The sequence below is a fragment of the Arthrobacter sp. PM3 genome, from assembly GCF_003352915.1.
In the GTDB taxonomy this organism is placed as follows: Bacteria; Actinomycetota; Actinomycetes; order Actinomycetales; family Micrococcaceae; genus Arthrobacter.
In genome coordinates, this window is sequence record NZ_CP022314.1 from 3,676,677 (window position 1) to 3,733,171 (window position 56,495).

Below are 56,495 nucleotides of genomic sequence, written 5' to 3' on the forward strand. Positions count from 1 at the left end.
GGGGCGTCGGCGTCGAACAGGCCCCGCATCCGGCGCTGGGAATACGCGAACCCGACCGCCGAGGCCAGGCCCTGGCCCAGCGGGCCGGTGGTGATCTCCACCCCGGCCGTGTGCTTGTACTCCGGGTGCCCCGGGGTCAGCGACCCCCAGGTCCGCAAAGCCTCCAGGTCCTCCAACTCCAGGCCGTACCCGGCCAGGAACAACTGGATGTACAGGGTCAGGGACGTGTGGCCCGGAGACAGGATGAACCGGTCCCGGCCCAGCCAGTCCGGGTTCTTCGGATCGTGCCGCATCAGCTTCTGGAAGAGAAGGTACGCCGCCGGGGCCAGGCTCATCGCCGTCCCCGGGTGCCCGTTACCGACCTTCTCCACCGCGTCAGCAGCCAGCACCCGGACCGTGTCAACAGCCTTCCGGTCCAGATCGGTCCATGACAGTTCTTGCTCTTCCAAATGTGGCACGAAAACCGAGCCCCTCTCTGTGCTGACGGCCGCCGGTACGCTCGGTCCTGCCTCGGGCACAGTTCGGTGCCCGCTGCGGTTCGTACCAGCCGTTCACCATCGAAACGTTGATCTATCATTCAGACGCAGGTGCAGAGCGGCCTGGTCGGCAATTGCCTACATGCGCGGCTCGTGTGCGCTGATCTACTGACAGCCTAGTCCCATTCCACTGGGTGGTCAGCGTATATCTCACCAATTGGACCTGATTTCGCTTATATGAATCACCGCCGCCAATTGCGGCTGTGAGCCGGCGTTAACGCGCCGGAATCATGAGGGGCGCCGGGCGGCCCGGGCGCGGGCGGCGTCACGGTATGATGGGTGGTGGCCTCCGGCTGGGGCGGGGACGCGGGCGCGCGCTGTGCGCGGCGCCCGATCCGAAGCTTGAAAAGCGTTGCGACATCCACCCCGGGCTGCCCCGCCAGACAGAACTGCCAAGCCAGACAGAACAGAGTGACTGCCACTGTGAGCACAACAAATACGCCGCTGAACGCGTCCCGGGCTTCGGGAAGAATGGGCTTCGGCCGCAAAGCCAAGGCCTACCTGGCGCTCACGAAGCCGCGCGTCATCGAGCTCCTGCTCGTCAGCACCCTGCCCACCATGATCTATGCCGAACGTGGATTCCCCTCTGTCGCACTGATCATGGCGACGCTGGTGGGCGGTGCATTCGCTGCCGGTTCCGCAGGGGCGTTTAACTGCTACATCGACCGTGACATCGACAAGCTCATGCACCGCACGGAGAACCGGCCGCTGGTCACGGGCGAGGTGACCCCCCGCGAAGCCCTCGTCTTCTCCTGGCTGCTCGGCGCTGCCGCGATCGCCATCCTCTGGTTTGGAGCCAACCCGCTCTCCGCGTGGCTGGGCCTGGGCGCCATCGTCTTCTACGTGGTGATCTACACCATGATCCTCAAGCGGCGCACGGCCCAGAACATTGTGTGGGGCGGTGCCGCGGGGTGCTTCCCCGTGCTGATCGCCTGGGCCGCCGTCACCAACACTGTGGAGTGGCCCGCCGTCGTGCTCTTCATGGTGATCTTCCTCTGGACCCCGCCGCACTACTGGCCGCTGTCCATGCGGTACGGCGAGGACTACCGCAACGCCAACGTGCCGATGCTTGGCGCCATTGCCGGCGCCAAGGTGGTCTCCGTGCAGGTTGTTCTCTACGCGTGGGCCATGGTGGCCTGCTCGCTGCTGATGATCCCCGCCGGCGGCGCGGGCTGGGTCTACACGGTGACGGCCGTCGCGGCCGGTGCCTGGTTCCTCTACGAGTCGCACGCCCTCTACAACCGCGCCCAGGCGGGGGATGTGTCCAACAAGGGCGCCATGAAGGTCTTCCACGGTTCCATCAGCTACCTGACCCTGCTCTTCATTGCCCTCGCGGTGGACCCGTTCGTCGGGTCGGCCGTTATGGCCGGCTAAACGCCCCGGGTACAACAGCACAGGCAGACGGCAGACGCCCCCTCACCCATGGGTGAAGGGGCGTCTGCCGTCTGCTGCCGTCCTGGCCCGTGGTTACGGGCTTGTGGCCCGCCGGCGCGCATAGTAGGCATCGAAGCGGATCCGTGCGATGCGTCCCAGCCTTTCAACCGTGTGCCAACTGATGACCGCAATAAGCAGCGTCGCCGCAATGGCGGACACCGCCACGAGCGGCGGCAGATCCGCCGTCGAGCCTCCGTTCAGCCAAAGAATGACGACGTAGTTCCACAGGTAGGCGGCGTAGGAAATGGTGCCCAGCAGCTGGAGCGGCCGCGTCCACGCGGGCATCGGGCGGGTGCGGGAGGCCGCCAGCGCCACCAGGACGGCCGCGGCGGCCATGGCCAGCGGGCCGCCGGCGAAGAAGAAGGCCGGCGTCTCGTTGGCTTTCGGGAAGAAAGCGAGTGCGGCCAGGACGGCGGCTGATCCGAGCAAGGCCACCAGCCGCACGTACCGGCCGGCGAGCCAGCCGAAGACATGGATCCGGTACAGGCGCAGCGCCGATCCGATAATCAGGCCCAGGCCCCAGGTCGTCGGCAGCGCGTAGACCAGCGAGTGCAACTGCGGGGCGAAGACCAGCATGGCCAGCACGCTGACCGCCATGAGGAATACCGCGACGGCAGCTGACCAGCCAATCAGCCGCCCCTGCCGGTTGCGCCGGAGGGCAAGCACGAGCAGGGCCGGCCAGATCAGGTAGAACTGTTCCTCCACCGCCAGCGTCCAGAGCGGTCCGATCGCCATGCTGACGTCGAACGGCAGCGGCAGGTCCTTGAGGTAGGCGAGGCCGGCGAGGACAGTGTAGCCGACGATTCCCTTCGAACGGTCCCCGAGGACGTCCGTGGATAGCTCGACGATGGCATAGACGCCCAGGAAGGAAACCAGCGCAGGCACCAGACGGAACGCCCGGTGTGCGTAGAAACGGCCGTAACGGATCCTTCGGTGCTGTTCGATATCCCGGAGCAGCACGTTGGTGATCAGGTAGCCGCTCAGCACGAAGAAGGCAATGACGCCGATGATTCCGGCACCCTGGAAGACGCCCGGCCAGGAATGTCCCAGCAGGACGGCCCCCACGGCAGCGCCGCGCAGCACGTCCAGGCCGTCCAGCCGCGGGCGCGCAACGCTCCGCGGACCTGCGGCTTGGGGGCCGGTGTTCTTCGCAACTGTGGTTGTCGGGTAGGTGGTTGTCCGGTCTGAAGTTTCCTGGGCGGCCGTCGCGGCCGTTTCACCCGCTAGTAACGCCACATAACCTCCGGGGCCTCTGTCCGGCCGGTCTTGATCTCCGCTGAACTAAGGCAAAACCGGGCCGTTCCTCTTCGTGTGAATGTGCTGGCGGCGTAAGTACGCCTGCTTCCTATTATCCCCGAAGAGGCTGAGTGAAACCTGACTCCGGGCTCCGGGCCCGGAGGCCGCGCCTGTCAGAGGTTGTGGGCGAGCAGTTCCAGGCCGATCACCAGGAGGCTCAGGACCACTTCGGCGAACATGATGGCGGCTTTGTGGTGCAGCGGGATCGGGAGGTTCCGGATCGCCAGGAAGCCCACGACGCCGAGCGAGACAACGAGGACGGCGATCGCCCACCCCAGCGCCGTGGCCGTGGACAGCAGCCCCAGGCCGGCGGCGGCGAGGAGGATCAGCGGCGTCACGAGGACGCCGAGGCCCTCGGCACTGACCGCCATCATGCGGCGGAGTTCTGCGCCGGTGGGCAGCGTGGAATGGACGGTCAGGTGGCTGAGGAGGTCGGCAACGAAGATGCCCAGGAGCGAACCGATCACCACGATGCTGAGGGTGGCCGCCGCGGCGGCCGGTGTGGTCTCGTCCGCGTGGCTCCGAAGCGCCAGGACGACGGCCAGGCTCGTGAAGATTATGTAGACGCGTTCCTTGAGGCTCGCGGCGCGGTGAAGGGCAGACGGGGTGGGCGGCGCGGACGGTTCAAGGGCATCCATGTGAGAAGGCCTTCCGGTAAGCGTCACAGGAGTGAACGAACCCATGCTCACGACCGCAACGATCCAAATGCATGCCATCCCATAGTGCCCCGGGGAATCCCGCCGGGGCCAGAGCGCGGCGGGATCCAGCCCCATAAATGAAGCAACGCGGGGTCATTTGTGGCCCATCCGGGACGCCCGGACGGACCACAAATGACCCCGCGTTGCTTGCGGGCGGAGCTATGTGGCTACGGCTGGCCGGTCGGACTGTAACGCGCCAGGTCTGCGGCGTTGGTGGCCGCGCACATCAGTAGGGCGGCCGCCAGCATGTGGGCACCCACCAGCAGCGCCGGGATGCCGTTGTAGTACTGCGCGAAGCCGATGACGGCCTGCAGCACCGTGACGCCCAGGAGCATGAACACCGCGGAGCGGAACGGCCCGGGGATCCGCCCGCGAAGCACGAGGAACACACCGAACAGCGTGCCGGCGGTCACCAGGTAGGCCGGTACCGCGTGGATGTGCGCGAACAGGTCCCAGTCGAGGTCATTGCGCGGGGCGTTGGCGTCGCCGGCGTGCGGCCCGGCACCGGTGACCACGACGCCCAGGCAGACGGCCAGGGCGGAGAAGAGCGCGACGGCGGTCATCACCGGACGGGCGACACCCGGCAGGGCCGGCAGTTGCACGGTCCGGGCCTTGCCGGTGCGGCCGTAGGCGCGGTTGACCAGCAGGGTTGCCAGGACCACCAGGGCCATGGAGACCAGGAAGTGCAGGCCCACCACCCAGGGGTTGAGCCCGGTCAGCACCGTGATCCCGCCGATCACGGCCTGTGCCGGGATGCTGGCGAGCAGGCCCAGGGCCAACAGGAAGAGGTCACGGCGTTCCTTGCGGAGGTTCCACAGGTAGACCAGCATCATGACGGCGACGGCGGCCAGTGCGAACGTCAGGAGCCGGTTGCCGAATTCGATGATCCCGTGGAAGCCCATTTCCGGCGTGGTCACCAGGGACTCGTCCGTGCAGCGCGGCCAGGTGGGGCAGCCGAGGCCCGAGGCCGTCAGGCGCACGGCGCCGCCGGTGACCACCAGGACGATCTGCCCGACGAGGGACAGCACGGCCAGCCGCCGGATCGTCTTGTCGACCTTGACGGGCAGCCGGGAGGTGAATCCGGACACGATCCGGGGTGTGCGTGACGCCGTGCTCACAGTTTTCTCAATTCCATTTGAACCAACGGATTGCCGCGCCGCCGGCGATCGCCGTCCAGAGCAGCAGGACAAAGACGCCGGCCGCGTTGACGCTGCCGTACAGGAAAGCATCCCTCAGCGCCTGGCCCAGCGCGCCGGAGGGGAGGAAGTGCACCACGGCCTGGGCCAGGGCGGGCAGCCGCTCGGCCGGGATCACGATCCCGCCGAGGGCGCCGAGCAGGATCCAGAGCAGGTTGGTGATGGCCAGGGTGGCCTCGGGCCGGACGGTCCCGGCGACCAGCAGCCCCAGCGCCGTGAAGGCGGCGGCCCCGAGGACCAGGATCGCCAGGCCGGACAGCCAGCCGGCAGGGTCGGGCTGCCAGCCCAGGACCAGCGCCACCGCGGTGACGATCAGCACCTGCACCGCCAGGACGGCCAGGACAGCCAGGATCTTTCCGGCGATCAGGCCCGTGCGGCCGAGGGGAGTGGTGGAGAGGAAGCGCAGGACGCCGTAGCGGCGGTCGAACCCGGTGGCGATGCCCTGGCCGGTGAAGGCGGTGGACATGGCGCACAGGGCCAGGATGCCGGGGACGGCCACGTTGATGCGGCTCGACCCGACACCATCCAGCAGCGGGGTTACGGTCAGCCCGATCATGGCCAGCAGCGGCAGCACGATCGCCAGGATCAGCTGCTCACCGTTGCGCAGCATGGTGATGGTTTCGTACTGTCCCTGCAGCAGGATCCGGCGCAGCAGCGGGGCGGGTGCGCCGCCACGGGCCGTGCGGTGCTCGCTGCCCGTGGGGGCACTGCCCAGCGGGGCGCCGCCGGATACGCGATTCATCGGATCTCCCTTCCGGAGATGTCCAGGAAGACGTCCTCGAGGCTGCGTGCCTGCAGGCTCAGCGAGCCGGGCATGATGCCGCGCGCAGCCCACCAGGCCGTGATTGCGGCGAGATCGGCGGGGGTCAGGGCGCCGGTTACGGCATAGCTGCCGGCCCGCGCCTCGGTGACGTCGACGCCGGCGGGCAGCACGCCGGTGAAGTCCAGTCCGGGTTCGGCCTCGAACAGTAGCGTGCGGATGTGCTGTCCGGCGTCGGGAAGCTCGTGGCGCAGGAGCTGCGCGACGGTGCCTTCGGCGACGTTCCGGCCGGCGTCGATGATGTAGACGTAGTCGGCCAGTCGCTGGGCGTCGTCCATCAGGTGCGTGGTCAAGACAATGCCCATGCCGCTGTTGCGCAGCTCGGCGATGAGATCGAAGACCACCTGGCGGGACTGCGGGTCCAGGCCGGCGCTTGGTTCGTCGAGGAACAGGACTTCGGGGTTGCCGACCAGCGCCGCGGCCAGCGCGAGCCGCTGTTTCTGTCCGCCGGACAGGCGTCGCACCGAGGTCCGGCTGAACGAGTCGATGCCCAGCCGGGCGATGAGTTCGTCCACCGGCCACGGGTTCTGGTACATGCCTGCAATATGCCGGAGCAGCGGGATGGGACGGGCAGACGGCGGCAGTCCGCCATCCTGGAGCATGACCCCGACCCGTGCACGCAGGCCTGCCCCGGCCGCGTCCGGATCCTCGCCGAGGAGGCTGACGGTGCCGGCGGTCCGCCGCTGCAGCCCCTGGGCGCATTCGATGGTGGTTGTTTTGCCGGCACCGTTGGCCCCCAGGAGGGCCGTGACCTGGCCGCGTTCGGCCATGAGGGACAGGCCGCTGACCACGCGCAGCATCTTGCCGTCCAGGGTGGGCAGTGGACCAACATCCTTGACGAGCCCGTCGATAGTCAGGACGGGGGATTCGGGAGATCGCACCAGAACATTCTACGGGATGTAGTACGGCTGTTTCCCGGCGCGCATGTCTGCCTGCCGCTGCTTGCCGGGTGCGGAGGCAAGCCATGCCTTACTGGAATGCCGGAGTAAATTACGACATGATTGTGTTGTGTATTCCGTGAGTTCCCCCGCATCTGAGGCCCTGCCCTCGCGCGGCTCCGCGCGCGACGGCGCCGGCCGCCCGCACGTGGCAGTCGTTCCGGACGTGCCCGCGGCTGCTCCTGCCGTCGGCGGGAGCCACACCCACAGCCACTCCCACGATGCCGAAGAGCGCACCCGCGACCGTGTCCTGAACGCCGTCCTGGAGCACGGGCCCATCAGCGCGGCCGAACTCGGCGACCTCCTGGGCTTCACCCCCGCCGCCGTCCGCCGCCACCTGGACCACCTCTCGCGCAGCGGCGTGATCGAGGTCAAGCGGGTTGCCCGCGCCGGTGCCGGCGCCGGACGGCCCGCCCGCCGGTACGTGCTCAGCTCCCAGGGCCAGTCCACTCTCGGCAACGACTATCTCGACATCGCCACCGTTGCCCTGCGCCGCCTGGGCGAGGCGGCCGGGCCCGGGGCAGTGCGGCAGTTCGCCGTCGAGCGGTTCGCCGACATGGAACGCCGCTACGCGCCCGAAATCGAACAGGCCGGGCCGGACATCACGGCCCGCGCCCAGGCCCTCTCCGAAGCGCTGAGCCGCGACGGATTCGTCGCCTCAGCGCAGTCGATTGAAGCCAAAGCACCGCTCCCGGCGGCCCTCTCCAGCGTGCAGCTCTGCCAGGGGCACTGCCCCATCCAGCACCTGGCGGCCCAGTTCCCCGTGTTCTGCGATGTGGAGACCGAAGTGTTCTCCCGCCTGGTCGGCGTCGACGTGCGCCGGCTGTCCACCCTGGCACGCGGCGGGCACGTCTGCACCACCCACATACCTACGGGCCGTCCGGCCGCCGGGGCGTCCAGTCCCGCAGCCCCGGGCAACCCGGACGAAGTATCCAACCATCTGCAAGAAAGGCCGTGATGACGGACCAACTATCAGAGAAGAAGGTTGCTGACTCTACTGTGATTTCGGAGATTCTCGAGAAGAATCCCGAGCTCCACGGAATCGGCACCTATGAGTACGGCTGGGCCGACAAGACCGACGTCGGCGCCAACGCCCGCCGCGGCATCGACGAGGAAGTTGTCCGGGACATTTCGGCCAAGAAGAGCGAGCCGGAATGGATGCTGGACCTCCGCCTCAAGGGCCTGAAGTACTTCGACCGCAAGCCCATGCCCACCTGGGGCGCGGACCTGTCCGGCATCGACTTCGACAACATCAAGTACTTCGTGCGTTCCACCGAGAAGCAGGCCGCCACCTGGGAGGATCTGCCCGAGGACATCCGGAACACCTACGAGAAGCTGGGCATTCCGGAAGCCGAGCGCAGCCGCCTCGTCTCCGGTGTCGCCGCCCAGTACGAATCCGAGGTCGTCTACCACCAGATCCGCGAGGACCTCGAAGCCCAGGGCGTCATCTTCCTGGACACAGATACCGCCCTGCGCGAGCACCCGGAGATCTTCCAGGAGTACTTCGGGACGATCATCCCGGTCGGCGACAACAAATTCGCGTCCCTCAACACGGCCGTCTGGTCCGGCGGCTCCTTCGTGTACGTCCCCAAGGGCGTCCACGTGGACATTCCGCTGCAGGCATACTTCCGCATCAACACGGAAAACATGGGCCAGTTCGAGCGCACCCTGATCATCGCCGACGAGGACTCCTACGTCCACTACATCGAAGGTTGCACCGCGCCGATCTACACCTCGGACTCGCTGCACTCCGCTGTCGTCGAAATCGTGGTCAAGAAGGGCGCCCGCGTCCGCTACACGACCATCCAGAACTGGTCCAACAACGTCTACAACCTGGTCACCAAGCGCGCCATCTGCGAAGAGGGCGCCACCATGGAATGGATCGACGGCAACATCGGCTCCAAAGTGACCATGAAGTACCCGGCCGTCTACCTCGTCGGTGAAGGCGCCAAGGGCGAGACCCTGTCCATCGCGTTCGCCGGCGAAGGCCAGCACCAGGACACCGGCTCCAAGATGGTCCACATCGCGCCGAACACGAAGAGCTCGATCATCTCCAAGTCGGTGGCCCGGGGCGGCGGCCGCGCCGCCTACCGCGGCCTGGTCCAGGTCCGCGAAGGCGCCAAGCACTCGGCCAACACGGTCCGCTGCGACGCGCTGCTGGTGGACACCATCAGCCGTTCGGACACCTACCCGTACATCGACATCCGCGAGGACGACGTCGTGATGGGCCACGAGGCGACAGTCTCGCGCGTCAGCGAAGAGCAGCTGTTCTACCTGATGTCCCGCGGCATGCGTGAGGACGAGGCCATGGCGATGATCGTCCGCGGCTTCATCGAGCCGATCGCCCGTGAACTGCCGATGGAATACGCCCTCGAGCTGAACCGCCTGATTGAACTGCAGATGGAAGGATCGGTCGGTTAATGACTGACATCACTACTGAAAAGGCCCGCATCGGCGCGCCCTCATCCCAGCCGTTCATCGACGGCTTCACCGAGGAAGGCGAAAGCCTGTCCCCGCTGAACGCTGCGGAGTCCAAGTCCCCGCTGGCCGGCGAGGCCGTCAAGGCGCACTCGCACGGCGGCGGCGTCGGCATCCCGGACAGCTCACGCGCCGGTCGCCTGACCTCCTACAAGCTGGCCGACTTCAAGCCGCTCACCGGCATGGAAGAGGACTGGCGCTTCACCCCGCTCAAGCGCCTCCGCGGCCTGCACACCGCCGTCCTCAACGGCGCGGCCCCGTCCGTCGCCGTCACCGCCCCGGACAGCGTCCGGGTCGAGAGGGTCGGCCGCGACGACGCCCGGATCGGCTCCGCCGGCATCCCGGAGGACCGGGTGTCCGCCAACGCCTGGGAAAACTTCACCGAAGCCACCGTCATCACGGTTCCGGCCGAGGTCCAGGCCGAGTCCGAGATCAGCGCCGTGCTGACCGGTCAGGGCACCGAGGCGTCCGCGCAGCACGTTGTCATCGTGGCCGAGAAGTTCGCCAAGGCTGTCGTTGTCCTGGACCACCAGGGCACGGCCGTCGTGTCCGAAAACGTCGAGATCGTCGTCGGGGACGGCGCGGACCTGACCGTCATCTCGCTCCAGGAATGGAACGACGACACCGTGCACGCCTCCTCCCAGCAGGCGAAGATCGGCCGCGACGCGAAATTCAAGCACATCGTCGTCAGCCTCGGCGGCGACCTCGTGCGCGTCACGCCGTCGGCCCGCTTCGCCGCCCCGGGCGCCGAAGCGGAACTGCTCGGGCTCTACTTCGCCGACGCCGGCCAGCACCTGGAGCAGCGCCTGTTCGTTGATCACGGCGTGCCCAACTGCAAGTCGAACGTCCTGTACAAGGGCGCCCTGCAGGGCCGCAACGCGCACACCGTGTGGGTGGGCGACGTCCTGATCCGCAAGGAAGCCGAAGGCACCGACACCTACGAGGCCAACCGCAACCTGGTCCTGACCGACGGCGCCCGCGCCGACTCCGTGCCGAACCTTGAGATCGAGACCGGCCTGATCGCCGGCGCCGGCCACGCCAGCGCCACCGGCCGCTTCGACGACGAGCACCTGTTCTACCTGATGGCCCGCGGCATTCCGGAAGACGTGGCCCGCCGCCTCGTGGTCCGCGGCTTCCTGAACGAGATCATCCAGCAGATCAGGGTGCCGGCCATCGAGGAACGCCTCACGGCCGCCGTCGAACGCGAACTCGCGGCAACCAACCACTAGCCGGCACCGCCAGATAAACAGGACACCAGATGACTGAACAGCCCAAGGGCGAGCTCGTCTGCAACGCCAGCGAGATCCAGGTCAAGCAGGCGCTGCGGATCCTGATCGACGACTACCCGGTCGCCGTGGTCAAGGACTCGATGGGGGAGATCCACGCGATCGGGGACACCTGCTCGCACGCGGACATCTCCCTCGCCGAAGGCGAGGTCGAAGGCTGCCTGATCGAATGCTGGGGCCACGGCTCCCAGTTCGACCTGCGCAGCGGCGAACCGCTCCAGCTGCCGGCCTACGATCCGGTGCCCGTCTTTGCCGTCACCATCCAGGGCGACGAGGTCTACGTAGACGTCACCACCGTCCTGAACGGCGCGGAAGCCCCGAACTTCAGCTAGCTGCCACAGCCGGCTACCCGCTAAGCAACTTATCGACAAGAACCGCACCGTGCCGGAGGGCACGGTGCAGAGGAGAACAAGACATATGTCTACTCTTGAGATCAAGGACCTGCACGTCAGCATTGAGACGGAGCAGGGCACCAAGGAAATCCTGAAGGGCGTCAGCCTGACCATCAAGACCGGCCAGACCCACGCCATCATGGGCCCCAACGGGTCGGGCAAGTCCACCCTGGCGTCCACTATCGCCGGCCACCCGCGCTACAACGTCACGTCCGGTTCCATCACCCTCGACGGTGAAGACGTCCTCGCGATGAGCGTCGACGAGCGTGCCCGCGCCGGCCTCTTCCTGGCCATGCAGTACCCGGTGGAGGTTCCGGGCGTCAGCATGACCAACTTCCTGCGCACCGCCAAGACCGCGATCGACGGCGAAGCCCCCTCCCTGCGGCACTGGACCAAGGACGTCAAGGCCGCCATGGCGCAGCTGCGCATCGACGCGGACTTCACCCAGCGCAACGTCAACGAGGGCTTCTCCGGCGGCGAAAAGAAGCGCGTCGAGATCCTCCAGCTCGAGCTGTTCAAGCCGAAGTTCGCGATTCTGGACGAAACCGACTCCGGCCTGGACGTCGACGCCCTCAAAGTTGTCTCCGAAGGCGTCAACCGCGCCCACGCCGAAGGCAACATGGGCACCCTGCTCATCACCCACTACACCCGCATCCTGCGCTACATCAAGCCGGAATTCGTGCATGTGTTCGTGGACGGCAAGGTTGTCGAAGAAGGCGGCCCCGAACTCGCCGACCGCCTTGAGGAAGAAGGCTACGACCGCTACGTCCAGGGCGCCGGAGCCGCCGCTTACGCTGCCGCAGACGCTGCAGCCCAGGCCTAGTTAGGACTCCGCCATGACCGAAATCCATGTGGCCCGCGCGGGCCTCGAAGATGTCGAAGAGGCACTCAAGGATGTGATCGACCCGGAACTCGGCGTCAACATCGTTGACCTTGGCCTGCTCTACGGTCTGAAGTACTCAGACGACGACGGCGCCCTGCTGATCGACATGACCCTCACCACGGCCGCCTGCCCGCTCACCGACGTCATCGAGGAGCAGGTCGGCAAGGCCCTGGACGGGATTGTGGACGACTGGCGGCTCAACTGGGTCTGGATGCCGCCGTGGGGTCCGGAACGGATCACCGAAGACGGACGCGACCAGATGCGCGCCCTCGGCTTCAACATCTAGAGCCCCGCACCGTACCGGCAGCACCGCCCGGGAGGTGAACGACGCCGGCCCCGCCTCACTGAGGCGGGGCCGGCGTCGTTTCCCGTTCCCTTATTGCCACGTCGGTGGTCTGATAAAGACAGCAGTTCACGGCGGCCCTGCAGTTGCGGGGCGGTGCGGAACCAAGTGCAGTGCGGAATCAGTCCAGTGCGTAGAGGAGGCAACCCGGGATGGATGCCATGCCACCGCCGGTACCGGGACCGGACGGCGCCGCCGGTGACTTCGTCGTGGTCGAGGACAGCGGCGAGTTCTCCTACTACACGTCCACGGAAGCGCTCCTGGCCGACTTCGAATACGTCGGCGAAGCCCCGTGCATCATTGACCGGGACGCCAGGACGTACCGGCTCGAGTTGGACGAGAACCGCCACCTGCGCCTGGGACCGCCGTTGGGCACCGTGGAATTCCACTGGCTGCGCCAGGCCCTGGCCGACGCCCGGGAGGTGCACCCCGACAGGCACCGGCTGCAGCGCACCGAGGCTGCCGGACGCGCGGATCTGGTGGCCGGACTGTTCGAAACACTCCAGCTGGAGCGCGGCACAGGGGCCGATCTGGGGCTGTGGGGCCTGGACCTTGACGGGCTGGCGACCCGGCGCAACGCACTGGCCGACGTCGACCGTCTCCTGGCCAACCATGAACGGCTCGACGGCGTCCGCGTCACCGACCCGTTTGGCCACCACTACCGGCCCGTCTGGCATCCAAAGCACCGGCACCTGGGCCATGCCGGATTCCTGACCTACGTCGAGGTCCCGGCCCCGACGCCGCGACGGTGGTGACCAGGCCAGGAACCCGCTGCGGGCCGCTAAGGCGTGGCCACCGCGAACGTGTCGCACTGGTTGATGTCACCGGATGTGTAACCCCGGTAGAACCATTTCTGCCGCTGGGCACTGGAGCCGTGGGTCCAGGCCTCGGGGGAGACGCGACCGGTTGCGGCCTTCTGGATGCGGTCGTCGCCCACGGCAGAGGCGGCAGAGAGGGCGTCCTGGAGGTCCTTGTCCGTAAGCGCCTCGAGGTACGGCTGGCCGGTCTTGGGGTCCGGCTGCGTCGTGGCGTAGTGCGCCCACAGACCCGCGTAGCAGTCGGCCTGGAGCTCCACGCGGACACCTCCGGAAGCCGGGCCCTGGGGATCCTGCTGGGCCCGGTCCAGGGTGCCCAGCAGGTTCTGGACGTGGTGGCCGAACTCATGCGCGACAACGTATTCCTGGGCCAGCGGGCCGCCGGATGAGCCGAACCGGTCCACGAGCTCCTGGAAGAAACCGGGGTCGAAGTACGCCGTCGTGTCGACGGGGCAGTAGAACGGCCCCACCTCGGACGTCGCGGCGCCGCAGCCGGTGTTCGTTCCGCCGGTGAAGATCACGGCGTCCGGCCGCGGGTACTTCCTGTTGTACTGCGCCAGGTAGGCCGGCCAGAAAGCGTTCAGGCTGTTGACCGTTCCGGTGATCCGGCAGTCGAGCCGGGCGTCGGCGTCGGCCCCGGTCTGGCAGGCGGGGGCCGTGCCCTGGCTCTGCGACTGGGGGGCCTGGGTGCTGCCGGCCAGCCCCTCGAGAAGCTGCGGGTTGATGCCGAACAGGGCGGCGAGCAGCAGGATGATGCCGCCGCCAATCCCGCCGCCGATCATGGGGCCGCGGCCCATGCCGCGGCGGTCCTGGACCTGGGACGGATCCAGCGGGGCGTTGTCATTGAAGCTCATGGAGTCACAATATCCCGCGCAGGCGGCGCGGGAGGCCGGCAACGGTAAAGTTGGTCCGATGCCTTTCCTCGACAGACTCCAGCGCTGGGCCGCTGACCGTCCCGACGACACCGCCGTCGTCGTCGCCGGAACGCACCTCAGCTGGTCCGGCCTCCGCGACAGGGCGGCGGCCCTGGTTCCGGCGGCGCCGGCCGTCACGGTCCTGTCTGAGCAGAATTCGACCGGGTTCGCCGTTGCGTTCGCGGCGGCGGTCGCCGGGGAGCGCCAGTGCGCGGTGCTGGACCCCGCCTGGCCGCGGCAGCTGCAGGACGCCATCACCGCCCGGATCGCCGGTACCGCACCGGCCGGGCCCGGGCCGGTGGACTCACAAGCGGACGGCCTGGTCGACGGCCTTGTCGATGGACTGGTTGATGGACCGCGGGGTACCTCGTTCCTGATCGGCCTGACCTCCGGGACCACATCGGTTCCCAAGGCATTCACGCGGTCGCGGCGGTCCTGGCAGGAATCGTTCGACGCGTCCATCGAATTCTTCGGCCTGACCCGGGAAGACAAGACCCTCGCCCCCGGCCCCCTGGCCGCGAGCCTGAACCTCTACGCCCTGGCCGAATGCCTGTACGCCGGCGCGGAGTTCCACACGCTTGCGCAGTTCGACGTCGGCGCGGCCCATGCGGCCGTGGTCCATGACGGGATCACCCGGCTGGTCCTGGTGCCCACCATGCTGCGGCTGCTCAGCGAGCGCGGCCTGGCCGGCGGAGTGGACGCCTCCGGCATCCGCAGCATTATCTGCGCCGGGTCCAAGCTGGACGCCCGGACGCTGGAGGCGGCCCGCCGGTGGGCGCCCAACGCCACCATCTTTGAGTACTACGGTGCCTCTGAGCTCAGCTTCGTCTCGGGCGCCGGGCTGCGGCCGGGGGAGCCCGTTGCCCCCGGCGGGACCGGCATCGGGAAGCCGTTTCCCGGCGTCGACATCCGCATCCTGGACGACGCCGGCGCCGAACTCCCGGAGGGCCGCGACGGCAACATCTGCGTTCGGAGCCGGATGGTCAGCAACGGTTACCTCTGGGGCGACGACGGCCAGGCCCTGCGGTGCTTCGACGACTGGTACACCGTGGGGGACCAGGGGTACGTCGCCGGCGGGGTCCTGCATATGCTCGGCCGCCGCTCGGACATGATCGTCACCGCCGGCACCAACGTGTACCCGCACGAAGTCGAAATGGCACTCGCGTCCGTCCCGGGGGTTGCCGCTGCCGTGGCTGCCGGAATGGCCGATGACCTGCGCGGCCAGCGCGTGGTGGCCGGCGTGGTCCCCTCGCACGGCGCGGTCACGGCCACGCAACTGAAAGCCGGGATCGAGGACATGCTGGCACGCAACAAACGCCCCCTCGAGTACTTCGCTCTCACTGAGCTGCCCCTGACGGACCGGGGCAAGATCAGCCGGCAGCTGCTGCTCGACTGGGTGGATCGCGGCGACGCCAGGATCCGGCGCCTTGGCTGAGGCCCACGCTCAGGCCGGACCGGCGTTCCCGGGACTGCTGCCCGACGACAGGCAGCCGGTGATCATTGCCGCCCGGCGGACCCCTCTGTGCCGCGCCAACGGCGCCCTGAAGGCACTGCGCGCCCACGAACTCCTGGCTCCGGTGCTCCGCAGCCTGCTCACCGGTCCCGGCCGGCACCCGGGCCCGGGCCTTGCGCCGGAGTCCGTGACCGACGTCGTCATCGGCAACGCCGTGGGCGGCGGCGGAAACGTTGCCCGGCTCGCCGCACTGGAGGCCGGGCTTCCGGTCACGGTTCCCGGTGTCACCGTGGACCGGCAGTGCGGTTCCGGGCTGGACGCAATCGTGCTGGCCTCCCGACTCGTCGCCGCGGGCGGCCAGGGCCTCTACCTTGCCGGCGGCGTCGAGAGCATCAGCACCGCCCCGCTCCGTGCCCACCGGAACGCGGACGGCAGCCCGGACTTCTACAACCGTGCGCAGTTCGCCCCGCTCAGCCACGGCGATCCCGACATGGGGGTGGCGGCCGAGACCGTCGCCGCCCGCTGCGGGATCAGCCGGGAACGCCAGGACGCCTTCGCGCTCCGCAGCCACCGGCGGGCAGTCGACGCCGCCGCTGCCGGCCGGTTCGACGCCGAGCTGGTGCCGCTCGCTTCCCCCTCCGGGATGGTGGCGGCGGACGACGGTCCGCGGCCGAGCCTCGGCGCAGCACTCATGGCCCGGTTCCCGCCCGTTTTCGCGGCGGGCGGCACGGTCACGGCCGGCAACTCGTGCGCCGACGCGGACGGCGCGGCCGCCGTCACCATCACCTCGGTGCAGCGGGCCCGGCAGCTGGGGGCGCGCGACGGGCTGCTGGTCCTCGGGACGGACACCGCCGGGGTGGATCCGAACCTGCTGGGCATCGGTGCGGCCGCGGCGGCCGAACGGCTGCTCGCAGCGCACGGGCTGGCCCCGGCGGACGTGGGCCTGGTGGAATTCAACGAGGCGTTCGCCGGGCAAACCCTGGCGTGCTTCGACCGCCTGGGCATCGATCCGGACCGGGCAAACCTCGACGGCGGCGCCCTGGCGTTGGGCCACGCCTACGGAGCATCGGGTGCAGTGCTCGTGACCCGGCTCCTGGCCCAGGCGCGCAGGAGCCCCGAGCCGGGCCGGCTCGCCCTGGCGATGATCAGCATCGCCGGCGGCATGGGCACCGCCGCGTTACTCGGGTACACGGGCCTCGCCTGACGCCTGCCCCATCCCCCCGGGGGACATGCTCATTCTTCGCCGCACCCGGTGGACATACTGGGCCTATGTCCAGTGGCCGCGGCCAAGAGAGGACATGCCCCCTGCTCGCGGCGGAACATGCTCAGTCCTGGAGCCCGGGCCGGGACATGCTCAGGTCAAGTCAGGGCCGGCCCATGCCCGGTTCCAGAACCCGGAACGGGACATGCTCAGGTCAACACGGGGCCGGGCCAGCCCAGATCCAGGATCGGGCATGCCCAGTCGTGGGAGCCAGGGCTGGACATAGTGGTTGCATGTCCGCTGGTTGGGGGTAGGGGAGGGCATGTCCAGTGGGGTGCGGCTGAATATTTTGGCTGTACGGCATTCCTCAACGGGACATGCGCATCGTTGGCTGCGAGGCGTGGACATTTCGGGCGTATGTCCAATGGCCACGGGTACGGGAGGGCATGTCCGGCGGTGGAGGCCGGGCATTCCGGCGAGCCTGTGGACGGACCGGTCGAACTGGACGCATAGTTGACGCACGAACGGGCCCCTGATCAGCCTCTTCGTTGGGCTCAACAGGCTCGCACTTCAATTGGGGGATAACTTGAAAACACGCACCACCCGGCTCCTGGCCGCCACGACTCTGACGGGCATTCTGCTCGCCGCGGCGGCCTGTGCCGATCCGCAGGCCGCCACGCAGGCCGCGACGACAGTCGCAACCGTGGAAACCTTGCCAACTGCAACGAGCACAGCGACAGTCACTGCAAGGGCAACCGGCACACCGGAACCGTCTGCGGCTGAAACGACGACGGCGGCACCGGACTCAGGGACCCGCCAGACCGCACCGATGGAGACCTACGCCTTCCCGGACGGCCACATTTCCTTCGACTACTTCGCCGGCTGGACTGTCACGGTTGAGCCCGGCCCGGTGAACAACGCCGACGAACAGAAGATCTCGTTCGCAGCGATCATCAAGGACGAGTCCGGAGCGGTCCTGGCGCGGGTGTACAGCGGCAAGTACGGTGACGGCGCTGCTGGGCCAGCCACGCGGACCGTCCTGGATCACAGCCCGGTGTCAGGGATCACCACCAAATCCGGCGAGACCGCGCAGTTCGGCTTCGCCGTCGACGAGATCGTGGGCGGCGGCTACAGCTACATCATGGACGTCCGGAACCCGCACGAGTTCCTGGCGCCTGACGGCAGTTCCGGGTCCAACCAGATCGAGCTGCCCGACCGGATCATGAACGCCTACGTCGTCCTGACCGACACGCCGCCCACGCCGGCGTTCCCTTCGCCGGCCGCCGCGAAAACCTGGATGGAAACCGGCCGGTACGCCCAGCTGAAGACGATGCTCCTCAGCCTCAGGTACGCCTGAGCCCGACGCGCCAGCGGGACCCTATCGGTCTTCCGGCGAGAACCCGTCCTCCGGCTCGCCCAGCCCGCGGGCGGCCAAGGCCTCACCGGTCTGCCGGGCGAAAGCAACCGTGGTGATAAACACCGGCAGCACCAAGGCCCGGGGATTACGGTCGAGGCCGCGGGCCCGGGCGGAGTCACGCACATTGACATAGGCCTCCGCAACGAACGGGATGCTGCGGAGCATGATGGCAATGGTCAGGGCGAACCGTTCCGGGTCCGCACCGAACCGCCGGAACGGCCGCGCAAGGGCGGCGACGCCGTCCAGCAGCGCCTGCACCGGTGTGGTGGCGGTCAGGATCGACGCCGCCACCACGCAGATCAGGACGTTCAGCACAATCCGCGCGGCCGTGGGCGCCCCCAGCTGCCACCACTGGAAGACACCAATGGCCAGCAGCACCGGCAGCACCGGCCGCACGGCACGGAACAGCCGGACCGGCCCCGCCCCGCTGAGCAGGAACACCCCGCACAGCAGCGCCAGTACCGCGGCAGCGACTGCCCAGTCGGCGATCAGGAAGGACGCCATCCCGCACCCGAGGACCAGCAGGAACTTCAGCCACAGCGGGGTCCGGTGCAGCAACGACGCGCCCGGCACGTAGGCGGCCAGGAGAAACCCGTGGCCGCTCACGGACGCTCCGGCGCGGCGCCGGTTCCGTCGCCGCCGGGAACCCTGCTGCCGGGGATCCCGACGGCGGACGGCGCACCGGGGGCGGGCAGGCCCGCTGCGCTGAGCGCACGGTAATGCGCGACGGCGGCTTCCGGTCCGCCGTCGAACACCACACGGCCGGAGTCCACCACCAGGACGCGGTCCATGTCCCGGGCAAGCTCGAGGTCGTGGGTGGACAGGACGACCTGCTGCTGCAGCCCGGCGAGGGTACGCCGCAGGAGTTCCCGGTTGCGCAGGTCCAGCAGCGTCGACGGCTCGTCCAGGACCAGAACGTCCGGGTTGACGGCCAGGACGGCGGCGAGCGCCAGGAGCTGGCGTTCACCGCCGGACAGTTCGTAGATGCTCTGGTCCGCGAGCGGCAACAGCCCGAACCGGTCCAGGACCGCTTCGGCCCGGGCCCGGCGTTCGGCGCCGTTGCGGACCGAGCGGCGCAGGGACAGCTCCACGTCCTCGCGCCCGGTGGGCATCACGAGCTGGGACAGCGGGTCCGTGAAGACGAAGCCGACCCGGCGCCGGACCTCCCGCACGGCACGGACGGTATCGGCGCCGTCGACGTGGACCGTGCCGTCGGTGGGTGCCACAAGCCCGTTCAGGAGCCGCAGCAGGGTGGACTTGCCCGAGCCGTTGGAGCCGATGATGCCGATCCGCCGTTCCGTGAGGTTCAGCGAGAGCTCCCGGAGCAGGGTTTTGGGTGCGGGGCGGCCGTCAACCGCCACCCGCACCGCAACCGCGTCCAGGACGATGCTGCTCACGGGCGGGCGTCCGCCGTCCGGGTGCGGCGGAGCAGCAGGTCCGGGAAGGCCTTGTGCAGGGCCAGGGCGATGCTGACGGCCAGGATGTTCTTGATGATGTCGCCGGGGTAGAACACGAGGTCGGCCAGGAATGCCTTGGAGAAGTCCAGCTTGGCGTTGACCATCATGCCCAGGATGCCCAGGCCGTGGATGAAGACGATGCTGCTGGCCATGGCGGCGGCAAACAGGAGCCCTGCGCGCAGCTTGCCCGAGCGGGTGCGGGCGAGAACGACGACGGTCAGCCAGCCTACCGCCGTGGCGGCCAGCAGGAACCCGATGATGTAGCCGGCGGACGGGCCGGCGAGGACGCCCAGGCCGCTGCGCCCGCCGCTGAAGATCGGCAGGCCGGCCAAGCCCAGGAGCAGGTACAGCCCGAGGGCGGCGAAGGCCCGCCCCGGTCCCAGGGCCAGCCCCGTGAGCATGACGGCCAGGGTCTGCAGGGTAATCGGGACGCCAAGGCCGCCGACGGGAATGGCGGCGATCAGCGCCGAGCCGGCCACCAGGGCGGCGAAGACCGCGATGAGGCCGAGGTCGGTGGCGTTCCAGCGGTTTCGGCGGTGCGGGGTCCTGGCGCTGGCAGGACGTTCGGTCTGCGTCATGATGTTCCTGTCGAAAGTGCGGAGAAGAGCGAATGCTTAATTTCGACTGTACGGTCGCGACAGCCCGGGTTTTTTGTAGGTGCCCCACTAAGCGGCGGCACCGTTGCTGGAGACCGCCGCCAATGGGTGCAGCGTCTGAGAGACTGACGCTCGTGAATACCCTTGATCCTGAAACGTCCCCCGCCTGGCCGGCCGTCATAAGGGCTTGGCCGCATTTGCCGTGGGACCGGGCGGCGTTCGGACACGGGGCCTTTCACAATGTAGCGGTTCTCGGGACATCCGCCGTCGTACGGTTCTCACGCGGCGCCGGTCACGTTGCCCGGGCGAAGGGCGAGTATCAGAACCTGAAGGCATTGGAGGGTGCGGCGCTTCCCGTCCGCATCCCCGTAGCGTTATCCCGGCCGGTTTCGGGGCCGTCCTGGTCCGCGCAGGCCAACAGCTTCGTCCCGGGCGAACACCGCACCGGCCTCTGCTGGGAGGAAATCCGAGAGCCGTTGGATCTGCTCCTGAACGGTTTTCGGGCGGCCGCCGCGTCTGCCGGTGAACTCCGGCCGGTGAGGCAATGGTGCGGCGGGCAGCAATGGCCGGCCGTCGTCGACCGGATCATTCAGCCGTTGGACAGGGCCACCAGAACGGCCGCCGGCAGGGTCGTCGCGAACGTGCTGGAAGCAGAGGCAGGCGTTGAGACAGCACTGGTCCACGGTGACTTTGGCCCGCACAACATCCTGTGGAGGGGAGATCAGCTTTCCGGGGTGATAGACCTCGACAACGCCTGCATCGGCGATCCGGCACTCGACCTCGCGCCCCTGATCGGTTCATTCGGCTCTGCCCGTGTCGCAGACATAGCCAACAGGGACTTGCGCTCCCGGGCGCGAACTCATCGCGCCTCGCTGCCCCTTCAGGTTGCCGCCGCTGCGGAGCTGGTCAGCGACACCAAACTCAGGGACTTCGCTCTTGGGAACTTTCAGGAACGCTTCGAGGCAGGAACACTGCAAGATCCTTATCTGACATGACGCATCAGACAGCTGCCCGACCGGTCGGGAAGACTGCGGAGGAGCGAGGAAGCCGTCAGTGAGTGATGGCCAGCCCGCATGGCAGGGTGCCGGTAGACTGATAAAGGCGTGTTCTCGCACCGCCCTGCCCCGGCCCCGCCAGACTTCACCTGTTGTGCCGTGTCATTCCCTGCTGTGAAAGGCCTTAGCTGCATTGATTACCGTCCAGGATCTCGAACTGCGCGCCGGCGCCCGCCTCCTCATGGACCAGGTGAGCTTCCGGATCGACAAGGGAGACAAGATCGGCCTGGTCGGCCGGAACGGTGCAGGCAAGACCACGCTGACCCGGGTGCTCGCCGGAGAAGGCCTGCCCGCCGCCGGCAAGGTGACCCGCAGCGGTGAGATCGGCTACCTGCCGCAGGACCCGCGCACCCCGGACATGGAGCAGCTGGCGCGCGACCGCATCCTGTCGGTCCGCGGCCTGGACATCGCCGTCGGCAAGCTCCGCGCGGCGCACGAGGAAATGGCCAGTGAGGACCCCGCCGTCCAGAAGAAGGCGATGGCCCGCTATGACCGGCTCGAATCCGAGTTCCTCGCCGCCGGCGGTTACGCGGCCGAGGCCGAGGCAGCCGCGATCTGCTCCAACCTCGCCCTGCCGGACCGCCTGCTCAACCAGCCGCTGAAGACGCTCTCCGGCGGCCAGCGGCGCCGTGTGGAACTGGCGCGGATCCTCTACTCGGACGCCGAGACCATGCTCCTCGATGAGCCCACCAACCACCTCGACGCCGATTCCATCGCGTGGCTCCGCGAGTTCCTCAAGAACCACCAGGGCGGCCTGATCGTGATCAGCCACGACACCGAACTGCTTGAGGCGACCGTCAACAAGGTCTTCCTGCTGGACGCCAACCGCGCGCAGATCGACATCTACAACATGAACTGGAAGCGGTACCTGGTCCAGCGCGAAACCGACGAGCGGGCCCGCAAGCGGGAGCGTGCCAACGCCGAAAAGAAAGCCCAGGTCCTGATGGACCAGGCGAACAAGATGCGGGCCAAGGCCACCAAGGCCGTGGCCGCGCAGAACATGTCCAAGCGCGCCGAGCGGCTCCTCGGCGGCCTCGAGGCGGTCCGTGAAAACGACCGCGTGGCCGCCCTGCGCTTCCCGGACCCGTCACCATGCGGCAAGACCCCGCTGACGGCGGACGGCCTGAGCAAGTCCTACGGCTCGCTGGAAATCTTCACCGACGTCGACCTCGCGATCGACCGGGGCTCCAAGGTGGTGATCCTGGGCCTCAACGGCGCCGGCAAGACTACACTGCTGCGCATGCTCGCCGGCGTCGACAAGCCGGACACGGGCGAGGTCGTCCCCGGTCACGGCCTGAAGGTCGGCTACTACGCCCAGGAGCACGAAACGCTCGACGTCGACCGCACGGTCCTGCAGAACATGCGCTCGGCCGCGCCGGACATGAACGACTCCGAGGTCCGCGGCATCCTGGGCTCGTTCCTGTTCTCCGGCGACGACGTCGACAAGCCCGCCGGGGTCCTCTCGGGCGGCGAAAAGACCCGCCTGGCCCTGGCCACCATCGTGGCGTCAAGCGCGAATGTGCTGCTCCTGGACGAGCCCACCAACAACCTCGACCCGGCCAGCCGCGCCGAAATCCTGGGCGCCCTGCGCAACTACACCGGCGCCGTCGTGCTGGTCAGCCACGACGAGGGCGCCGTCGAGGCGCTCAACCCCGAACGCGTCGTGCTGCTGCCCGACGGCGTGGAAGACCACTGGAACGAAGACTACCTGGACCTCATCACGCTGGCGTAGGCCTCACCGGCCCGGCGTTTACCGGACGGGCATCTCCACGGCGGCCGTGATGCGCCGCAGTTCCGCATAGCTGATGGAGAACATCGAGTTGTGGTCCCCGGCCCCGGCCCATAGGACGGGGTGGGCCGCCAGCGACTCGTCCAGCAGGGTGTGGAGTTTCTCCGGGTGCCCCACGGGTGCCACCCCGCCGACTTCCTGTCCGGTGTATGCCAGCACGAATTCGGGGGAGGCCCGGCGGATTTTTCCGGTCCCCAGCTGCGCGGCGACCTTCCCGACGTCGACCCGGGAGGCGCCGCTGGCCAGGATCAGCAGCGGCGCGCCGTCGAGGTCGAAGACCAGGCTGTTGGTGATCGCCGCGACGTCGCAGCCCAGGGCGGCGGCCGCCGCAGCCGCCGTCGGGACTTTCGCGTCGAACACTGTGATGGTGTCTGCGGCACCCAGCGACGTCAGCGCCTGCCTGACCCGGGCGACCGGCCCGGGAACGGGGGCGGCCACGCTCAGAACCCCTGCGCGTCCAGGATGGCGTCTTCCTCTTCCTCCGCCGTCGGGTTCTTCCGCTTCCGCGGAACCGGACGACGCCGGACGGCCGGGCCGCTGGAATGCAGGAACCCGCCGTCGGCTGCTTCCGCCTCGGCGTCTTCCGCGTCAATCGCGGCGTTGCGGGCCTGCTGCCGGGCAGCGTAGCCGAACCCGACGAACATCAGCACGCCGAACGCGAACCACTGCAGGGAGTAGGAGAGGTGGGTGCCTTCATCGGTGGACGGCTTGGGGAACGGGAACGGCATCTCCTGCACGGCCGGCGACTCTGAGGCGAGCTGGCCGTAGGCGCCGGTGAGCAGCGGGTAGCCCAGCTGGGTGGCGTAGTCGGCGAGGTCGATCGAAGCCAGCTGCCCGTCCGGGGCGCCGCGCTGAAGCGCCGGCTCGGCGGGCTTGAGGCGGGCCACCACCGTCACAGGGCCCTGGGGCGGGGCCGGGACGGAGTCGGGCCGGCCGGGGGTGTTGTTGCCGATCGGCAGCCAGCCGCGGTCAACCACCACGGTCTGGCCGGAATCGAGCTTGAACGGGACCACTACTTCGTAGCCGGGCTGGCCGTTGAGCGGCCGGTTCCGGACAATCCGCTGGCCGGCAGCGTCATAGCTGCCCTTAAGTTCCACCTGGGTCCACTCGCGTTCCGGGTCCAACCGGCTGAACTGGTCCCGGACCGCGGCGAAGGGCACTGGTGTGGCGGAATAGTTGGAGACGACCCGGTTGATTTCGGCCAGCGTTTCGGCGCGACGGTCCATCTGCCACCGGCCCAGGCCCACGCACGCGGCCGCGAAGATCGCGGCCAGCAACAGGTACCCCAGCCACTTGCTGGAGAAGAGGAAGCGGTACATTCAGCCTGCCCTGCCTGACGGGTCCAGCGGCGCCGTGTCCGCGGCGAGGGCCAGGGTCTCTTTCCACAGTCCGCGGGTCTGCAGGTAGTCCTCAAGCCAGGCGCGGTGCTCGCCGCAGGCCAGCCAGATCTTGCGCCGCTCCGGGGTGTGGATCTTGGGGTTGTTCCACAGCAGTTGCCAGTTTGCCGCGGCGCGGCAGGCTTTCCGCGAGCAGACGGCGCCGGGGGCCGCGGCAGGAGTGCCGCCGTTCGCGGCCAGGTCAAAGAGGTTCATGAAGCTGCCCGTCCGGGGGTGTCGTCGTCGTTCTCGTCATCGATCAGTTCGCCCTGCAGCAGCGTCACCGCGGCGTCATCCGCAGCAGGCGGGGACGGCTGGCCGGGACCGGAGGATGCCGGGGCGTCCAGTTCTGTCAGCGGCACATAGTCCAGGAGGGAGTCACTGTGGATTTCCGCTTTGTCGCTGCCGTTGGCGATCACCACGGCAATCCAGGGCAGGAAGACCGCCCCGAGCACCGGGACGAGCTTGAACCAGCCGTCCACGACAAAAATGAGGACCAGGCAGACCATGCGGATCCCCATGGCGACGGCGTACTTGATCATCCGCTGGCGCATCTCGTCCGAATGCGCGGCAGCGGCGTCCGTGATGCTGTGCACCTCGGTGCCGCCGGACTCGGCGTCCGGCCTCCCGGGCACAGATGCACCGGGTCGGTTTTTGAGTGTCACGGCTGTCAGATCACGCTCCCAAGGCTTACTTCGATTCTCTCACCATCGGCGTAGCCGCCCAAACGGACGCGAACCGGACGCTAAGATCGGAGGCAGGAAAAATCCCGCCCCCAGCGCGGCCGTCCGTGCCGCAGAATCCCGGAGCCCCCATGTCTGAAACCACCACCACCGGCCGCAGCGTTTTGATTACCGGCGGAAACCGGGGGATCGGCCTGGCCATCGCTGAGTCGTTCCTGGCCAACGGCGACAAAGTGGCCGTCACGTTCCGCAGCGAATCGAAGCTGCCCGAGGGCATCCTCGGCGTCAAGGCGGACGTCACGGACGAGGCATCGGTCGACGCCGCATTCGCCGCAGTCGAAGCCGCCCACGGCCCCGTTGAAGTGCTCGTCGCCAACGCCGGCATCACGAAGGACACGCTCCTGCTTCGCATGAGTGAAGACGATTTCACGTCAGTGATCGACACCAACCTGACGGGCGCATTCCGTGTCATCAAGCGTGCGTCCAAGGGCATGATCCGGGCGCGCAAGGGCCGCGTGGTCCTGATCTCCTCCGTGTCCGGCCTGTACGGCGCGCCGGGACAGATCAACTACTCGGCTTCCAAGGCCGGCCTCGTGGGCATCGCCCGGTCCCTGACCCGTGAACTCGGTGCCCGCGGCATCACGGCGAACGTCGTGGCGCCCGGCTTCATCAACACGGACATGACTGCCGAGCTGCCCGAGGCAACGCAGAAGGACTACCTGACCAAGGTGCCCGCCGGGCGCTTCGCCGAGGCCTCCGAGGTCGCCAACGTCGTCCGCTGGATCGCCAGCGACGAGGCCGCCTACATTTCCGGGGCGGTCATTCCGGTCGACGGCGGACTGGGCATGGGCCACTAGGCTCTGTTCAGCGGCAGGCGCAGGCAGCGGACGACGGCGGATACCGCCGTCGTCCGCTGTTGTTTCTGCCCCCTGGCGGACGCCCGAAAGGTGGCCCCGGGGTCCTCCGCGCCGGGCCTTTCTGCCCTTGGCAGTGCAGACCGGCAAGCGTGTAATGGGCTCACAGCCCCTGACCATGCCGCGGCAGGGGCGTGGACGCAGGAGGAAATCATGAGTGACCTGAGCAAGTGGACGCCCTCGGACATGCTGGAACCGGTCCGCCGTTTCCTTGACGGGGATCTGTCGATAACGCCTGGCATCAAGATCGAACAGTTCCAGGAGGGCAACACCCTGGTGGTCCGGGCCGAGGTGCCCGGCATCGATCCGGACAAAGACGTCGACGTCTCGGTCAGCGAGGGCATGCTGCACATCTCCGTGATGCGGGAGGAAAAGTCCGAGCACAAGAGTAAGACCGGCTACCGTTCGGAGTTCCGCTACGGTTCGTCCGTCCGCAGTATCGCCCTGCCGGCCGGGGCGAGGGAAGAAGACATCACCGCGACGTACAAGGACGGCGTCCTGGAGGTCCGGGCGCCGGCTCCGGAGACGGTCCCCGAGGAAACCGCGAAGAAGATCCGGATCGACCGCAGCTGATACGGGGCCGGCGGAGCCAGCCGGTGACTTCGGCGTCGAGGTCGTTTTCCGAGCGCCGTTCCAGGTGGTGCAGCCGTACTCCGGGCGACGGGTGGGCCACCGCTTTGAACCTAGGCGAATCGATGCGAGTGTGCAGGGCGATGGAGAGCACGGCCGGTACGGCGGAGCGGACGTACCGGCCCGGCCACCAGACATAAGCGAAGCCATGGACGCCGAGGAATGCCACTTGGCTCTTGGTCACGCGAACGGCCGGTGGGACGGGCGCCGCCGGCAGATCCTCCACAGCCCTGCACAGCGCCAGCCCCTGGGGTGAACCGCTGAACACCTCCTCGGGCGTGGACTCCGTACCCCGGGCTCCCATGGCAGCGAGCCTGCCCCGCCGCGGGTCGCCGCAGTAGGCCCGGCACCGCCCGCAAACGTGGCCCCCTGGGACATGCTCATTCTTTGCCCCGGGCGCCGGACATGCCCCACCTCCCGTCAGGACATGCTCATTCTTTGCCCCGGGCACCGGACATGCCCCACCTCCCGTCAGGACATGCTCATTCTTTGCCGCGGGCACCGGACATGCCCCACCTCCCGTCAGGACATGCTCATTCTTTGCCCCGAGCAAAGGACATATGGGGCATATGCCCATTCCTTGGGTGCTGGACTGAGCATGTCCCGCGGTGTGGACCCGGTCAGCAGCGCGCCCGCGGCTGAAGATCTGAAGGCAACGGAGTGAATCCTGCCGGGCGGACGGGGCCAAGGGACATGCTCATTCTTTGCCGCGGGCAAAGGACATATGGGGCATATGCCCATTCCTGGGCTGCAGGACTGAGCATGTCCCACGGAGAAGTCAGAGCGCCCGGTGCACGAGCGCCCGGTGCACTAGTGCAAGAGTGCCCCAGTGCCCAGCCCGCCCGGCGCACCCCGGGAGCCTGCCCGGGAACTACGCCGCCGGGGCTTCTTTGTGGAGGCTGAACAACTGAAATGGCGGAATCCGCTGGCATGATGGATTGCAGACCCACAGTGTTTGGACGTTTGGAACAAAGGAGCTCGTATGGGACTGCTGGAGAACAAGACTGCGATCGTGACCGGTTCGTCGCGCGGAATCGGCGCCGAGGTCGCCAAGTTCCTCGCCGCCGAGGGGGCAGCCGTGGTCGTGAACTACCGCCAGAAGGCGCCCCGCGCCAACAAGGTCGTCGCCGAAATCGAAGCCGGCGGCGGTCGCGCCGCAGCAGTCGGCGCGGACCTCACCACCCAGGAAGGCGTCCAGGCTCTGGCCAGCGCCGCCATGGAGAACTTCGGCTCGCTCGACCTCCTGGTCCTCAATGCCTCCGGCGGCATGGAGACCGGCATGGAAGAGGGCTACGCGTTGAAGCTGAACCGTGACGCACAGGTGAACATGCTCAACGCCGCCGTCCCGCTCATGCCCGAAGGCTCGCGCGTGGTCTTCGTGACCAGCCACCAGGCCCACTTCATCGACACCGTTCCGACCATGCCCGAGTACGAGCCCGTCGCCCGCAGCAAGCGCGCCGGCGAGGACGCGCTGCGGGGTCTCGTCCCGGACCTGGCGGAGAAGGGCATCTCCCTCGTCGTCGTCTCCGGCGACATGATCGAGGGCACCGTCACCGCCACCCTGCTTGACCGTTCCAACCCCGGCGCCATCGAGGCCCGCCGCGCCGAGGCCGGCAAGCTGTACTCGGTCAAGGAGTTCGCCGCCGAGGTCGCGAAGATGGCCACGGCCGACGTCGAGTCCGGCCACACCGAATACGTTGGCGGCGCGGACTACTTCGGGAGGACGGCCGAGCAGAGCCCCAGCTAGCCCGCCCGCAGGGACCTCAAGGCCCGATCGTTAAACGAGTTGGCACTTCACGGCAATGTTCCCCGGGAACACTGCTGCCGTGCAGTGCCAACTCGCGGTTAAGGCCTCAGACGCCCGCGATGTACCGCACGGCGTCAAGATACGGCAGGTTGACAGCGGCATCCGCTGCAGCACGGACGGCCGGCTTCGCGTTGAACGCGATCCCGATGCCGGCGGCACCGAGCATGTCCAGGTCATTGGCGCCGTCGCCCACGGCGATCGTGTGCTCCATGGGGATGCCCTCGGCGGCGGCCCACTCGCGCAGGTACTTCTCCTTCGCGGCGCGGTCGACGACGTCGCCGATCACCTTGCCGGTCAGCGCGCCGTCCACGATTTCAAGTTCATTGGCGATCCAGTAGTGCAGTCCGAGGTCCTCGGCAATCGGCCGGAGGATCTGGTTGAACCCGCCGGACACCACGGCCACGGCATGCCCGGCCGCCTGAAATGCCGCGACAAGCTCGGCCGCGCCGGCTGTAAGCCGCACCTCGGCACGGACCTGCTCGACGACGCCGGCGGGCAGCCCGGCGAGCACCGCCACCCGGGCGTGCAGGCTCTGGGCGAAGTCCAGCTCGCCGCGCATGGCGGCCTCGGTCACGGCCGTGACTTCCTCCTTCTTGCCGGCATAGGCGGCCAGAAGCTCGATCACCTCCTGCTGGATCAGGGTGGAGTCCACATCCATGATCAGGAACTTCCGCGGCGCGTTGCGCAGGGCCGCGGGAACCAGGGCCGTGTCCACGCCCTCAATACCGGAGGCCGCGAGCGCACGGCGGGGAGCGTCCAGCCGGGCCGCCGAGACAACCTCGTCAGGCGCGGCTTCACCCGGCAGCGCACAGTCCGCTGCATACACCTGGAAACGGCCGTCCCCGGCGCGGATCTCGGCGTCGACGCTCAGCCCCGCGGCCGTGAGGAGCGACCGCAGCCGCTGGGTGTCGGGAAGGGACAGATTCAGGCCGTAGCTCACTGCGGTGACGTTCGAACTCATGGCTTCAATCCTAGCGAGCACGCGGTGGACGGCCCGAATTCGTTGCGCACCGGGCACCTCCGCGTGACGCTCCGGAGCAGCCCGCGGCGCCGGTTATCAGTCGTCCGCTTTTATGTCCTAGTGTCTACTCCTATGAGTGAAGTTCTTGAAATGGCCGCCGTCAGCGTTGTACGTGGGGCTAAGACCCTCCTGGACAAGGTTGACTGGCAGGTCAAGGAAGGCGAACGCTGGGTGATCCTGGGACCCAACGGCGCCGGCAAGACCACTCTTCTGCAACTGGCCGCGGCCCGGATCCACCCCACGTCCGGCAAGGCGGGGATCCTCGAGGAAGTCCTCGGCGCTGTCGACGTCTTCGAACTCCGGCCCCGGATCGGCCTGTCCTCCGCCGCGCTGGCCGGCCAGATCCCCGAGCAGGAAAAGGTGCTCAACGTCGTCGTCACCGCCGCGTACGGCGTCACCGGCCGCTGGCGCGAAGGCTATGAGAAGGACGACGAACGGCGGGCGTTCGGGCTGCTGAACGACTGGGGGATGGGCCCGCTGCTCAACCGCCCTTTCGCCTCACTCTCCGAGGGGGAGCGCAAACGCGTCCAGATCGCCCGGGCCCTCATGACCGACCCCGAACTGCTGCTCCTCGACGAACCCGCCGCCGGCCTGGACCTCGGCGGCCGCGAGGACCTCGTCCAGCGCCTGAGCGAGCTCGCCCGCGACGAGACCGCCCCGGCGATCGTCCTGGTCACCCACCACCTCGAGGAAGTGCCGCCGGGCTTCACCCACGCCATGCTCATGCGCGACGGCGGTATCGTTGCCTCCGGCCCGCTGCCGGAGGTACTCACGGCCGAAAACCTTAGTGAAACGTTCGGCCTGCCGCTGGACATCACCGTCAACGCCGGCCGGTACACCGCCACCGCCAGCCGCTGACGGGGCCCGCTGACCGCGCGTGGAGTTCCTCAGTAGCGTCTTCATTTTCTTCGCCGGGCTGTGGGCGGGCACCATCAACAGCGTCGTCGGTTCCGGCACCCTCGTCACCTTCCCGGTCCTGATTGCCCTTGGCTACCCGCCGGTCACCGCCTCCATCAGCAACGCCATGGGGCTCGTCGCGGGCAACGCCTCCGGCGCTTGGGGCTACCGGAAGGAGCTCGCCGGCCGGGGCAAGCAGCTGCTCCGGCTCCTGCCCGCATCGCTGCTGGGCGGCATCACCGGTGCCTACCTGCTACTGCACCTGCCCGAGACGGTGTTCTACTACGCCGCCCCCGTCCTGATCGTCCTGGCCCTGCTGATGGTGGTCTTCCAGCCGCGGCTCCAGCAGTGGGTGAAGGCGCGGGAAGAGAACCCCGAGCACGCGATCCGGGACCGCCGCCACGGTGTCCTGCTCGTCGTGCTCGTCTACCTCGCCGGCGTCTACGGCGGCTACTTCGTGGCGGCCCAGGGCATCCTGCTGGTCGGCATCCTGGGCGTCTTCATGACCGGCACCATCCAGAACGCCAATGCCATGAAGAACATCCTGGTCCTGTGCGTGAACCTGGTCGCCGCCTGCTCCTACCTGCTGTTCGCGTTCGACCGCATCAACTGGCTCGTCGTGGGGCTGATCGCGGTCAGCTCCCTGATCGGCGGGCTGATCGGTTCCAAAGTGGGACGCCGGCTGTCCCCGACGGTCCTGCGCGGGGTCATCTTCCTCCTGGGCCTTGTGGCGCTGGGATTCATGATCGCCAACCTGTTCAAATAAGCGCCTGCAAAAAGGCATCACCATGACCTTCCATCACCTCGAATCCGCCGACGACCCCCGGGTCGCCGACTACACCCGCCTCACGGACGTGCACCTGCGCAAGGTCAGGGAGCCCGCCGAGGGCCTCTACATCGCCGAGTCCTCCCGGGTCCTGCGCCGGGCCCTGGCGGCCGGACACCGGCCGCGGTCCTTCTTCCTGGCGGAGAAGTGGGCCGAGGACCTGGCGGATGTCTTTGAGCAGTATCCGGATGTGCCGGCCTATGTCGGCTCCGCCGCCCTCCTGGAGGAAATCACCGGCTTCCACCTGCACCGCGGCGCCATGGCCGCCATGCACCGGCCGGCGCCCGTGCCGCTGGCCGATCTGCTTGCCGGCGCCCGCCGGGTCGCGGTCCTCGAAGACATCGTGGACCACACGAACGTGGGGGCGATCTTCCGTTCCGCCGCGGCGTTGGGCGTGGACGCCGTGCTGGTCTCACCGCGCTGCGGGGATCCGCTGTACCGCCGCAGCGTGCGCGTCAGCATGGGCACCGTATTCCAGGTGCCATGGGCGCGGCTCGAGGACTGGCCGGGCGGCCTGGCCGCGCTGCAGGCGGCGGGCTTCGCGGTCGCGGCGATGGAACTCACGGACGACGCCGTGGACCTGGACGAGCTCGCTGCCCGGCGCCCGGAACGGCTCGCCCTCGTCCTTGGCACGGAAGGCGCGGGCATGAGCGAAGGCACCCTGGCCGCCGTCGACCTCGCCGTGAAGATCCCGATGCGTCCCGGCGTCGACTCGCTGAACGTCGCGGCGGCGTCGGCGGTGGCGTTCTGGGAACTGCGGCCAAGGGACTGACCAGCGCAAACGGCGTTCGTCAGTGCGCCCGCAATCCGCTATGATGGATAGCTGGCCGTCCGGTTGTTTCCGCCGGCCATCCCATTCATACCTGGCAGCTGGCAAAATCCAGTTGTGCGAACAAAGGTCCAATTATGAAGTCTGATACCCACCCGAAGTACGAAGCTGTTGTTTTCAACGACCTGGCTTCCGGCGTCAAGTTCCTGACCAAGTCCACCGTGTCTTCCTCCAAGACCATCGAGTGGGAAGACGGCAACACCTACCCGGTCATCGACGTCGAAATCTCCTCCGAGTCCCACCCGTTCTACACGGGCAAGCAGCGCATCATGGACTCCGCAGGCCGCGTCGAGCGCTTCAACGCTCGCTTCAAGGGCTTCGGCGGCAAGAAGTAGCCTTCTGCCCCAGGTCTTGCAGAACGCCCGCACCGGCAACGGTGTGGGCGTTCTGCCTTAAGCGGGCACGGCACCGGCCGGCGGGACCGGACAGCAGGGGACCGTGGCAGGATTGATGCCATGACCACTGATCCCCACATGTCCGGTTCCGCACACGACGACGGCGGCCGTCACCACGGCGAGTACAAGGTCCCGGGCGGCAAACTCGTCGTCGCCGATTTCGACGTCGTGCAGGGCGTGCTGAGCAATGTCTCGCTCAGCGGGGACTTCTTCCTGGAACCGGACGAGGCGCTGCCGGAGATCAACCGGGCCCTCACGGGACTGCCCGCCGACACGGGCGTCGCGGACCTGGCTGCCGCCGTCACGGCCGCCCTGCCCGAGGACGCGGTGCTGTTCGGCTTTTCCGTGGACGCCGTCGCAGTCACCGTCCGGCGGGCGCTGGCAAAGGCCACCGGCTGGGCCGACCACCAATGGAACATCATTGCCCCGACCGTCCTGCCGACCCATGTCAACGTCGCCTTGGACGAGGTCCTCACCGAGGAGGTCGGGGCCGGGCGGCGCAACCCTACGCTGCGGTTCTGGGACTGGGAGGAGCCGTCCGTGGTGATCGGCAGCTTCCAGTCCGTCCGCAACGAACTCCACCCCGCCGGTGTAGCCCGGCACGGCATCAGCGTGGTCCGCCGGATCAGCGGCGGGGGAGCGATGTTCATGGAGGCCGGCAACTGCATCACCTACTCCCTCTACCTGCCGCAGACCCTGGTGGACGGCATCAGTTTCGCGGATTCGTACAGTTTCCTGGACGCCTGGGTGATGGCCGCCCTGGAGAAGGTCGGCATCAGCGCGTTCTATGTGCCGCTCAACGATATCGCCACGGAGCACGGCAAGATCGGCGGGGCGGCCCAGAAGCGGCTCGCCAACGGCGGCATGCTTCACCATGTGACCATGAGCTACGACATCGACGCCGACAAGATGGTCGAGGTCCTGCGGATCGGCCAGGAGAAGCTCTCCGACAAGGGCACCCGGAGCGCCAAGAAGCGGGTGGACCCGCTCCGCCGGCAGACCGGCCTGGCGCGCGCGGAGATCGTCGCGGCCATGATGGCGGTTTTCGCCGAACGCTACGGCGCGACGCCGTCCGAGCTCACAGGCGCCGAACTGGAGGCCGCCGCCCGTCGGGTCGAGACAAAGTTCGGCACGGCGGAGTGGCTGCACCGCGTTCCGTAGTTACCGAGCAGCCGCTGTTGCCTCAAGGGGCAGCGCCTGGGCCGTGAGCGCCTGTGCTGTAAGGGCACGGTGCAGCTGGCTGCGCTGTTCAATGATGATGCGGCGCAAAGCCCGCGGTGCGTCCGGGTGCGCGGCGAGCCAGTCGTCGGTCCGGCGGATCACGGCGTGCGTGTCCGGCGTGCCGCCGTAGCTGTCCAGGTCCTGACCGGCGGGATACAGGCCGCGCACGATCCTGCTGGCGATCTCGATGCTCCGTTCGGCCCAGACCTGCTCCAGGGACTCGAAATACGGATCAATGAACTCCGCCAGCAACGCTGCGGGGGCGGTGTTGAACCCGGCGATGGTGGCGCTGAGGAGCTGGTTGGACAGGTCCGTGCCGCGGACCGCGGCGTCCCAGGCGGCCGCCTTGACGGCGGGGTCGGGGCGGGCGGCCAACGCTGTGGCGTGCCCGGACTTGCCCGACGCCGTGTTGTCCCCGGCCAGCTCCCGGCCCAGCTGCTCCGGCGAGGCCTGGCCGTGGGCGGCGAGGGCATGCCAGAAGTTCCAGCGCAGTTCGGCATCCACGGCGAGCCCGTCGATCACGACACTGCCGTCGAGGATGCCGCGGAGCATGTCCAGCCGGCCGGCGTCATACCGGCTCGTCGCGGCCACGTTGCGGGCCCACGCCAGCTGCTGGTCGGATCCCGGCGCGGCCGCCTCCAGCTGCGCGGCCGCGGTGTCCAGGAAGCCGCGGCGGACGGCGTCCCGCCGGGTGCGTGGCACATAGCGTTCGACCGCCGTCGAGGCATTGCCCAGCACATTGAGCAGGACGCCGATCCCGGGTTCGGCCGGGCCGAAGCGCTGCACGGCCTCGACGTACCGCTCAGCCGGGGTGACAGCGTCGCGGGCCGAGTCCCAGAGCGCGGTCCAGCACAGTGCCCGCGCCATGGGGTCGCCGAGTTTGTCCAGAGAGCCGCGCACGGTGGCCTCGGAGTGCGGGTCCAGCCGGACCTTGGCGTAGGTGAGGTCCTCGTCGTTGACGAGCAGCAGGGCCGGCCGCGGTCTGCCGGCCAAGGCCTCCACATCGGTCCGTACACCGGCGACGTCGGTTTCGACGCTGTCCGTGCGGACCAGGTTGCCGCCAGCGTCGAAGTCGTACAGGCCGATCCGCAGCCGGTGCGGCCGGGGTTCGTCCCGGCCGGTCACCGGGTCCACGGCGTCCTGCAGGACGGCAACCGGCCCCAGGACGCCGCCATGCCCGGTGATCTCGGTGGAGAGCGTCGAAATGCCGGCGGTCTGCAGCCACTGCCGGGCCCATTCCGCCAGGTCCCGGCCGGACGCGGCGCCCAGGGCGGCGAGGAGGTCGGCCAGTGTCGTGTTCGCGTAGGCGTGGTCCCGGAAGTACTGCCGGGACCCGGCGATGAAGGCCTCGAACCCGACATAGGCGACGAGCTGCTTGAGGACTGAGGCGCCCTTGGCGTAGGTGATGCCGTCGAAATTCTGCTTGGCCGCCTCCAGGTCGGGGATGTCCGCGACGATCGGGTGCGTAGTGGGGAGCTGGTCCTGCACGTAGGCCCACGCCTTGCGGTTGTTGGCGAAGTTCACCCAGGCGGTGTCCCAGTCCGTGGTCCGGTCCACGCCCAGGGTTCCCATGTAGTCGGCGAAGGATTCCTTGAGCCACAGGTCATCCCACCACTTCATGGTGACGAGGTCGCCGAACCACATGTGCGCCATCTCGTGCAGGAGCGTGTTGGCGCGCGCCTGGTATTGGGAGTCTGCGGCCCGCGACGTGAAAACGTAGCTCTCCGTGAAGGTCACGAGACCGGGGTTTTCCATGGCGCCGAGGTTGTACTCGGGCACGAACGCCTGCTCGTACTTGCCCCACGGATAAGGGAAGTCGAAGAGCTCGTTGAAGAAGGTCAGCCCGTTGCGGGTGAGCTTGAAGAGCGCGTCGGCGTCGAAGGATCCCGCCATGGACGCGCGGCAGTAGAGCGCCAGCGGAATGTCCAGAACCGTCCCGTCGCCCAGCGTGCCGCGCCACGCGTCCTCGGCTTTGAAGTACGGCCCGGCCAAGACGGTGGTGATGTAGGTGGACATCGCCTTGCTGGGGGCGAAGTCCCACCGGCTGGTGGCGGGGTCGCTGGTCAGCTGGGTCCGCAGCACTTCGGCACCGTTGGAGGACACCTGCCAGTCCGACGGGGCCATGATGTGGAACGTGAACTCGGCCTTCAGGTCGGGCTGTTCGAAGTTCGCGAAGACCCGCCGGGCATCGGCGGGTTCGTACTGCGTGTAGAGGTAGCACTGCCCGTCGGCGGGGTCGACGAAGCGGTGCATTCCCTCACCGGAGGTGCTGTAGCGGGCCGTGCCGGTAATGGTGACCTGGTTTTCCGGCTGCAGGTTCTCGAGCCGGATCCGGGATCCGTCCACGACGTCGGCGACAGCGAGGCCCTTGCCGTTGAGGAAGACGCTGTGGACACTGTCCGCGATGAAGTCCACAAAGGTCGACGCCCCGGGTTCGCTGGCCGAGAACGTGATGACACTGCGGCTCGTGTACCCTGCAACCGCCGGGTCCGCCGCCTCACGGACGTCCAGGGAGACGTCGTAGCTGTGCGTGGTGATGAGGGCGGAGCGGGCCGCGGCTTCCTCGCGGCTCAGATTCTGATTCGACACCCAGCTATCTAATCACGGCGCCTGTGCTTCGGATCACTCCGGCGCCGCGGTCACGCGGGTGCGAACATCAGGAAGGCGGCGGCCAGGCCCAGCAGGGCGATCAGCAACCAGGACGCCAGGGCCGCGAACAGCGCCCGGGGGCCGGTGTGCAGAAGCTGGCCGACGCGCACGGCCGACCCCAGTCCGAACAGCGCCATGCCCAGCAGCGCGTCCTGCAGGGCCGCGGCGGCGTCCAGGACCGCGGGGGAGAGCCAGCCGGTGCTGCGCAGGCCCGCCAGGGCGACGAATCCGATCACGAACAGCGGGATCACCGGCGGCCGCTTCCCGCCGTCGGCTCCGGAACCCAGACGGTGGTGGAAGCCTGCGGCGGCGACCATCGGCGCCAGCAGGATCACCCGGGTGAGTTTGACGACGACGGCGACCGCCAGGGCGGCGGCGCCGGCGGTCTGCGCGGTCGCCACCACCTGGCCGACGTCGTGCACGGACGCCCCTGCCCACGCCCCGAAGATTTCCGGGCCGAGGCCCAGCGGCCGCGCGAGCAGGGGTAGCACGCCGATCGCCAGAGTCCCGCACAGCGTCACGAGCGCCACCGGCAGCACGGTCTCCTCCTGCCGGATCCGGCGCACGGCAGCCATCGCTCCGATCGCGGACGCCCCGCAAATCGCGAAGCCCGTCGCCACGAGCAGCGAGACGCGGGGCGGGAGCCGGAACAGCCTGCTAATCCCGTAGGTGCCGGCAAAAGCCGCCAGGACCACGGCTGTTATGAGCAACAGGGCCGGCCAGCCCAGGCCCAGCACGTCGCCGAGGCTGACCTTCAGGCCCAGCACCACAATCCCGGCCCGCATGAGGTGCTTGCCGGCGAAATCGAGCCCCGTCCGGCCCGGACCCGCGGTCCAGCCCGCCGCGCCCGGCAGGTTCGCGGCCAGAAGCCCGAGGAGCACCGCCACGGTCATCGCGGGCAGCGCCGGGACGAGCAGATGGACGGCGACGGCGGCGCCAACAGCCGCGGCGGCGGCGATCAGGCCGGGCGCGGCCGCGGCGGCGGAACTCTTGGGGGACACGCCCCTACCTTGCCGTACCGGACGGGAAAAGCTGTAACCGCGGCACGGCCGGCACGCAACCGTGCCGGGCGCGGACCCCGCCGCGGCCCCGAAATGATTTCGTAACGAAAAATGTGGTTGGCTAGTCACCATGTCTGACCTATTCCAGGATTACTCAGAGGCTGCCGGCCGCACCGGCGCCTATGACGAAATGTTTGCCCCGGGCCAGCAGGCCCGGAAGTCCTACGGGCACGTGGCCGGGGCCCTGCGTGAGCTTTCGTTGGCTGATGTGAGCGCCCGCGCCGATTCGATGGCGCGGACCTTCCTGGACCGCGGCGTCACCTTCGACTTCGCCGGCGAGGAGCGGCCCTTCCCGCTGGACATCGTCCCCCGGGTCATTCCGGCCGATGAATGGCGCGTCCTGGAACGCGGTGTGGCGCAGCGGGTCCGGGCCCTGGAGGCGTTCCTCAACGACGTCTACGACAAGATGACCGTCGTGGCCGACGGCGTCATCCCGCGCCAGCTCATCACTACCAGCGCCCACTTCCACCGCCAAGTGCACGGCTTCGAACCCGCCGGCGGCGTCCGGGTCCACATCTCGGGAATCGACGTCGTCCGTGACGCGGCGGGCACCTTCCGCGTCCTGGAGGACAACGTGCGCGTGCCCTCCGGCGTCAGCTACGTCCTGGAAAACCGCCGGGCCATGGCCAAGGGCCTGCCCGAGGCGTTCGGCCAGCAGCTCATCCGCCCGGTCGAGGAGTACCCGCGCCGGCTCCTGTCCGCCCTGCGCAAGACGGCGCCGGCCGGCGTCGACGACCCCACCGTGGTGGTCCTGACCCCCGGCGTCTTCAACAGCGCCTACTTCGAACACACCCTCCTGGCCGGCCTCATGGGCGTTGAGCTCGTCGAGGGCCGCGACCTTATCTGCCGCGGCAACCGCGTCTACATGCGGACCACCGCCGGTGAGCAGCGCGTGGACGTCATCTACAAACGCATCGACGACGAATTCCTGGACCCGCTGCAGTTCCGGGCCGACTCCATGCTCGGCTGCCCGGGCCTGGTCAACGCGGCCCGCGCCGGCGGCGTCACCATCGCCAACGCGGTGGGCAACGGCGTCGCCGACGACAAGCTCGTCTACAGCTATGTCCCGGACCTGATCCGGTACTACCTGAACGAAGAGCCCGTGATCGCCAACGTGGACACCTACCGGCTCGAGGAGACGGAAGCCCGGGAACACGTCCTGGACCGGCTCGACGAGCTCGTGGTCAAGCCTGTCGACGGCTCCGGCGGCAAGGGCCTGGTGATCGGCCCGGACGCCTCCAAGGACGAGCTCGAGGCGCTGCGGAAGCGGATCGTTGCCGACCCCCGCGGATGGATCGCGCAGCCGGTGCTGCAGCTGTCCACCGTTCCCACGCTCAGCGGCGACAAGTTCGGCCCCCGGCACGTTGACCTGCGCCCCTTTGCCGTCAACGACGGCGACGACGTCTGGGTCCTGCCCGGCGGCCTGACCCGGGTCGCGCTCAAGGAGGGCTCGCTGATCGTGAACTCGAGCCAGGGCGGCGGATCGAAAGACACCTGGGTCCTGGCGGATTCACCGCAGGTCCCGGTCGAAGTCATTCCGCGGCCCGCCATCACCGTCCGCGAGCGGGTGTCGGTCTGGCCCGTGGAAAGCAACTGGCGCGACAGCCAGAAAGAGCAGCAACAGCAGCAGATCTCTGCCGCGCAGGAGGTAACCGCGAATGCTTAGCCGTATTGCCGAATCACTGTTTTGGATCGGCCGGTACGTGGAACGGGCCGACGGCACCGCCCGCATCCTCGACGTCCACCTCGAGCGGCTCAACCACCTGCCCATGGAAGAACAACGCAGCGTGGCGCAGGAGCTCCTCGCGGTCATGGGCGCCCGCCCGCAGAACGAGGACTTCGGGCTCACCGAACTGCTGAACGCCCTGGCGTACGACAAGCACAGTGCCACCTCGATCGCCGGATCGCTCGGCGCCGCCCGCGAAAACGCCCGCCGCGCCCGCGAAACCGTCTCCTCGGGGCTCTGGGAGAGCCTCAACACGACCTATTACGGGCTGAACCAGCACCGCAAGGACGTCGTGGGCACCTACCGGTTCTGCAACTGGGTCCTGGAACGCACGGCGATGGTCAGCGGCCTCGCCGACACGACCGTCAGCCACGATGAAAGCTGGCTGTTCCTGGTCCTGGGCCGGTCCCTGGAGCGGGCCGACATGACGGCCCGCATGCTGTCCACCCGCGATGTCCTCTCCGCCGGCATGTCCTGGGTGAACATGCTCCGCTGCGCCGGAGCGTACGAATCGTTCCTGCGGACCCGCCGGGCCGCTTTCGGCGACCAGCACGCTGCGGAGTTCCTGCTCCTGGACCGGCTGTTCCCGCGGTCCATCGTGTACGCCCTGCGCGACGCCGACGAGTGCCTGGCCAAACTGGACCCCTCGGCCCAGCGCGTCGGCTTCATCAACGACGCCCGCCGGATCGTCGGCCAGGCCCGCACTTTCCTGGAGTTCCACCGCACCGACGACCTCATGTCGGAACTGCCCGAACACATGGAGCGCGTGCAGAAAGCGGTCTCGCAGGCCTCGGACGCGATTTCCCGTAAGTACTTCAATCAGGCAGACGAACTGGCCTGGGTGGGAGAAGTTTCATGACCCGGCTGAGGATCGTCCACAAGACGGCATACAAGTACAACAAGCGCGTCACACTCTCCTACAACGAGGCCCGGATGACACCGCTGACGGACCCGCAGCAGGTGGTGCTGGAATCCTCGATGAAAGTCTCGCCGTCGCAGGCGGCGCTGAGCAGCTACCGCGACTACTGGGGCACGCGTGTCACGGCCTTCGACATGCAGATGCCGCACGAGCACCTCGAGGTCCTGTCCACCACCACCGTCGAGGTGCACCGGGTGGAACGGATCGCGGCCGAGGCCGACATCGTCGGGTGGGAGGTTCTGGCCGCCCCGGAGACGCTCAACCAGTTCAGCGACTGGATTCCGCAATCCCAGCTGACCGGCCCCGGCGCCGAAGTCCTCGGCCTCATTCCCGGCGTGGTCGAGGGAAAGACGCCGCACGAGGCCGCCATGGCGGTCTTTGCCTGGATGCGCGGCGAAATGACCTACATGAAGGGCTCCACCGGCGTCACCACCAACGCCGAGCAGGCCTGGAACCAGCGGCAGGGCGTGTGCCAGGACCTGGCGCACCTTGCCATCGGTTCCCTGCGCAGCTGCGGGATCCCGGCCCGCTACGTCTCCGGCTACCTGCACCCGCGGTCGACGGCGGACATCGGCGAGACGGTCGCCGGCCAGTCCCACGCCTGGCTGGAGTGGTGGGACGGCGAATGGCGCAGCTGGGACCCGACCAACCACAAACCGGCCGGCGACTTCCACGTCACCGTGGCCCGCGGCCGTGACTACCGGGACGTGCCCCCGCTCAAGGGCATCCTGTCCGGCGGCGGCGGGTCGGCCCTGAACGTCAGCGTGGAGATCACCCGCCTGGCCTGATAGCGCAAACGGATGCTATTCGAGGCCGGATCGGGTCGCGTCGTCCAGGGGTGTCCACCAGGTCATCGGCGGGACCACCTTGAAACGCCGGCCGGTCACGGTGTCCGGCGTGATCCGGACGAAGTGCTCCTTCTTGCCGGCCTGCCACGGGAACAGCAGGAGCCCGACCGTGTCCATGACTTCTTCCGGGTTCTGGACCGGGGCGGCCTGGCCCTTGACCACGACACTCCAGGCGATCCCGGTGTCCGCGTCGACGCCGTCGGCCTCCAAAGCTACCGGTTTGTCACCCGTGGCAGCCTGCAGCTTGGTGCCCTCCGCGGTACGGAATACCAGCGACCCGTGGTCCACCTTGTAGTTGATGGGGAAGATGTCCGGATGGTCGTCCACCCAGACCGCCATCCTGCCCACGGTCACGCTGCGCAGCAACCGCCAGCATTCGTGATGGTCAAGGTTTTCCACGGCATGGGTCTGGTCCTTGGGCTGCTGGCCGCCCGGGTTCGCATCAGTACTCATGCCGGGGACACTACGCCGGGCCGGAGAACGGGGGCAAGGGCAAAAGGTCCCAGCCGGAGAACAATGTGCGAACAACGGCCGACTACCCGGGACCTTCCGGGTGGATCGCGGTATTCTGGCATCACGTCGTCAGCGTCGACGAGCGCCGGAACGATTGGGGCAATTTATGCATTCGACGGGTGAGAGCCATGCGCATACCACCGCCTCCGACACGAACCCCAGGCTTGAGGACCTGCTGAGGGGTTTCGGTTCGAGGGCAGAGGAACTGCTGCAGTCCCAGGAGCGGATGACCGGGCTGCTGGAAGCGGTAGTGGCCGTGGCGGAGGACCTGAGCCTGGATGCGGTGCTGGAACGGGTGGTCCGGTCCGCGTGCCGCCTGCTGCACGCCCGCTTCGGCGCGTTGGGGGTGATCGGCGATGACCGCGCCCTGAGCCACTTCATTACCGTCGGCATCGACAACGACCTCGCACGGCGGATCGGCCCTCTGCCGACCGGCCACGGCGTACTCGGGCTGCTGACGTCCGACCCGCGGCCGCTGCGGCTGCATGATCTTCGCCAGCACCCGGAGTCCTACGGCTTCCCCGACCACCACCCGCCCATGCGCTCATTTCTGGGTGTCCCCGTCCGCGTCCGCGAGGTGGTTTTCGGGAATCTTTACCTGACCGAGAAGGAAGGCGGGGGAGACTTCACCGCCGAGGACGAGGCCCTCGCCGTCGCCCTCGCCGCGGCCGCCGGCGTTTCGATCGAAAACGCCCGGCTCTATGACGACGCGCGCCGCAGGGCACGCTGGCTGGAAGTCAGCATGGACGTCTCCGGGCTGATGCTCAGCACGGACCGCGACTACACGTCCGGCGGCCTGGATCCGATCGCGGGACGGGCCCTCCAGGAATCCTCGTCCGACCTCGCCCTCATCGTAGCTCCCGCGGCAACGGCCCCGGGCCATGTCGTGATCGGGGTCGCCGGCGAGCGCGGCCCGGCCTTCTCGGGACGGTCCCTGCCCCTCGAGTCCGACCTCCTGGAGGCAGTGCTGGACGGCGGCGAGCCGGTGGTCTTCGACGACGCCTCAGAGGTACTGGGCAGCGTGGACAGCACGGTGAGAGGTCCGCTGCTCGCGGTGGCATTGAGCACCCAGGGCGCCCACCATGGCCTGCTCCTGCTGGCGCGGACGAAGGACTCCATCCACTACGGCCGGACCGACATCGAGATGGGGGCCGTCTTCGGGTCCCATGTGGCCCTGGCCCTGGAACTGGCCCGGGTGCACCGCCTCCGCGAGGAACTCCTGGTCTTCACCGACCGCGACCGGATCGCCCGGGACCTGCACGACCTCGTCATCCAACGCCTCTTCGCTGCCGGGCTGAGCGTACAAAGCCTGACCCGTTTCACGAAGGAAGAGATGGCGCTGGAACGGATCCGGAACATCACCGGCGAACTCGATGAGGCCATCCGGAGCCTGCGGGACACCATCTACTCCCTCAAGAGCAGCACCGGAGAAATTGAGCTGCTCAGCGGCCGGATCCGCCGGGTCGCCAAGAGCTCGGCGAAGTCCATGCCGTTCGCCCCGCGCCTGACGATCACCGGGCCGGTGGATGCTGTCACGCCGGACAAAGCGGACAACGTGGTGGCAGTCGTCTCCGAGGGACTCAGCAACGCGATCCGGCACTCCGGGGCGGACGCAATTTCAGTCTCGGTCGCCGTCATCAACGGCCGCGTCAACGTGGTGATCAGCGACAACGGCACCGGCTTCGCCGATCCGGACAAGCGCGGCGGACTGATCAACCTCGAGGACAGGGCGCGGATGCTCGACGGCGAGTGCACCATCACGAGTACGCCCGACGCCGGTACAAGCCTGGAATGGTCGGTGCCGCTCTAGGCCCCCGCTCGCCTCGGCCCCTTGATCCGGTGAGCCGGGCTGCCCTGCATCAGCGGACGGTGTGCGGCCGGGCCGCGTCGGCATTCCCGCCCGAAGGGACCGGCAGCGCGGGGCTGGCGATGAAGACGGCCGCCTGCGTGCGGCGTTCGAATCCCAGTTTGGCCAGCAGCGAGGACACGTAGTTCTTGACCGTCTTTTCGGCCAGGAACATCTCGGCCGCAATCTGCCGGTTAGTCAGTCCGCCGCCAACGAGTTCGAGGACCCTGCGTTCCTGCGGAGTGAGGGAAGAGGTGCGGGGATCGACTTCGTCGGCCTCGACAAGGCTCTCAACGATCCCGGACGCGACACCTTCCTCGAACAGGGACTCCCCGGCGGCTGCCTTCCGCAACGCGCCGATCAGGTCCGTGCCGCCGATCTCCTTGAGCACGTAGCCGCGCGCACCGGCCAGGACGGCCCCGCGCAGGGCCTGCTCATCGTCAAAACTCGTCAGGATGATGCAGTTCAACGAAGCGTCCACCGACCGTACGTCGCGGCAAACCTCAATGCCGGTTCCGTCGGGAAGCCGGGCATCCAGCACGCACACGTCGGGATGCAGGGCCGGAATCCGGCGCGCCGCCTCGACGGCGGACCCGGAACTGCCGACGACGACAAAGCCCTCGCCTTCGAGGAGTTCCTGCAGACCTCGTCGAACCAGTTCGTGGTCGTCGAGGATAAAGACGCGGATCACCGCCGGCACGCCATCGGGTGCAGTGAGACCTGCATCTGACCAGGCAATCATGATTCTCCTGTCCGGCCGCTTGTCGTTGGACCGTTTTCAGTAGCTTCTTGTATTTTAACCGTCTGACCGGTTCCCCAACCGTTTGCCATTCTTGTCGACACCGGTCACGCGAACAAGGGCCATAGTGCCCGAGGGGAGACGCACGACCCGCCGTCCGGCACGCCGGGACGTCCGTTCTGCGGCATGCCGGGCGGCCGGGCCGGCATGACTTTTGGCCCTAGGCGCCGGGCCGGTCCGGCGACATCATGGGACCGGCGCTATCCGGGAAGGACGCCGGGCCGGACGACGATAAGGACCAGCGATGAACGAAGCCAGGGACACCCGGACCATTGTGGTCGGCGTTGACGGCTCGGAGGCGTCCGTGGAGGCGCTCCGGAAGGCGCAGAGCCTCGCGGTGCCCCTGAACGCCAAAGTGGTTGCACTGGCGTGCTGGGACTATCCGCCGGTCTACGACGGCTATGTGGCCGTAGGCATTGACGACTTCGATGTCCGGGCAGGGGAGATCCTCGCGGAAGCGGTCACGAAGGCGTTCGGTCCGGATGCTCCGGCTAACGTCGAATCCCGGCTTGTCCAGGGCCATCCCCGCCACCTCCTGATCGAGGAGAGCAAGACGGCGGACATGCTCGTCCTGGGCCGCCGAGGTCACGGCGGGTTCGGCGGCCTGCTGCTGGGCTCGGTCAGCTCGGCCTGCGTGGCGCACGCGCACTGTCCCGTGCTCATCGTGCACTCGCCCGAAAAGGCATGACACAGGAAGCTGCAGTCCCTTGGGGCTGCCCTTCAGTGCGGTAGCGATTCTGTGAGGCCGTAAGGTCGGCCCCGGGGGACATGCTCATTGTTCCCCCGTGCACGGAACATGCTCAGTCGTGACTACGCGCCCCGACGCGCATGCTCAGTCGTGACTACGCGCCCCGACGCGCATGCTCAGTCGTGACTACGCGCCCCCATGCGCATGCTCAGTTCCCGGGCCGTGCTTGGGGCATGCTCATTGGCCGGCGCCCTTCCCTCAGGGCATCCCCACTCCTAGGCCCCACGTTTGGAACATGCCCGTTCTTGGGTGCCTCCAGCGAGGAGCATGCTCATTTCCTGGCGCGGCCGGTGGGCATAGCGGCCCTATGTCCACTGCTTACGGTGACGACTGAGCATGTCCCGCGGTGAGGGGCGTCGCCGGCGGGAATTGAACCCCTCATGCACCCTGGCACCCTTCAATCCCGGCAACCCGCGGACTGCTGGCGCCCCCTCAACCCGGGCGCCAGCAGCACATGTCCTCCGCCGAGGGTGACCCCACGGCATGCTTCCTATTCGAATGTTGCCCGGCGCGGATCTGAGAGCCGGGTGGTCCACACGTCGGGCCTGTTGACCTTGAAGCGGCGGCCGGTCAGGGCCTTGGGGGCAACCCGCACATAGTACGCCTTCTCGCCGGGCTGCCACGGCTCCAGGAGAAGTGCGTCCACGGCGTCCTTCTCGTCCTGGTTTTCGATCAGTTCGGCCTCGCCGCGCGCCATCACACTCCACGCTGCCTCGTCATGGACGTCGTACCCGTCGATCTCGAACGCAACCGGTTTGGCCGTGATGGCGCCCCAGAGCTTCGTGCCGCCGGAGGTCCGGAACACGATAGCGCGGCGGTCAAGCACAAAGTTCACCGGAAAGATCTCCGGATGGCTGTCGACGATCAGCGCAACCCGCCCGACGGTTTCGGTGTCGAGCAGGACCCAGCATTGGTCCATGGTGAGCGAGTAATCGGGCGAGGGCGTGGTTGTATCCATGGTCAGCCACGTTACGGACCCGCCCGGACCCCGATTAGGGCCATAAGACCCTTACGACGGCGCAGCGACGCCGGCCGTAGGCCCGTCACCAGGGGCTGGGCTTGTAATCCTTCAGGAAGACGCCGTACTGGTCCTCGCCGGCCTCGCCCATCACGATGGGGTCGTAGACCCGGGCCGCGCCGTCGACCAGGTCCAGGGGTGCGTGGAAGCCTTCCTCCATGAGACGGACCTTCGTGTAGTGCGGCCGCTCGTCCGTGATCCAACCGGTATCCACCGCCGTCATCAGGATCCCGTCGGCGTCGAGCATCTCCTGGGCGCTGGTGCGCGTCATCATGTTCAGCGCCGCCTTGGCCATGTTGGTGTGCGGGTGGCCGGGGCCCTTGTAGGCCCGGGAGAACTGGCCCTCCATGGCGCTGACGTTGACGATGTACTTGCGCCGCGCAGTGGAGCGTTTCATGGCGCCGCGCAGCCTGCTCACGAGCAGGAAGGGGGCCGTCACGTTGCACAGCTGCACTTCGAGCATCTCCAGCGGGTCGACTTCGTCCACCACCTGGGTCCAGCTGTTGATGGTGGCGAGATCCGGCACCAGCCCGCCGGCGTCGATCGCGGTGCCCGCGGCGATCCGCTCCAGCGACGCGGAACCCGTGGACAGAGCCAGGGACGTGACGGCATCGCCGGCGAGCACGGGGTGCTCCAGGACGCTGCTGGCCAGGGCAAGCGGATGTTTGTCGTGCGCGTGGCCGAACGTCACGAGCTCGGGGCCGCCGTTGGCGGCCTGCAGCGCTGCGGGCAGCGGCTCGTCCTCGGCGTCGACCAGCGGCTTGTAGGCGTAGCCGGACCGGCGCACGGTCTGGGCGGCGTTATTGATGATGATGTCCAGCGGTCCTGCGGCGTCGAGGGAGTCCGTCAGGGCCATCACCTGGGACGGGTCGCGGAGGTCGATGCCCACAATCCGGAGCCGGTGCAACCACTCGGCGCTGTCCTCCATGGCCGCGAAGCGACGCGCGGCGTCCTTGGGAAAACGGGTGGTGATGGTGGTGTGGGCGCCGTCCCGGAGGAGCCGCAGGGCAATGTACATGCCGATTTTCGCCCGGCCGCCGGTCAGCAGCGCCCTGCGGCCGGTCAGGTCGGTGCGGGCATCGCGCTTGCTGTGGCTGAACAGGGCGCACTCGGGGCACAGCTGGTGATAGAAGGCATCCACCTGGGTGTAGTGCTGCTTGCAGATGTAGCACGGGCGTGACCTGATCAGGTGTCCCGCGATCTCGCCGGTGGCGGACGGGGCGAGCTTGTTGCCGCGCGTCTCGTCGTCGATCCTGTCGGGGGCCGCGGTCGCCGTCTGCGCGATCACGGCCCGGTCCGCCTCCGCGATCTCATCCCGCTTCGTGACCCGCCGGTGGCGCTTCACGGCCTTGAACATCTTGCCGGTGGCGCGGCGCACCGAGACGTAGTCCGGGTGCTCCTCGTCGTAGGCGTGAATGGTGTTCAGGACCTTCAGGCAGGCCCGGATTTCCTCCGCGGTCAGCTCGGCATCGGCCGAACCTGCGCCCTGGTCGGCAGACGGAAGATCGGAGGACAGATCGGGGGAGCTCATTGTCCCAATTTTACAGGGTGGCGGGGGCCCGGTCCGACGCCGGTGCCGGGCCCCCGCAACCCCGCCGCGTCAGGCGGTGGTCGAGTGCGTTCCCTGCGCATCCGCGGCGCCGGCATCGGCTTCGCGCAGCGACCGCCACTCCTCGCTGACGGCACGGACGGCGTCCGGCACGACGCGAAGGTGCGCAGCGGACAGTGTGCGCTCTGTGTCCGAGGGTTCCGGCACCAGCTGCCCCTTGGACAGGACCGTGATCCCGGATTCGGTGACCTTGAACCCACGTGCCCGGTCCAGCTCGGCGTCCAGGCCGATCGCGGCTCCGGCGGGAATCCTGACGTTCTTGTCGATGATGGCGCGCTTGATGACCGCGCCCTCGCCGACGTTGACCTTGTCCATCAGGACCGAGTCGAGGACCCTGCTCGCGTTGCCGACATAGACATCGTTGGAGAGCACGGAGCCCTCCACAATGCCGCCCGAAACGACGACGCCGCTGGCCACGATGGAATCCAGGGCCGTGCCGACGGAGTTGGACTGCCCGCGGACAAACTTGGCCGGTGGCGAGATGCTCTGGCGCGTGTAGATCGGCCACTCGGAGTTGTACAGGTTGAACACCGGGACGGGGGAGATCAGGTCCATGTGCGCGTCGTAGAACGAATCGATGGTGCCGACGTCCCGCCAGTAGGTGCGGTCCCGGTCCGTGGAGCCGGGGATGTCATTCAGGGTGAAGTCGTAGACGCCGGCCTCGCCCTTGCTGACGAAGTAGGGAATGATGTCCCCGCCCATGTCGTGCTTGGTGTCCAGACGCTCGGCATCGACGTGCAGGGCCTCGACCAGGGCGTCGGCGTCGAAGACGTAGTTGCCCATGGAGGCAAGGAACTGGGTGGGGTCCGCGGCCAGCCCGGGTGTTGAGGACGGCTTCTCGACGAAGGCGTGGATCCTGTCCGGGTTGTCCTGGTCCGTTTCGATGACGCCGAACTGGTTCGCCATGTTCAGCGGCTGGCGGACGGCGGCGACGGTGGCCTTGGCGCCGCTGCGCACGTGCTGCTCGACCATCTGGGAGAAATCCATGCGGTACACGTGGTCGGCGCCGACCACGACGACGATGTCCGGGTTGGCATCGTGGATCAGGTTCAGGGACTGGTAGATGGCGTTGGCGCTGCCCAGGAACCAGCTCTTGCCGACGCGCTGCTGCGCCGGCACCGACGCGACATAATTGCCCAGCTGGGTGGACATGCGCCATGTTTCGGAAATATGACGGTCGAGGCTGTGCGACTTGTATTGCGTCAATACCACAATTTGCAGATACCGGGAATTCACCAGGTTGGAAAGGGCAAAGTCAATGAGCCGGTAACTCCCGGCAAATGGCACGCCCGGCTTGGCCCGGTCTGCCGTCAATGGCATAAGCCGGTTTCCCTCGCCACCTGCGAGGACAATTGCCAAGACTTTCTTCTGATGCGGCATAGTGATCGCTCCTGAACGCCTTCGTTACTCCCCAAAACAGTCCGGCAAGCCCGGACGTCTTCACACTAGATCAGTTCCACCGTAACGACTACCTTGGTGCATGTGCGAATAGACATTGTGACCAAAGAATTCCCGCCGGAAATCTACGGCGGCGCCGGCGTCCACGTGGCCGAACTCAGCAGGGTCCTGGCTGGCCGGGTGGACCTGAAGGTGCGTGCCTTCGGCGCGCCCCGCGACCCCGACTATCACGGAGCGGCGGTCACGTCCTATGCCGTGCCGGACGACCTGGGTCCTGCCAATGCGGCCATCCAGACACTGGGGGTGGACCTGAGGATCGTTCCGGACATCGCCGGCGCGGACCTGGTGCATTCCCACACCTGGTACGCGAACATGGCCGGACACATCGCGTCCCTCCTGCACGGGATCCCGCATGTGCTCAGCGCCCACAGCCTGGAGCCGCTGCGCCCGTGGAAGGCCGAACAGCTCGGCGGCGGCTACGCCGTGTCCTCCTGGGTGGAGAAGACCGCCTACGAGGCGGCCGCCGCCATCATCGCCGTCTCGGAAGGCATGCGGCAGGACATCCTGCGCAGCTACCCGGACGTCGACCCGGCCAAGGTCAAGGTGGTCCACAACGGCATCGACGTCAGCCTGTGGAACCGGGACGAGGGCGAGGACGTGGTCCGCGGCCTCGGGATTGACCCGGCGCTGCCAAGCGTGGTGTTCGTCGGCCGCAACACGCGGCAGAAAGGTGTTCCCTACCTGCTCCGCGCCGCCGCGAAGCTGCCGGCCGACGTCCAGCTGGTGCTGTGCCTCGGCGCCGCCGACACCCCGGAACTGGCGGCCGAGACCGCGCGGCTCATCGAGGATCTGCAGAGCCGGCGTACCGGGGTGATCGTGGTGGAGCGGATGCTGCCCCGCAACGAGCTCATCCAGGTCCTCAGCCACGCCACGGCGTTCGCCTGCCCGTCCATCTACGAGCCGCTGGGCATCGTGAACCTGGAGGCGATGGCGTGCGGCGCTGCCGTGGTGGCCAGCGCCACCGGCGGCATCCCGGAGGTCGTGGATCACGGCGTGACCGGGCTGCTTGTCGAGCTGGAGCAGGTCACCGACGGCACGGGCACCCCGCTTGATCCGGAGAAGTTCGTCTCCGAGTTCGCCGCCGCGCTGACCGAGGTCGTCTCCGATCCGGCCAGGGCCCGGGCCATGGGGGCCGCCGGCCGGCGCCGGGCCGAGGACCACTTCTCCTGGGAGTCCATCACCGAAACGACGCTGGAGGTCTACCGCTCGGTCCTGCCGGACCCGGTGTCCTGACCCACGACCCGTTGACGCACGACGGCGCCGCTCCCGGCCAAGGGGGCGGCGCCGTCGTGCGTTCCAGGCTCAGGCGCGCGCGGCTTTGCCCTGCAGCGCGGTACGGGCGATCAGAATCTTCTCATCCAGCGGCGCCTCTCCGCTGGCCCGCTGCGCCCGGGAATACGCCCGGGCCTCGTCCTGGCGGATCTTCTCCGCGCCGGTGGAGATCTCGGCCCGGAGGTGCTCCGGCCCGTAGCCGAAGGCGTCCACGAGATCCACGGCGTGCGGGCGGATCTTGACCAAAAGCCGGTTGATGTACTCGCCCACGGTGCGTCCGCGCTGCATCGACAGCCGGCCGTTCATGAGGTACCAGGCGAGGTGCTTTTCGATCAGCGACAGGCCGAAGAGATCGCGGAGCCAGGTCAGGACCCTGCGGGTCCCGGGGTCGGTCACCGTGCCGAGCGCGTCGGTGAAGGCTTCCCACTGCAACAGTTCCGCATGGGCCTGGGCGGCCTCGATGAGCTCGTGCTGGTGGGCGTTGAACACGGCCGCGCCCTGCTCCTGCGGAAGCCGGCCGGCGCCCTTGAGCGCCGCCCCGGCCTGCGCCACCATGGTCTGCACCCGGTCCGTCAGCAGGGCGCGCTGGCCCGCTTCGTCGCGGATGGCGATGGCCGCCTTCTGCACCGAACCGGTGTCCGCCACGAACTGCGCCACCTGGCGCAGCCCGCTGCGGTGCAGTGCGGTGCCCGTGGCCTGGTTGACGACGTACCGGGCCAGGACACCGACGTTGACGTTACGGAATTCCTTGGCGTAGTCGGCGAGCAGGCGCTTGGCGACGAGCTGCAGCAGCACCGTGTTGTCACCCTCGAACGTCACATAGACGTCGAGGTCAGCGCGCAGCGACGCAAAGCGGTTCTCGATCAGGAAGCCGGCGCCGCCGCAGGCCTCGCGGCATTCCTGGAGGGTGTCCAGGGCATGCCAGGTGCTCAGCGGCTTCAGCGCCGCGGCCAGGGTCTCGAGGTCCTGGCGGTCCTCGTCGGTGTCGTGCCGGCCGGAGAAGACGTCGTCGAACTTCTCCAGCAGCTGCTCGTGCGCGAAGCTGGCCGCATATGTCGTTGCGAGCCGGGTGAAGAGGCGCCGCTGGTGACGCTGGTAGTCCAGCAGGACCTCTTCGTCGGTCTGCGAGGAGGCAGTGAACTGCCGCCGCTCGGTGGCGTACTGGATGGCGGTCTTGAGCGCGAGTTTGGAGGCGGCCACGGCGGCGCCGTCCAGGGAGACCCGGCCCTGGACGAGGGTGCCGAGCATGGTGAAGAAGCGCCGGCCGGGGCTGGCGATGGGGGAGGAGTAGTTGCCTTCGGCGTCGACGTCGCCGTAGCGGTTGAGCAGGTTGGTGCGCGGAATGCGGACGTTCGTGAAATGCAGCCGGCCGTTGTCGATGCCGTTCAGGCCGCCCTTGACGCCGTCGTCCTCGCCGCCGATGCCGGGCAGGAACTCCTTGGTACCGGGGTCGCGCAGGTCCAGGTAGAAAGCGTGCACGCCGTGGTTGACGCCCCGGGTCACGAGCTGGGCAAACACGACGGCGCCCAGGCCGTCGATCGCGGCATTGCCGATGTAGTCCTTCCAAGCCGCCCGGAAGGGCGTGTGGATCACGAATTCCTCGGAGGCCGGGTCATAGGTGGCCGTCGTGGCGATACTGGCCACATCCGAGCCGTGCCCGGTCTCGGTCATGGCGAAGCAGCCGGGGATGGCCAGGCTCATGATGCCCGGCAGCCACTTCCTGTGGTGGTCCTCGGTGCCCAGATGCATCACGGCCGAGCCGAAGAGGCCCCACTGCACGCCGGCCTTGATCTGCAGCGACGGATCGGCGGTGACCAGTTCCTCGAACCCGGCGATGTTGCCGCCATGGTCATCGGCGCCGCCCAGCGCGGCGGGAAAGGCCCGGTGCACGGCGTTGTTGCGCACCAGAAGTTCCAGCTGCCCGAAGGCGCGCCGCCGGTGTTCGGTGTGGGTGAGGCCCTCGATCTTGTGCAGCTCCGGCCGGCCGGAAACGTCCCGCGCGTGCCGGCGCACGTCGGCCCACTTGCCCAGCAGCTGTTCGCCCAGGGCCGCGACGTCGACGGCGGGCAACCCGGCACTGCCGGGTCGGCCGGCTGCCGCAGCGGCTCCGGGAGTTGCGGTGCGGCCGGGCGCGGCGCTGGCGGTACGGTCGGCTAGTTCAGTCATGTCGATTCCTTCGTTGGTTCTGACAATTCAGTTCTGCGGGTCCGGCTGCTTCGGGGGCGACTGCAGTTCGGGGGCGATCCCGAAGCAGAGCCAGTCCGTGATCTGCCGCGCCATGGCCTCCTGGTCCGGCTTGGCGGGTCCGGGCGGGCTGGCGAGCCATTGCTCTCCGGCATTGCGGACCAGCCCGATCGCGGCATTGGGCCAGTAGCCGATCACGGCTTCCTTGTCCGGGCCGCCGCCCAGGTGGCTGCGCATGGGGCGGGCAATCATGTCGCTGATGGCGGCGAAGAAGTGGCTCAGCGCTCCCGCCGTGGCCATCGACGGGCCTGCCACTTCCGTGTCCCCCGGGGCGTGCCGGGTCACGAAGGCGTAGACGTTCGGGCTGGTTTCCGCCATCTGCAGATAGGCGGAGACCATGGCGAACAGTCCTTCCCGTGGTGTCTGGGCGTTCTGGGCGGCGTCCTGGATGCGGCGCTGCATCTGGCCCAGGACCACTTCGCCGACCGCCTGCTGGAGGCCGGCCTTGTCGCCGAAATACCGGTAGAAGACCGATTTCGACGTTCCCGCGGCCACGGCGATGTCCTCCATGGACGCCTCACTGCCCAGTGCATGGACTGCCATCCGGGCGGACTTGATCAGTTCGCGGCGGCGCTGCTCGCGGTGGGACTGCCAGCGGGAGGCCCGGCCGTCGACGGCGGGACCGCCGGCGTCCTTGCCCGCGGCCTGCCCGGGGTGCGCAGCGGCCGCCGGCGGACGTGCTTCGGGGGTGTTCACGATACTCAGCGTATCAGGTACGCTGGGTATCGGTAACCGCATTGATCGAAGGAGACAGCCCATGTCCGTCAACGGACAGTCAGTACCCGGACCCCAGGAACCTGTGACCGCGCCGCCCGCCGCACCGTCCGCCGCAGGCCGGGCACCGAAGGCCGGTGCAGCCGAGTCGCAGTTCCGCAAGGCCGTGGTGGTGGGCGGGAACCGCATCCCGTTCGCCCGGACCGGCGGGGCGTACACCAAGTCCTCCAACCAGGACATGCTCACCGCCGCCCTGGACGGACTGATCGCCCGCTTCGGCCTCCAGGATGAACGGATCGGGGAAGTTGCTGCCGGCGCCGTCCTCAAGCACTCCCGGGACTTCAATCTCACCCGGGAAGCAGTCCTCGGCTCACCCCTGTCGGCCGAGACCCCGGCCTACGACCTCCAGCAGGCCTGCGCCACCGGCCTGGAGACGGTCCTCGGCCTGGCCAACAAGATCAAGCTGGGCCAGATCGATTCGGCGATCGCCGGCGGCGTCGATTCCGCCTCCGACGCCCCCATTGCCGTCAGCGAGGGCCTGCGCGAGGTTCTCCTGGACCTGAACCGGGCCAAGACGGTCTCCCGGAAGCTGCAGGTCCTCAGCCGGCTCCGGCCCAAGGACCTGGCCCCGGACGCCCCGAACACGGGGGAGCCGCGGACCGGACTGTCGATGGGCGAGCACCAGGCGCTGACCACCGCGCAGTGGAAGATCACCCGCGAAGCCCAGGACGAACTGGCCTTCAACAGCCACCAAAACCTGGCCGCCGCCTACGACGCCGGCTTCTTCGATGACCTCATCACCCCGTACCGGGGCCTGAGCCGGGACTCCAACCTGCGGGCCGATACGAGCCTGGAGAAACTGGCCGCCCTCAAGCCCGTCTTCGGCAAGAACCTGGGCGCCGAAGCGACCATGACCGCCGGTAACTCCACTCCGCTGACGGACGGCGCCTCCACGGTGCTGCTCGCGTCCGAGGAATGGGCGGACGCCCACGACCTCCCCAAGCTGGCCGCCGTGGTGGACGGCGAGGCTGCCGCCGTCGACTTCGTCCACGGCAAGGACGGGCTCCTCATGGCACCGGCGTTCGCGGTGCCCCGGCTGCTGGCGCGGCTCAACCTGACCTTCGACGACATCGACTTCTTTGAGATCCACGAGGCCTTCGCCGGCACGGTGCTCAGCACGCTCGCCGCCTGGGAGGACGAAGAGTTCGGCCGCACCCGGCTGGGCCTGGACGGCGCATTCGGCAGCGTCGACCGGTCCAAGCTGAACGTCAACGGCTCATCGCTGGCCGCGGGGCACCCGTTTGCCGCCACGGGCGGGCGGATCGTGGCGTCCCTGGCGAAGATGCTGTACGACAAGGGCCAGGTGGACGGGCGGCCGGCCCGGGGCCTGGTCTCCATCTGCGCCGCCGGCGGCCAGGGCGTCGTCGCCGTTCTCGAAGCACTCTAGGGGGACCGCCATGAGTGACAAATACACACGCCTCGTCAGCCACGGGCTCGGCAAGGACATCGCCAGGAAACTCGGGCTTCCGCAGCCGGTGGTGCTCCGCCGCCACCAGCCCGGCCGCCCCCTCATCGAAGGCCCCGTCCTGGTCCAGGGCTCCACCGCCGGCGCCGACGATCTCGCCGCGACCCTCCTGGCCTGGAACCTCGACGTCCGCCGGCACGCGATCCCGAAGGAAAAGCTGGGCGCGATCATCCTGGTGCTGGACGGGCTGGCGCGGCCCGAAGACCTGGAAAAGCCGGTCCTGACGGCGGCCGCCTCGCTGCGTGACCTTGCCCCGAATGCCCGCGTCATCACCGTGTCCCGCACGACGGACTCCGCCACGGACCCGGCCGCGGCCGCGGCCCGGCAGGGCGTCGACGGCCTCCTGCGGTCACTGGCGAAGGAGCTGCGCGCCGGCGCCACCGGAAACGGCATCCTGCTCGCCGACGGCGCAGACACCACCAGCCCCGCCACCCTGGGGGCGTTGCGGTTCTTCCTCTCGGGCCGCTCCGCGTTCGTGGACGGGCAGTTCCTCACTGTCTCCTCCGTCGCCGGGCAGCTGCCCGCCGACGCCGAAAAGCCGCTGGCCGGCAAGGTCGCCGTCGTGACCGGCGCCGCCCGGGGCATCGGGGCCGCGATCGCCCGCACCCTGTACCGCGACGGCGCCACGCTGATCGTCGTCGACATCCCGGCCGCAGGCGACCACCTCGCCGAGGTCGCCAACGAGGTCCACGGCACAGCCCTGCAGCTGGACATCAGCCGCGACGACGCCGGGCGGCGGATCATCGAGCACGCTGCGGCCAGGCACGGCCGGCTGGACATCGTGATCCACAATGCCGGGATCACCCGGGACAAGCTCCTGGCCAACATGGATGCCGCCCGCTGGAACGCCGTGATCGGGGTCAATATCGCCGCCCAGCTGCGGATCAACGAGGCCCTGCTGGCCTCGGAGCATTTCCGCGGCGCCCCCCGGATCGTGTCCGTGGCGTCCACCAGCGGCATCGCCGGCAACCGCGGCCAGACCAACTATGCCGCGTCCAAGGGCGGCGTGATCGGCATGGTCCGCGCCACGGCGCCGCTCATCGGCGCGCACGGCGGATCCATCAATGCGGTCGCTCCCGGCTTCATTGAAACGGAGATGACCGCACGGATCCCCTTTGCCACCCGTGAAGTCGCACGCCGGCTCAACTCCCTGCAGCAGGGCGGCCGGCCGGAGGACGTCGCCGAGGCCATCGCGTTCCTGGCCAGCGACGCCGCCGGCGGAATTTCCGGGGAGGTGCTGCGCGTCTGCGGGCAGAACCTGGTGGGGGCATGAGCCGCCCCCAGACCGTCATCCTGGGCGAGATGCCGTCCTTGTCCAAGCTTTACGTCAACGCCGCTGCCACCGCAGCCCGACGCCGGGTCCTGGGCACGCACGGAGGCGCCGACCTGCCCCCGTTCACCCATGAGGTCCGCGGCGTGCGGGCGGACGTGGCCAACCTGACGGCGTACCAGCACCTGATCGGCGAGACCGCGAGCGACATCCTGCCCGCCGGGTTCATCCATGCGCTGGCTTTTCCGCTGGCCATGAGCGTCATGAACCGGGACGATTTTCCGTTGCCGCTGCTCGGCATGATCCACCTGACCAACAAGGTGGTGCAGTCGGCCCCGGTCATGTTCACCGAGGCCCTGGACATCCGGGCACGGGTGGACAATCTGCGGGGTCACCGGGCCGGCACCCAGCTCGACGTCGTGGCGGAGGTCCGGGCCGCAGGGCACGACGCCGTCCGCTGGCACGGCGTCTCGACCTACCTGGCCAAGGGCGTCTTCCTTCCCGGGATCGACAAGCCCTCCGTGCCGGTGACGCCGCCGCCGTTCTCGGCCCCGGACCCCACGGCCCTGTGGCAGCTGGGCGTGGATACCGGACGTGCTTACGCCGCCGTGTCCGGCGACTTCAATCCCATCCACCTGAGCGTCCTGACCGCCAAGGCCCTCGGGCTGCGGCGCTCCCTC

53 protein-coding genes and 1 pseudogene (1 of these 54 only partly in view) are annotated in these 56,495 nt (G+C 68.3%); 30 read left to right on the plus strand and 24 right to left on the minus strand.

Annotated features, from left to right (window positions below; translation table 11 throughout):
* Positions 1–449, minus strand: a pseudogene (locus tag CFN17_RS16735) (transketolase); the annotation flags it as partial.
* A 498-nt stretch (positions 450–947) separates the two neighbouring features.
* Between CFN17_RS16735 and CFN17_RS16740 the strand changes: the two are divergent.
* Entirely contained in the window at positions 948–1,910 is a 963-nt protein-coding gene (locus CFN17_RS16740; protein WP_208748851.1) for a heme o synthase, read from the plus strand.
* A 93-nt stretch (positions 1,911–2,003) separates the two neighbouring features.
* On the opposite strand, the gene CFN17_RS16745 is transcribed toward CFN17_RS16740, so the two are convergent.
* The 5 genes from CFN17_RS16745 to CFN17_RS16765 all read right to left on the minus strand — a co-directional run bounded on the left by CFN17_RS16745 (position 2,004) and on the right by CFN17_RS16765 (position 6,861).
* Positions 2,004–3,206, minus strand: coding sequence for an acyltransferase (locus CFN17_RS16745; protein WP_261792245.1), 1,203 nt, complete (start codon positions 3,204–3,206; stop codon positions 2,004–2,006).
* A 173-nt stretch (positions 3,207–3,379) separates the two neighbouring features.
* Positions 3,380–3,904 carry a hypothetical protein gene (locus CFN17_RS16750; protein ID WP_208748852.1) on the minus strand — a complete coding sequence of 175 codons (525 nt, stop codon included), beginning with the start codon at positions 3,902–3,904 and terminating at the stop codon, positions 3,380–3,382.
* Positions 3,905–4,131: 227 nt separating this feature from the next.
* A complete protein-coding gene (locus CFN17_RS16755; protein ID WP_208748853.1) occupies positions 4,132–5,082 on the minus strand; it encodes a heme A synthase in 951 nt (316 codons plus the stop codon).
* A gap of 7 nt (positions 5,083–5,089) precedes the next feature.
* Entirely contained in the window at positions 5,090–5,902 is an 813-nt protein-coding gene (locus CFN17_RS16760; RefSeq protein WP_208748854.1) for an ABC transporter permease, read from the minus strand.
* Positions 5,899–6,861, minus strand: coding sequence for an ABC transporter ATP-binding protein (locus CFN17_RS16765; protein ID WP_208748855.1), 963 nt, complete (start codon positions 6,859–6,861; stop codon positions 5,899–5,901). The genes CFN17_RS16760 and CFN17_RS16765 overlap by 4 nt, the downstream gene beginning before the upstream one ends.
* Before the next feature lie 223 nt (positions 6,862–7,084).
* Here CFN17_RS16765 and CFN17_RS16770 point away from each other — a divergent pair, with 223 nt between their 5' ends.
* The 7 genes from CFN17_RS16770 to CFN17_RS16800 all read left to right on the plus strand — a co-directional run bounded on the left by CFN17_RS16770 (position 7,085) and on the right by CFN17_RS16800 (position 13,055).
* Positions 7,085–7,876 (plus strand): metalloregulator ArsR/SmtB family transcription factor, encoded by a 792-nt coding sequence (locus CFN17_RS16770; protein ID WP_208751552.1) that lies wholly within the window; start codon positions 7,085–7,087, stop codon positions 7,874–7,876.
* Complete coding sequence (gene sufB, locus CFN17_RS16775; RefSeq protein ID WP_208748856.1) at positions 7,876–9,339, plus strand: Fe-S cluster assembly protein SufB; 1,464 nt, start codon at positions 7,876–7,878, stop codon at positions 9,337–9,339. The genes CFN17_RS16770 and sufB overlap by 1 nt, the downstream gene beginning before the upstream one ends.
* Positions 9,339–10,625 carry a Fe-S cluster assembly protein SufD gene (sufD, locus tag CFN17_RS16780; RefSeq protein WP_208748857.1) on the plus strand — a complete coding sequence of 429 codons (1,287 nt, stop codon included), beginning with the start codon at positions 9,339–9,341 and terminating at the stop codon, positions 10,623–10,625. The genes sufB and sufD overlap by 1 nt, the downstream gene beginning before the upstream one ends.
* Before the next feature lie 29 nt (positions 10,626–10,654).
* Complete coding sequence (locus CFN17_RS16785; RefSeq protein ID WP_208748858.1) at positions 10,655–11,014, plus strand: non-heme iron oxygenase ferredoxin subunit; 360 nt, start codon at positions 10,655–10,657, stop codon at positions 11,012–11,014.
* 85 nt (positions 11,015–11,099) lie between these two features.
* On the plus strand, positions 11,100–11,897 hold the full coding sequence (gene sufC, locus CFN17_RS16790) for a Fe-S cluster assembly ATPase SufC (protein WP_208748859.1): 798 nt from the start codon (positions 11,100–11,102) through the stop codon (positions 11,895–11,897).
* Positions 11,898–11,910: 13 nt separating this feature from the next.
* Entirely contained in the window at positions 11,911–12,243 is a 333-nt protein-coding gene (locus CFN17_RS16795; RefSeq protein ID WP_208748860.1) for a metal-sulfur cluster assembly factor, read from the plus strand.
* Positions 12,244–12,452: 209 nt separating this feature from the next.
* Positions 12,453–13,055, plus strand: a complete 603-nt coding sequence (locus tag CFN17_RS16800; RefSeq protein ID WP_208748861.1) for a hypothetical protein — start codon at positions 12,453–12,455, stop codon at positions 13,053–13,055.
* A 26-nt stretch (positions 13,056–13,081) separates the two neighbouring features.
* On the opposite strand, the gene CFN17_RS16805 is transcribed toward CFN17_RS16800, so the two are convergent.
* Positions 13,082–13,969, minus strand: coding sequence for a neutral zinc metallopeptidase (locus CFN17_RS16805; RefSeq protein WP_208748862.1), 888 nt, complete (start codon positions 13,967–13,969; stop codon positions 13,082–13,084).
* Between the two features lie 58 nt (positions 13,970–14,027).
* On the opposite strand from CFN17_RS16805, the gene CFN17_RS16810 reads away from it, so the two are divergent.
* The 3 genes from CFN17_RS16810 (at position 14,028) to CFN17_RS16820 (ending at position 18,040) form a co-directional block, all read left to right on the plus strand.
* Positions 14,028–15,464, plus strand: a complete 1,437-nt coding sequence (locus tag CFN17_RS16810) for an AMP-binding protein (RefSeq protein WP_208748863.1) — start codon at positions 14,028–14,030, stop codon at positions 15,462–15,464.
* Complete coding sequence (locus CFN17_RS16815) at positions 15,457–16,686, plus strand: thiolase family protein (protein WP_261792246.1); 1,230 nt, start codon at positions 15,457–15,459, stop codon at positions 16,684–16,686. Before CFN17_RS16810 ends, CFN17_RS16815 begins: the two co-directional genes overlap by 8 nt.
* Before the next feature lie 583 nt (positions 16,687–17,269).
* Entirely contained in the window at positions 17,270–18,040 is a 771-nt protein-coding gene (locus CFN17_RS16820; protein WP_208748864.1) for a hypothetical protein, read from the plus strand.
* 21 nt (positions 18,041–18,061) lie between these two features.
* Here CFN17_RS16820 and CFN17_RS16825 read toward each other — a convergent pair whose 3' ends face one another.
* From CFN17_RS16825 to CFN17_RS16835, 3 genes are read right to left on the minus strand one after another with little or no spacing between them, the layout of a single operon-like run.
* A complete protein-coding gene (locus CFN17_RS16825; protein ID WP_208748865.1) occupies positions 18,062–18,706 on the minus strand; it encodes an energy-coupling factor transporter transmembrane protein EcfT in 645 nt (214 codons plus the stop codon).
* Positions 18,703–19,497 (minus strand): energy-coupling factor ABC transporter ATP-binding protein, encoded by a 795-nt coding sequence (locus tag CFN17_RS16830; RefSeq protein ID WP_208748866.1) that lies wholly within the window; start codon positions 19,495–19,497, stop codon positions 18,703–18,705. The genes CFN17_RS16825 and CFN17_RS16830 overlap by 4 nt, the downstream gene beginning before the upstream one ends.
* Positions 19,494–20,135 (minus strand): biotin transporter BioY, encoded by a 642-nt coding sequence (locus CFN17_RS16835; RefSeq protein ID WP_208748867.1) that lies wholly within the window; start codon positions 20,133–20,135, stop codon positions 19,494–19,496. Before CFN17_RS16835 ends, CFN17_RS16830 begins: the two co-directional genes overlap by 4 nt.
* 152 nt (positions 20,136–20,287) lie before the next feature.
* On the opposite strand from CFN17_RS16835, the gene CFN17_RS16840 reads away from it, so the two are divergent.
* Together CFN17_RS16840 and CFN17_RS16845 are read left to right on the plus strand one after the other, a co-directional pair.
* On the plus strand, positions 20,288–21,148 hold the full coding sequence (locus CFN17_RS16840; RefSeq protein WP_208748868.1) for an aminoglycoside phosphotransferase family protein: 861 nt from the start codon (positions 20,288–20,290) through the stop codon (positions 21,146–21,148).
* A 193-nt stretch (positions 21,149–21,341) separates the two neighbouring features.
* Positions 21,342–22,940 (plus strand): ABC-F family ATP-binding cassette domain-containing protein, encoded by a 1,599-nt coding sequence (locus CFN17_RS16845; RefSeq protein ID WP_208748869.1) that lies wholly within the window; start codon positions 21,342–21,344, stop codon positions 22,938–22,940.
* Positions 22,941–22,958: 18 nt separating this feature from the next.
* Here CFN17_RS16845 and CFN17_RS16850 read toward each other — a convergent pair whose 3' ends face one another.
* The 4 genes from CFN17_RS16850 to CFN17_RS16865 are packed head-to-tail and all read right to left on the minus strand — an operon-like array spanning position 22,959 to position 25,038.
* Positions 22,959–23,435 (minus strand): YbaK/EbsC family protein, encoded by a 477-nt coding sequence (locus tag CFN17_RS16850; RefSeq protein ID WP_208748870.1) that lies wholly within the window; start codon positions 23,433–23,435, stop codon positions 22,959–22,961.
* Positions 23,436–23,437: 2 nt separating this feature from the next.
* Entirely contained in the window at positions 23,438–24,316 is an 879-nt protein-coding gene (locus CFN17_RS16855; protein ID WP_208748871.1) for an SURF1 family protein, read from the minus strand.
* Positions 24,317–24,589, minus strand: a complete 273-nt coding sequence (locus CFN17_RS16860) for a hypothetical protein (protein WP_208748872.1) — start codon at positions 24,587–24,589, stop codon at positions 24,317–24,319.
* Entirely contained in the window at positions 24,586–25,038 is a 453-nt protein-coding gene (locus CFN17_RS16865) for a DUF3099 domain-containing protein (RefSeq protein WP_208748873.1), read from the minus strand. The genes CFN17_RS16860 and CFN17_RS16865 overlap by 4 nt, the downstream gene beginning before the upstream one ends.
* 149 nt (positions 25,039–25,187) lie before the next feature.
* Here CFN17_RS16865 and fabG point away from each other — a divergent pair, with 149 nt between their 5' ends.
* The 3 genes from fabG (at position 25,188) to CFN17_RS16880 (ending at position 28,347) form a co-directional block, all read left to right on the plus strand.
* A complete protein-coding gene (gene fabG / locus CFN17_RS16870; protein ID WP_208748874.1) occupies positions 25,188–25,913 on the plus strand; it encodes a 3-oxoacyl-ACP reductase FabG in 726 nt (241 codons plus the stop codon).
* 210 nt (positions 25,914–26,123) lie between these two features.
* Positions 26,124–26,543, plus strand: coding sequence for an Hsp20/alpha crystallin family protein (locus tag CFN17_RS16875; RefSeq protein WP_208748875.1), 420 nt, complete (start codon positions 26,124–26,126; stop codon positions 26,541–26,543).
* A gap of 1,039 nt (positions 26,544–27,582) precedes the next feature.
* Positions 27,583–28,347: an SDR family oxidoreductase gene (locus CFN17_RS16880; RefSeq protein WP_208748876.1), complete on the plus strand. Its 765-nt coding sequence runs from the start codon at positions 27,583–27,585 to the stop codon at positions 28,345–28,347.
* Positions 28,348–28,453: 106 nt separating this feature from the next.
* Here the strand turns inward: CFN17_RS16880 and serB are convergent, their stop codons facing one another.
* Entirely contained in the window at positions 28,454–29,368 is a 915-nt protein-coding gene (gene serB / locus CFN17_RS16885; RefSeq protein WP_208748877.1) for a phosphoserine phosphatase SerB, read from the minus strand.
* A 132-nt stretch (positions 29,369–29,500) separates the two neighbouring features.
* Here serB and CFN17_RS16890 point away from each other — a divergent pair, with 132 nt between their 5' ends.
* The 5 genes from CFN17_RS16890 (at position 29,501) to CFN17_RS16910 (ending at position 33,536) form a co-directional block, all read left to right on the plus strand.
* A complete protein-coding gene (locus CFN17_RS16890) occupies positions 29,501–30,286 on the plus strand; it encodes an ABC transporter ATP-binding protein (protein WP_208748878.1) in 786 nt (261 codons plus the stop codon).
* Between the two features lie 19 nt (positions 30,287–30,305).
* Positions 30,306–31,091, plus strand: coding sequence for a sulfite exporter TauE/SafE family protein (locus CFN17_RS16895; protein WP_208748879.1), 786 nt, complete (start codon positions 30,306–30,308; stop codon positions 31,089–31,091).
* A gap of 22 nt (positions 31,092–31,113) precedes the next feature.
* Positions 31,114–31,923, plus strand: a complete 810-nt coding sequence (locus CFN17_RS16900; protein WP_208748880.1) for an RNA methyltransferase — start codon at positions 31,114–31,116, stop codon at positions 31,921–31,923.
* A 134-nt stretch (positions 31,924–32,057) separates the two neighbouring features.
* Positions 32,058–32,315, plus strand: coding sequence for a type B 50S ribosomal protein L31 (locus CFN17_RS16905; RefSeq protein WP_090956047.1), 258 nt, complete (start codon positions 32,058–32,060; stop codon positions 32,313–32,315).
* A gap of 120 nt (positions 32,316–32,435) precedes the next feature.
* On the plus strand, positions 32,436–33,536 hold the full coding sequence (locus CFN17_RS16910) for a biotin/lipoate A/B protein ligase family protein (RefSeq protein WP_261792247.1): 1,101 nt from the start codon (positions 32,436–32,438) through the stop codon (positions 33,534–33,536).
* Here CFN17_RS16910 and pepN read toward each other — a convergent pair whose 3' ends face one another.
* Positions 33,537–36,185 carry an aminopeptidase N gene (gene pepN, locus CFN17_RS16915; protein ID WP_208748881.1) on the minus strand — a complete coding sequence of 883 codons (2,649 nt, stop codon included), beginning with the start codon at positions 36,183–36,185 and terminating at the stop codon, positions 33,537–33,539.
* Positions 36,186–36,235: 50 nt separating this feature from the next.
* Positions 36,236–37,246, minus strand: coding sequence for a YeiH family protein (locus tag CFN17_RS16920; RefSeq protein ID WP_208748882.1), 1,011 nt, complete (start codon positions 37,244–37,246; stop codon positions 36,236–36,238).
* A gap of 130 nt (positions 37,247–37,376) precedes the next feature.
* Between CFN17_RS16920 and CFN17_RS16925 the strand changes: the two genes are divergently transcribed.
* From CFN17_RS16925 to CFN17_RS16935, 3 genes are read left to right on the plus strand one after another with little or no spacing between them, the layout of a single operon-like run.
* Entirely contained in the window at positions 37,377–38,972 is a 1,596-nt protein-coding gene (locus CFN17_RS16925; protein WP_208748883.1) for a circularly permuted type 2 ATP-grasp protein, read from the plus strand.
* Positions 38,965–39,891, plus strand: coding sequence for an alpha-E domain-containing protein (locus CFN17_RS16930; RefSeq protein ID WP_208748884.1), 927 nt, complete (start codon positions 38,965–38,967; stop codon positions 39,889–39,891). The genes CFN17_RS16925 and CFN17_RS16930 overlap by 8 nt, the downstream gene beginning before the upstream one ends.
* On the plus strand, positions 39,888–40,739 hold the full coding sequence (locus tag CFN17_RS16935; RefSeq protein ID WP_208748885.1) for a transglutaminase family protein: 852 nt from the start codon (positions 39,888–39,890) through the stop codon (positions 40,737–40,739). The genes CFN17_RS16930 and CFN17_RS16935 overlap by 4 nt, the downstream gene beginning before the upstream one ends.
* A 15-nt stretch (positions 40,740–40,754) precedes the next feature.
* Here CFN17_RS16935 and CFN17_RS16940 read toward each other — a convergent pair whose 3' ends face one another.
* On the minus strand, positions 40,755–41,252 hold the full coding sequence (locus CFN17_RS16940; protein WP_208748886.1) for a pyridoxamine 5'-phosphate oxidase family protein: 498 nt from the start codon (positions 41,250–41,252) through the stop codon (positions 40,755–40,757).
* A 166-nt stretch (positions 41,253–41,418) separates the two neighbouring features.
* Between CFN17_RS16940 and CFN17_RS16945 the strand changes: the two genes are divergently transcribed.
* Positions 41,419–43,122 (plus strand): GAF domain-containing sensor histidine kinase, encoded by a 1,704-nt coding sequence (locus CFN17_RS16945; protein WP_208748887.1) that lies wholly within the window; start codon positions 41,419–41,421, stop codon positions 43,120–43,122.
* 49 nt (positions 43,123–43,171) lie between these two features.
* On the opposite strand, the gene CFN17_RS16950 is transcribed toward CFN17_RS16945, so the two are convergent.
* Positions 43,172–43,900 carry a response regulator transcription factor gene (locus CFN17_RS16950; RefSeq protein WP_208748888.1) on the minus strand — a complete coding sequence of 243 codons (729 nt, stop codon included), beginning with the start codon at positions 43,898–43,900 and terminating at the stop codon, positions 43,172–43,174.
* Between the two features lie 301 nt (positions 43,901–44,201).
* Between CFN17_RS16950 and CFN17_RS16955 the strand changes: the two genes are divergently transcribed.
* A complete protein-coding gene (locus CFN17_RS16955; RefSeq protein ID WP_208748889.1) occupies positions 44,202–44,645 on the plus strand; it encodes a universal stress protein in 444 nt (147 codons plus the stop codon).
* Between the two features lie 550 nt (positions 44,646–45,195).
* Here the strand turns inward: CFN17_RS16955 and CFN17_RS16960 are convergent.
* The 3 genes from CFN17_RS16960 to glgC form a co-directional block, all read right to left on the minus strand.
* Positions 45,196–45,663, minus strand: coding sequence for a pyridoxamine 5'-phosphate oxidase family protein (locus CFN17_RS16960; protein WP_208748890.1), 468 nt, complete (start codon positions 45,661–45,663; stop codon positions 45,196–45,198).
* An 85-nt stretch (positions 45,664–45,748) separates the two neighbouring features.
* Positions 45,749–47,254: an SDR family oxidoreductase gene (locus CFN17_RS16965; RefSeq protein WP_261792248.1), complete on the minus strand. Its 1,506-nt coding sequence runs from the start codon at positions 47,252–47,254 to the stop codon at positions 45,749–45,751.
* A gap of 69 nt (positions 47,255–47,323) precedes the next feature.
* Positions 47,324–48,712, minus strand: coding sequence for a glucose-1-phosphate adenylyltransferase (gene glgC / locus CFN17_RS16970; protein ID WP_208748891.1), 1,389 nt, complete (start codon positions 48,710–48,712; stop codon positions 47,324–47,326).
* A gap of 102 nt (positions 48,713–48,814) precedes the next feature.
* On the opposite strand from glgC, the gene glgA reads away from it, so the two are divergent.
* A complete protein-coding gene (gene glgA / locus CFN17_RS16975) occupies positions 48,815–50,023 on the plus strand; it encodes a glycogen synthase (RefSeq protein ID WP_222612642.1) in 1,209 nt (402 codons plus the stop codon).
* Between the two features lie 69 nt (positions 50,024–50,092).
* Here the strand turns inward: glgA and CFN17_RS16980 are convergent, their stop codons facing one another.
* On the minus strand, positions 50,093–52,228 hold the full coding sequence (locus CFN17_RS16980; RefSeq protein WP_208748893.1) for an acyl-CoA dehydrogenase: 2,136 nt from the start codon (positions 52,226–52,228) through the stop codon (positions 50,093–50,095).
* 27 nt (positions 52,229–52,255) lie between these two features.
* Positions 52,256–53,002, minus strand: coding sequence for a TetR/AcrR family transcriptional regulator (locus CFN17_RS16985; protein WP_261792249.1), 747 nt, complete (start codon positions 53,000–53,002; stop codon positions 52,256–52,258).
* A 61-nt stretch (positions 53,003–53,063) separates the two neighbouring features.
* Between CFN17_RS16985 and CFN17_RS16990 the strand changes: the two genes are divergently transcribed.
* The 3 genes in view from CFN17_RS16990 to CFN17_RS17000 are tightly spaced (at most 10 nt apart) and all read left to right on the plus strand, a layout consistent with a single transcriptional unit that may run on beyond the window.
* Positions 53,064–54,467, plus strand: a complete 1,404-nt coding sequence (locus CFN17_RS16990) for an acetyl-CoA C-acetyltransferase (RefSeq protein ID WP_208748894.1) — start codon at positions 53,064–53,066, stop codon at positions 54,465–54,467.
* Positions 54,468–54,477: 10 nt separating this feature from the next.
* A complete protein-coding gene (locus CFN17_RS16995; RefSeq protein WP_208748895.1) occupies positions 54,478–55,818 on the plus strand; it encodes a 3-oxoacyl-ACP reductase in 1,341 nt (446 codons plus the stop codon).
* Positions 55,815–56,495, plus strand: the 5' portion of a protein-coding gene (locus tag CFN17_RS17000; RefSeq protein WP_208748896.1) for a MaoC/PaaZ C-terminal domain-containing protein. The gene runs 234 nt beyond the window's last position; the window shows 681 of its 915 coding nt (coding positions 1–681); it begins with the start codon at positions 55,815–55,817; the stop codon falls past the right edge of the window. Before CFN17_RS16995 ends, CFN17_RS17000 begins: the two co-directional genes overlap by 4 nt.

Excerpts from the sequence above, each read along its gene's own strand:
- CFN17_RS16750 (WP_208748852.1), bottom strand. The coding sequence starts at position 3,904 with ATGGATGCCCTTGAACCGTCCGCGCCGCCCACCCCGTCTGCCCTTCAC.
- CFN17_RS16760 (WP_208748854.1), bottom strand. The coding sequence starts at position 5,902 with ATGAATCGCGTATCCGGCGGCGCCCCGCTGGGCAGTGCCCCCACGGGC.
- sufB (WP_208748856.1), top strand. The coding sequence starts at position 7,876 with ATGACGGACCAACTATCAGAGAAGAAGGTTGCTGACTCTACTGTGATT.
- sufD (WP_208748857.1), top strand. The coding sequence starts at position 9,339 with ATGACTGACATCACTACTGAAAAGGCCCGCATCGGCGCGCCCTCATCC.
- CFN17_RS16785 (WP_208748858.1), top strand. The coding sequence starts at position 10,655 with ATGACTGAACAGCCCAAGGGCGAGCTCGTCTGCAACGCCAGCGAGATC.
- sufC (WP_208748859.1), top strand. The coding sequence starts at position 11,100 with ATGTCTACTCTTGAGATCAAGGACCTGCACGTCAGCATTGAGACGGAG.
- CFN17_RS16795 (WP_208748860.1), top strand. The coding sequence starts at position 11,911 with ATGACCGAAATCCATGTGGCCCGCGCGGGCCTCGAAGATGTCGAAGAG.
- CFN17_RS16800 (WP_208748861.1), top strand. The coding sequence starts at position 12,453 with ATGGATGCCATGCCACCGCCGGTACCGGGACCGGACGGCGCCGCCGGT.
- CFN17_RS16805 (WP_208748862.1), bottom strand. The coding sequence starts at position 13,969 with ATGAGCTTCAATGACAACGCCCCGCTGGATCCGTCCCAGGTCCAGGAC.
- CFN17_RS16810 (WP_208748863.1), top strand. The coding sequence starts at position 14,028 with ATGCCTTTCCTCGACAGACTCCAGCGCTGGGCCGCTGACCGTCCCGAC.
- CFN17_RS16835 (WP_208748867.1), bottom strand. The coding sequence starts at position 20,135 with ATGACGCAGACCGAACGTCCTGCCAGCGCCAGGACCCCGCACCGCCGA.
- CFN17_RS16855 (WP_208748871.1), bottom strand. The coding sequence starts at position 24,316 with ATGTACCGCTTCCTCTTCTCCAGCAAGTGGCTGGGGTACCTGTTGCTG.
- CFN17_RS16860 (WP_208748872.1), bottom strand. The coding sequence starts at position 24,589 with ATGAACCTCTTTGACCTGGCCGCGAACGGCGGCACTCCTGCCGCGGCC.
- fabG (WP_208748874.1), top strand. The coding sequence starts at position 25,188 with ATGTCTGAAACCACCACCACCGGCCGCAGCGTTTTGATTACCGGCGGA.
- CFN17_RS16875 (WP_208748875.1), top strand. The coding sequence starts at position 26,124 with ATGAGTGACCTGAGCAAGTGGACGCCCTCGGACATGCTGGAACCGGTC.
- CFN17_RS16880 (WP_208748876.1), top strand. The coding sequence starts at position 27,583 with ATGGGACTGCTGGAGAACAAGACTGCGATCGTGACCGGTTCGTCGCGC.
- serB (WP_208748877.1), bottom strand. The coding sequence starts at position 29,368 with ATGAGTTCGAACGTCACCGCAGTGAGCTACGGCCTGAATCTGTCCCTT.
- CFN17_RS16890 (WP_208748878.1), top strand. The coding sequence starts at position 29,501 with ATGAGTGAAGTTCTTGAAATGGCCGCCGTCAGCGTTGTACGTGGGGCT.
- CFN17_RS16900 (WP_208748880.1), top strand. The coding sequence starts at position 31,114 with ATGACCTTCCATCACCTCGAATCCGCCGACGACCCCCGGGTCGCCGAC.
- CFN17_RS16905 (WP_090956047.1), top strand. The coding sequence starts at position 32,058 with ATGAAGTCTGATACCCACCCGAAGTACGAAGCTGTTGTTTTCAACGAC.
- CFN17_RS16910 (WP_261792247.1), top strand. The coding sequence starts at position 32,436 with ATGACCACTGATCCCCACATGTCCGGTTCCGCACACGACGACGGCGGC.
- CFN17_RS16925 (WP_208748883.1), top strand. The coding sequence starts at position 37,377 with ATGTCTGACCTATTCCAGGATTACTCAGAGGCTGCCGGCCGCACCGGC.
- CFN17_RS16930 (WP_208748884.1), top strand. The coding sequence starts at position 38,965 with ATGCTTAGCCGTATTGCCGAATCACTGTTTTGGATCGGCCGGTACGTG.
- CFN17_RS16935 (WP_208748885.1), top strand. The coding sequence starts at position 39,888 with ATGACCCGGCTGAGGATCGTCCACAAGACGGCATACAAGTACAACAAG.
- CFN17_RS16940 (WP_208748886.1), bottom strand. The coding sequence starts at position 41,252 with ATGAGTACTGATGCGAACCCGGGCGGCCAGCAGCCCAAGGACCAGACC.
- CFN17_RS16945 (WP_208748887.1), top strand. The coding sequence starts at position 41,419 with ATGCATTCGACGGGTGAGAGCCATGCGCATACCACCGCCTCCGACACG.
- CFN17_RS16950 (WP_208748888.1), bottom strand. The coding sequence starts at position 43,900 with ATGATTGCCTGGTCAGATGCAGGTCTCACTGCACCCGATGGCGTGCCG.
- CFN17_RS16955 (WP_208748889.1), top strand. The coding sequence starts at position 44,202 with ATGAACGAAGCCAGGGACACCCGGACCATTGTGGTCGGCGTTGACGGC.
- CFN17_RS16960 (WP_208748890.1), bottom strand. The coding sequence starts at position 45,663 with ATGGATACAACCACGCCCTCGCCCGATTACTCGCTCACCATGGACCAA.
- CFN17_RS16965 (WP_261792248.1), bottom strand. The coding sequence starts at position 47,254 with ATGAGCTCCCCCGATCTGTCCTCCGATCTTCCGTCTGCCGACCAGGGC.
- glgC (WP_208748891.1), bottom strand. The coding sequence starts at position 48,712 with ATGCCGCATCAGAAGAAAGTCTTGGCAATTGTCCTCGCAGGTGGCGAG.
- CFN17_RS16980 (WP_208748893.1), bottom strand. The coding sequence starts at position 52,228 with ATGACTGAACTAGCCGACCGTACCGCCAGCGCCGCGCCCGGCCGCACC.
- CFN17_RS16990 (WP_208748894.1), top strand. The coding sequence starts at position 53,064 with ATGTCCGTCAACGGACAGTCAGTACCCGGACCCCAGGAACCTGTGACC.
- CFN17_RS16995 (WP_208748895.1), top strand. The coding sequence starts at position 54,478 with ATGAGTGACAAATACACACGCCTCGTCAGCCACGGGCTCGGCAAGGAC.